The sequence below is a fragment of the Plebeiibacterium sediminum genome (genome assembly GCF_026013605.1).
Classification (GTDB): domain Bacteria; phylum Bacteroidota; class Bacteroidia; order Bacteroidales; family Marinilabiliaceae; genus Saccharicrinis; species Saccharicrinis sediminus.
Genome location: NZ_JAPDPJ010000024.1, coordinates 1 through 57671 on the forward strand (window position 1 = coordinate 1; position 57671 = coordinate 57671).

Consider the following 57671-nt stretch of genomic DNA (forward strand, 5'->3'; position numbering starts at 1 on the left):
GGCAGAAAATCACCTCGTAGCAAAACTCACAAAATCAAAATTAAGCCACATAGAGCCTATGTTTCAGTTCTTTAATCCTTAACTTAATGACATTGGGAACGAGGGGGAGGTGGTCTCCTCATATAGTTCTCTCTCAATTCATAAAAAAAATCTTTCAGACCTTCAATCGGCATTCAACTTATCGACAAGTTACAAGGACTTTACCACCTTACAAAGATATTTTAGGCTCTTCCATGAACAGTAATTGAATCTTTTAATATGCTCCTATTAAAGAATTTAACCGCTGCAGGAAAATTCCTTCCAGTAGCATCCAGAATAATTAGCTCTTCTTCTGTTTCTATTCTCAATTTAAATCTTTCGTAAACCATCATCCTTCTGAATATCCAATATTTTTCTAGAATCTTTCTACTAAACCCTAATAAAATCAGAAGTATTCCTAACCCAGATAAACTAATGGTTTTCACTCCTTCAAATAAATCCACACGAATATCTTGTTTGGAGTTAAATGCTATAACATAAAACTTTTGAACATCATTAATTCTTAGTAACAACCCATGCTCAAATAATTCAAAATTACAACGTGCATTTTCTTTTATTGAAATGTTATTAGTGATGGACTTAATCTGCCCAAGGTTGTACAAACAATTACCGACTTCTTTAAATTTATAAGAACCTAAATCGGATAAACTTTTACCTAAATCCTTTAAAATCTTTCTATCTAAATATAAGGGATTATCTATTTCGTGTATCATAAAAGCAGGTACTTAAGTTAGCTCATACAAATCCCTAACTTTAATAAAATCAGTAGATGTAGTTACTTCGTAAAAATATTTTAACTGCCATTGCTGTGTTTTTTGGGCTTGCTTACTTTTTGTGATATCCCATTGCGGATAAACCCGGAATGCCCTCTTGCCTTCTTTTTTAGTGGTTGATAATATTCCTTTTTGGATGAGTAAAGCCTTTGGAAATACAAACTGCCCAAACTCTGTATTAGTTTTAACATTTACTACATAAAAATTAAAGGGATCATTTTCGCAATAAGGTTCTATGGGACCGTTCTCTTGTCGCTTCCAGAAAGTAACAAACTGACCTGCCTTTTTGGGTGTGATTTTGGCATTTCTGCAAATAATATTTCTGCCGCTCAATTTAAACCTGCAAGCACCATATTCTGCACTCTCAAGTTCTTGTTCCAGATTCTCCATCTGAAAACCACATTGATCATAGATTGCTGTTTTAATATACTTCAGATGATGGTTCATTTTTACCTTATGTTTTTGGTGATTAAAACTCACAGTACACAACACTATGAGTTCTTTATAGTTTAGTGCTCAATAAGAAAATATCTGGCAGCAATTAAACATTAATTGAACTTAAAGCTGTTAAGTATATTTTCACCAACAGACTGATAGGTATCAAACTGGTTTGTTTCGCATGATAATGTTAAAATGTAGGCTTTTTTGTTATCGACCCAGTAATATTGTTCAAACTTAAGTTTATAAATATCCTGATCTCCGGTATATATTACCTTGTGATACTCGCTTTTTCCTGCTTTAACTCTTTCACTTGATATCAAGTTACCATTAGTAATCATAGTTTTAAGTTGCCCTTCTGATATACTAACAAACTCATTTAAATCGATGTTATATCGTGACAGATCCTGAATCATAAGGTTTACATTTTCACGGAATTTATCATGGTCCGATTCAAGAGGACTTAATATGATAAAACTGGTTCCCATTTGTCCATTACTGCTAACTTCCCAATTACCGGGGTAACTTATAGAATAGTTGTCTTTAGCAAAGGATTTATAATCACTACCTGTCTGTCCCATAGAATCAATGCATAAAATAAATGCAATGCATAGAATAATAAATATTGGTTTCATTGTATAGAGTTTTTTTTAATAATTTGTATCATTAATCTTCTATAATTTGGTAATTCCTTAAGTCACCATATGACCTAAATCCAAGTTTTGTATATATTGGTTCACCCATTACCGAAGCATTAAGAACACAGTAGGGACTCTTATTTTGTCTGGCAACACATAATAACCATTCTGTCATACTTTTACCTATTCCCTTTCCTCTACCCTTATCAACAGTGCCTATCATGTGTAAACCTGCATTATTGTTTGCATCAAAATAAACAATACCACAACCTAAGCATTCATCGCCCTCCTTATAAATAAATAGTTTTGAGTTATCTGACTGCGTGGCTATAATTGAAACAACATCAGCATCTACCTTATATCCAAATGCATTTGAAGCCGTGTTGGCAAAATTAATCGCATCTGTTTCTGTTTCCACTCTGGTTATATTGGTATTTATGATTTCATCTTCTGCTAGTAAATTCATATCCAAAGCCATATTTCTTTGTGCAAAGCGAAATTCAAAATCATCTCTATCGATAAAATCATCAGGATTTGAAATGGTAATCATATCAGGAAGTTGATTTGCTTTACTTAAATGAGATACTTCCTCAATAAGTAATGGATTAGTTTCTATATCAAATATTCTGTTAGGCCAATCTGAACCATGCATAGAAACAGCAGTGTATTCTTTTGTTACAATTAACCTGCCTGTCAAAAATCCAATATGCTTCCAAAAGTCAAACAGATTGTTTACAATCGTATTATTCATTATTATTTTCTACTAGTTTTTATTTCAAAATATAACAGAAAACCAACTAAAGCCTGTTCATTTTTGCCTTGCCAGTAAGTGCTGTAATCAGTCCTGCCGCAATAGGACCATATGCAATAAGAAATCTGTTGCCTATATTTATTATTCCTGTATAAGTCCCAATTGTTAGTAATGCTCCTGCAACAGCCAAAAACAAACCTCCATAAAACAAGTTTTTACCCAATGCATAAGAAGCCCGAAGTTCCTCGGCCTTAATTAATTGTTTATCAACCTGACGTACAATAGTATTAATATCATCCTTCCCAAATCCATCACGCTCCAAAGTTTTTCTAACTGAAGAAAACTCCATTTCTTTAGCATCAATCTTACTAAAAAAATAATCTATTGCTGTCGCTTTTGTATATTCCATTTTAGAGTTTAGTTATGTGTAAATTCTTTTTGCCTAATTTTCGCTTTCTATAATTCAGAATCATTTAATACATCTACATTTTGAGACATCCTGTTTAAAAAGCTGAAGACTTTATTTTTATACTTCATCCCTCCTACTTGCCACAGATTAACATGGTTGGCATTTTTCACTTCAACAAATTCCTTATCGGTACTTTTAACATTCTCAAAGTTCAGTTTTCCATAGGCAATATTAATTCGGTCATCTTTATCTCCGTGGGCCATAAAAACAGGTTGTTTGATATGCTGACAAGATTTATAAGGAACAACCTCATCCGGGTTAAAATCGGCCAAAGACTTTGCTCTGAAAATCAAATAATCCGATAAAATAGGAATATCAAAACCAAAATAAAGCTTTGAATAATCATGAACAATATCCTTAAAATTTGAGAAAGTACTTTCAATAATACCAAACTTAATATCTGGGCAAACTGCCATGGATTGCAGTGCAATTGCAGCTCCCAACGAATGTCCCCAAATCCCTATATTCTGATTAATATCTTCTCTGTTTTTCAGGTAATCCACAATTTTCCTGATATCGTATTTTTCTTTGAAACCATAGGTGCAAAACTTACCACCACTTTGGCCATGAGCTCTTAAATCAACCAAAACAGAATTATAACTGCTATCGGCTAATTGTTTTGCCCGGTGATAAAAATGCTCCTTACGCCCTCTGATACCATGAAGTAAAATTATTGTTCCTTTCGGCTGTTTTGAGTTGGCTTTAACCAGAATACATTGTATGGAAAAATCTTTTTCGGCTTGTACTGAAAAAGCTTCGTTAGTCAACCCCATATTGGTTAGTACACTGTCTGAAGTGTTTCTATTGGCATTTTTTAGCGTGTAAACACCACCATTAACATCAACAATTAACCTGGTGCCCACATAATCAAAAGTGATAAAGCCAATTGCCAGAAGAACAGCTAAAGCAATTAATAATATTTTAAGTTTGGTCCTTTTCATTGTAATCTTTGATATATAAATAACATATAATATTAGTAAATTGAGACAAAACCTTCAATATTTTGAAGTTCTTCATTTATAAGTTGACCGCCTTCAGAATATCGACATACATTCCAAATACCTTCAGTTAATTTTTCAAAAGACATCATTAAAGACTTATCATTTCTATACATATTAAAACTTTGTGCAGGTAAACCTTTTTCATAAGTAATCTTTCTACTTACAACACCGTTTTCATGAAAATAGGTCCATGTTCCAATTTTATTATTCTTGCAATACTCACCAGTAGCCTTTATGCAATAACAACACCCGGGAATTTTGCTATTAATGATATGGTAAGTTGCTTTAATAAAATAACGAGATGAATCAACCTCCTCAACTATCATTGTTCTCATTCCATTGTACTCTTTATGCTCCAAAGCCCTGTATTCATCGATAATTGTTTCAGTACCCGACCACAAATCACTATCCCAATCAATTATTGTAATCGATTGATTATCATTCAAGCTATAAAGCAACCATCTCCCTTCTTTTTGTCCGGTATTATTTTTCTGATTAAACTTTTGATTTCCTAGAATCAAATGGTCTTTTTCAAGATATATAGTATCATTTTGTGAGTAAACAAACAGTCCATTAAATAATACTATTATTATAATAATTACTCTCATCTATTTACTACTAATAAATCAGTTCTGAAGTGTTATTTTGTTAATAACTTCAATTTTGTCAATTGGAAAATTACTTCTTTTAAATTCTGCTGAAATTACAGATTGGTTTTTACCATCAAACAGTTCTTTATCTTTTAGAAGAAGTCCATAATAGAAATCATACCACATTATTTTTTCCTCCACTTCTTCATTAATATCAAAACGATAATAATCAGAACGCTTATTCATATATTCATTTAAATTTAAAATTGCTTGAGCAACCAGTCTGTCTGTTTTTTCCTTTCCAATCTGCTCACGTATACGCCACAATGTACTTGTATACAAAAAACCTCCTCTATGATTATCAATCTGGGTATCTAATATTTTTGAATATAGTTCCTGTGATAGTGTACAATATTTGCTAAGGAAAGAACTGGTATCGGCAATCTCTTCAGGGAACGACTCTTTTATTAATTGAAAAGTTCTGCGCAATTTCATTGAGTCTGGCTGAGGATATAAATAAAGAAGCGAGGCGTCTCTTTTTGCTTTCTTTAAAACCAGCTCTCCAACTGTTGGATTATTAAAAAGAGAAACAGTAAAGTACTCCATTAATCCAACATGCAAAGGGCTTAACCCTTTAAATTTTATTCCCAGTTGGTCCTCCAATGACCAAAATGCAATATGACCAATTTCATGATAGAAGATAGATGGTGAAAACAATTGGTTTGCTTCAAGAATGAATTTATTAGGCTGACTTAAAAGCGCATATTCTCCTAGTAAAACTTTTATTGATCTATAATCATCCCACTTATGAAAGTCAATTTTATGATCAAAAACAGAAGTGTAAAAATTAATTGCTTTATCAATATAAAATACTGTTGCTATTGAGTAATATTCTGGAGAATATTCTTTAACCCTTTTCTGAAAATTTAATGCTACCTCTCTTGAATAAAAGCGTGACTGCTCAGGATTATTATTAAAAAAATAAGCTGAATCAATTAATTCGAAGGATACTTTATTTAAATATTTAGTTTGTAGGTTACCATCCTGAGTTACAAACTGATCAATAAATATAGTATCGGTGTATGTCTGGCCTCCCCTTATGTACCGTAATTTTAATAGTTTATCATGGTTGGTGCACCCTAATAAAACAGTGAGTAGGATTAGCGCCTGTAACTTATATATTATTCGCATTAGGGAATTCGTTAGTTAAAATTCAAAGCATGAATATACATCATTAATATTCAAATATTCCAAATTGATATTAAAAGTTATGTGCCTTTAGTAGAAAGAACCATAAAACAAAGAATCACTTATCAAATTAGAATTGAGTTATGGCTTAAACTGGTGAGTATTATTACGGAAGAAATAATGCTTGAATGATTAAAGCGTGAAAACCAAATGTATGAAGTATATTATTCGAAGCCTGAAAACTAAAACTTATAATTAAAATCACACGACAAAAAGCGCTAATACATATTTAACCCTATTGTTAAAAGAAACCATCATCAACAATTCGAATAAAAAACATTCAAACCCTATAAAAAAAGTATGGACTTTTTAAAAATTATGTATTAACTTGAGTTTTAATTTAAAAAAGAAAGATTGTACGCTTAAAATATTTGCAATTCAAGCTAGAGATGGGACACTGGTATCAATTTGCATAACATTCCGTCAGGATCATTTGATTCTGACGGATTTTTTTGATTAATAAGTTATTAAGTTATGACGAAGTTATGAAGTCTTAACCATTACTTGTTTATAATCTTCAACTCCCAATTCTTCAACCTCTTTAATCCAAGCTTGTCTGTCTTCATGTGTAGAACCTTTTATAGGTCTGAAAACTGTATAATCCACAGGCTTAATTCCACAGTAATTCATAACAGCAATTGAAAGCGAATTTTTTGCAGGACTTTTATATACATCTTCATAAAACCACATTGGTGCGTCCATCGATTCAATAATACGCCCCGAACGCCCTTTTAACAGTTTAATCCAATGCACTGAATCAGGAACACTTTGGAAGGCAAAACCAGGCATAAAAACCCTGTCTATAAAACCTTTTAACAGGGCAGGATAAGTTCCCCACCATACCGGATATATAAAAACCAGGTGTGCACAATCCCGAATCGCTTGTTGAGCCATTTCCAGGTCAGGTTCAAAAGGAATTCTTTTTCTGAAACCATAATGTAAAATAGGATCAAATTCCAGTTCATGTAAATGTATCACCTGACAGGCACCTCCTGCCTTTTCCACTCCATCTTTATAGGCGCTTGCCATAGCTCCCGATAAACTTTCCGGATCAGGATTTCCGTTTATAACTAATACTTTACCCATATCTCATAATTATTACTCAAACAAAACATGATTAAGTAGGTATTGTTCGATAGAAGTTTACAAGAAAATCACCTGATTTATCCATTACTTGAATTACGATTCTTTGCAACAGTTTCTGCAGCTTCAACAATATCTATTCCTGATAAATCGGCCTTACATGCCTTTTGTACTGTCAGTTTTAAGCCTGCTTTTTTAGCAGCTATCAATCCTTGAATAACATTGGTTACATTTCCACCGGCAAGAAAATGCGCTTCTAAAATATGCTTATCAATATCTGAAATACCAGCTTCTTTTGCTGTGATTAATGATTTTACGATAAGTGCAGGAGGAACTTTTCTTAAGCGCATAAGTATTAATTCAATCAACCCAAATTCTACACCAGAAGACTTTGTGGCTAACCATAATAAAAATGGTACATAATAAAGAAACAGCAGTATTAATATTAGAATAGAAGTTGTTATTAAAGTAGATGACATGTTATTTATTGATTTTTATAATTCGGTGCGAAACTAAACACAAAATGAAGAAATAATCGCGTATAATCAAGATGAATTTTATGACATTTTATTCCAATTAATAAGGCTTAAAAGCAATAAGCAACTAGAATGCTGTCCATTAACTTAAAACAGATACATTTGGTTCTGTCATTCGTCTTTTTGATAAAACTTGTCTGGCTGGTTATAAATAAAAACCGGAGTAAAGATATTGTAAACAATACCTGTTACTCCGGTAACCTAACTATGTGTGCTTTGTATTAGTTTTATTTTATCATCACCTCATCCATAAACATCCAGGAATCTGTTCCTTTAAAAAGATAACCCTCAGGTATTTTACCAAATGTTTTGATTTTCAATTTTACAAAACGAGCCTGCTTATTGCATTTTATCTCCATTGGAACAAGATATGGCTCCCCTCTTTTTGAAACAGATTGGTTTGTATAGGTTTCTATGTCCATATAATTCTTCCCATCGTCCGAAAATTGAACTTCTATTTCTTTAGGTAAAAATATACCACTATTGGCATCACTTAAAAAATGAGGCGTGATGCTATTAATCTCGGTTCTTACTCCCATGTCAATGGTGAAAGTTACATCTGAAGTTGTAAAACCTAACCAGTTTCCATCTTTAAAAACCGTTGATCCCATTATTCCATCTGTTACAGATGAAGCACCTTGAGATGGATAGGCTGAACTCAATGCTGTTTCAAAAAGTACTTTCTTATTCAGTGCTTTGTTTATTGGGATAAACAAGGAACTCTCAGCAATGGCCTTCTTTTGTTGATAAACCATAGCCTGTACGGTTAATGATTCATCAACTACAAACGGCTTTTTATAGGTTTTTAATCCGGATTTTCCTTCAAATGCATATTTGATGGTAGTTTCCGGAATTGATGTTGCAATACGAACCTTTGCAGTATTATCCTCCGGATTCACCTCATAACTAATATAAGGTTCCTGACTCAGGCTGATTTCATCAAACCAGGCTGTTCCTTTATCGCTTAAATCCAATTCAACAATTGTATTTGTTGATGATGAATCGGATTGAACCAAAAACGAATACTCTTGCCAATCTGATGTTAATGTAAAATTTTGAGACTTTTTAAGGGCCTTAATTCCGATATTAAATGAAGGCATTTCGTCTTGTTCTTTAGCCTTTGCCCAAATGGAGAATCGATAAGTTGCCCCCTTGGTAATTGCAACCGGAGTAAAGAAAACCTTTTTGCCTGCTCCTACTTGTGGTGTAACCATTCTTAAACTAAACAAACCTTCTTTTGAGGTTCTGCTGTCGTTAAAAACAGTTGCTCCGTGATCACCTTTTTTATGGTTTGAAAAAGACATATTATGTCCGGAAGACAATCCTGGAGTTTCCACATTTTCAAAACCTGCATTATATATTAAATTTCCTTTCTTGTTGTCTAAAACTGAAGGATCTTTTCGTATGAGGTATACTCTTGTTGAAAGGGCATCAATCATATCAGCTATTTCTCCTTTGCTTGATATTACCTCACGATATTCGAACCACAAGGCTACTTTTTTTCCTTCTGCTATATCTGTTTTAAAATTGTAGTTCAAAGGCTTATTGGCAGTATTAACAGCAACAATTAATCTGTCGCCCTTATACGTAAACTGCTTAATCAACACATTTTCATCACTTGAACTCAACATCTTCACCTCTGAATAATCCAAAATAAAAGGTGTCATCTGCTGAAACTCAGCGGCCATATTTCTACATTCGGACCAGGCTGCCACACTTTGCGGATTTAAATTTAGTCCCGGATGAATAAAATACTGCACGCCCTGAATTCCTTCAATCAAACCAAGGTAAGTCATGGTTCTGATTTCCTTTGGGGTCGGTTCTCTCGGCCACATTTCCTGACCACCAAAAGCCTGTGGAACCATCCAAATCGATTTATCATGACGTAATGTTTGATTCAGATCACGAACATATCCCTGAACTTCAGTAACTGATTTTGGTATCGGATAAGGATCTGTCATGGCAATATCCATCCCCTTACGATAATTTACAGCCTTTGATGGCATCATAAAAACCATTGAAATAGGATGATATGGATCTAACTCACGTATCATATTGTAAGTCTGTTCCATTAAGGATGCAGGTCGCCCCTGTCCTGCCGGTTCATCATTAATATACCATGATAAAAGTGCAGGATGATCTTTAAACTCAAGCACCTCTTTTTTCAAAATTTCAAATCGCTCTTCCTGAGACATGGCCACTTTTGCACCGTTATGTCCCCCTCCTATTAAACCATTTACACCATATTGCACCTTAACTCCCAATTCAGCACAACGATCCATATAAGCCCTGCGCTCCGGCAATCCTTCAGGCATATTACTCTGGTATGGACCAATCAGGTTAAAACCTCCGGCAACTTCTTGTTCTGGTAAGTTTCCTACTGTACCACAATAAAATCCAAATGGAAAAAATGGTAATCCCTCAACAATTAAACCACCTGTTTCCTGATTAATTTTTACTTCGTTTGCTTTAGATGCTAACTTTGTAATAACAATAGATGTATCTTTTGTTGAATCTTCTGAAAGAAGTTGAATTTGTAGCGTAGTGTTTCCTAAAGGAATTTTCTTTGACGGGAAAGAGACTTTGAATTTATCACCTTGGATACTTTGCTTAACCAATTCTTCAGACAAGTTCAATATCTTAAGGCTTGTATAAATTGGGTTAGATATAAAATCAAAATTTAGGGTGATATTTTCTTCTGTAGTATAATAATTCAGCTGACTATAAACTTCTATTTTTTCGCCTTTTAAAAGGCAATAATTAAAAAGTAAACCAACCAATAAAATAAAAAATACACCTGTCTTCTTCATATAAATCAAACCCTTAATTACAAAGCTTTTGTTAGCTTTTTAATACATGGCTAAAATGAAGAAATTTAAATGGTCTGGAAAATCTAATCGTTCTGCAAAAACGTGAATATATTACGTTTAACAGACCTGACAGGTTTTGGAAACCTGTCAGGTTTATAAATTTCTTAATTATTAATCGTTTACTGATTTATTTCTATTTCCGTGCTTACCTAAAAGAAAGTTAACTCCGAGCATCATAGAAAAAGACTCTGCTTTAGTTGGAGCAGTAAACTCATCACCATCAGATTGAATTTTATCGTAACTGAAAGGAATATGATTCGCCATCAGGTATACCTGAAAAGGACCTCCTCGTAAAGCCAATCCTAAACCTAAGTCAGAAGATCCTTTAATTTCATAATTATATGCAAAGTTGGCACTTATCGCTTTATACAAATTAAAGTTTGAGGTTACTATAAACTCCTGTCTGAAGTTGTATTGTGCAAATGTACTTTTTGAAAGAAAACCCAAATCAATTACATGATTTACATGGTAAGCAGCACCAAGCATTAACTCAGGAGATAAGCCAGTTTTAAAGCTTTTCTCTTCAGTATTTACATCCATTACATCTTTAATCTCATCCACAATATCTTCATAAGCTTCATCCATATCTTCAACTTCTGTAACGCTTACATCCGGACCTTCAAAATCATAGGTTCCATTTGCTGAAACTGAATTCAGGTTCTTTTTCCAGTTAATGTATCCCAAATTATTTAAAGCTGCCGAAAATGTAAAAGAAGAATTAAAATCATACACAGCTCCAAGATCAAAAGCAACACCGAAATTAGAAAAATCAGGTGTTATCTGAGAAGAAATATCAGACCCTTCCAGATCATCCTGCATTTCAACTTCATCAGGATATCCATCCTCATCGGGTGTAACTGTTAAAAATGGTACCGAAGAATAGATTTCTCCATCTACTTTTAGGTTGTATGAGGTTCCTTGATTTTTAATCGACAAGCTGTTATATTTCATCTTAGTTGCTGCAATTCCAAACAAAGGTTTAAAATGTACACCTACTGTAAGCTTTTCATCTATTTGTCGTGCATATCCTATTGAAATCTCATGATAAGCCATCATTTTAGCATCTAAGGATTTTAAATCAAGAACATCTCCATTTTCAAACCCTTTTTCTGCAATCTTAAACATATCCTTAGGAAGTGAAATCTTAGCATTGATCTTTTCCTGCAGTGAAAAAGTAAAATATCCTTTTTTTGTTCTGAATCCGAAGTAAATTGGCGCGTAAGAAAGACCTGCATTGATTGATGCCGACTTACCAAATGTTTTATAAAACTTAGAGTAATCAAAAGCTGCATCTAAAGGTTGAACCCACGTTCCATTATGTTTTTGTAAAAGATCTTTGGCTGCAATATCCGATTTAAAATCAAGAGCAATACTGCTTAATCCCGGCAAGCTAAAAAAAGCATTTGCCCTGGGTAACATAGCAGGATTGGTATAATTTGTCTGTGGAACATTTTCGAAATAATACAACAAGTTTGAGTTCTGAGAAAAGACAGTAGAATATGTTGTCAAAAGCAAAACAACAACATATAGTACTTTTATATTTTTAAATTTATTTATCATGATATCTATTGTTTGAATATTATTCTCCTAGTTTACCTACAGCACTAAACGACATAGTTACATTGATGAAATTATCTTCGCCAAGTTTTACATAATCCTCATCTTCGGTAGCTGCCATAATTCTTACGATAGCATACTTCACATCTCTTTCTCTCCAGGTTTCTAGTTTTTGATTATCTATTTCTGCTTCAAAGGAAGAAACTGTACTTTCCGATAATCGGTCCAGATTATCTAATTTTGCAGATTCAATAAATGGTAATTCATTATCAGAAGAAAAAAGCTGATCAACTATAGTATAATCTTTATCTGCTAAATAAATCTGAAATCTGATATCAAAAGGCAGTCCGTTTTCTACATTAAAATTCGCAGTTAAAGCTTCCAGTTTATCAGATAAAGGCTCGTCCTCATCATCATCAATATCTGAGTTATAATCAAAATCAATAGTATCGGATCTGCTGTAATTACTAGATTTAAACCATAATGGAACATTCATTCTTATGGTCGTTTTTACATTACTGGTATCTGTTAAGAAATAATTCAAATCAGCATCATCAGGGTTGGCTATAATCTGAATGTGAGAACCAACTTTACTTGGTGCAAATTCATTAATATTTAATAAATCCTCCAAATTAGAGTTGTCTGTATTTATCTCAAGCTTTTCTGTTGGTATTACAGATGAACCATCTATATAATTATCCAGATCAATAATATTATTTCCATCTTCAATAATGATATCAACATCTTCATTTGTATCAGTATTAGAAAATACAATATTGCCTGAATTAATTTTCATCGGTATGCCAAATGTATTTTCAGCAATTACTTCTAACCTTAAGTCATTAAGAACAACATTGGTTGAAAGAAAATTATTATCGAAAGCATCAAAATCCAAAGTCTTTTCATCATCCGAAATAATTCTTGACCCAAAATAACCGATTGCTTTTTTTAATCCCATATCTATCATTTCATAAGAAATAGATAAAGTAGCAGTTGAATATGAACTGGCATCTTCTGCAAAAATTACATCTGTAATAAGGTTGATACTATTTGCATCTCCTGGATATTGAGTAAAATCCATATAAGTATCCGTCAAATCGATGGAATAACTATTATTAAGACTAGCTCCTACAATGGTATCAGTAAATACCTCATCATTAATATACAATTGAGGAATAGTAATAATCACAGAATCAACGGCTGGTGAAGAAGTTTCAAAAGTAAAATTAAATGCTCCGGCTTTCCACATAACGGTATCTATCCTTACATTTTCTTCATCTGTTAAAACAATACTTTCTTCATTTGTTAATCTAACAGATGTTCCTGGCAAACCTGCCCCCAAATATGACGACATATCGTAATAGAAAGCATTTGAGATTTCATTCAGAGCAAGCATCTTATTCCATTCCTGAACAAATTCTTCATCATAATAAAACCAAAACAAACCAGATTCATCTACTTCAATAATTGAATCAACATCCAATTCATCAAATATTTCCATGGCTGTACCATGAATTCGCATTCCCGGAACATCTATGGCATAAGGTCTATTTGCCTCATCAGGAACATCATCCAGATTGATGGTATCTGATACGCATCGTTGAAACATGATTACACTTAAAAAGGTAACCAGTATAAAACCAATTCTAAATAACTTCATATTCTATACTTTTTTATTGTTTTCTAATCCATATGTTTGAACCATGTTTATTAAAAACAACAGTTCACAACTTAACACTCTAATATTTAATCATTGATGATTGGTAAATCAATTCCATACCTATCCTATACAACACGATAATTTTCTAAACCGTTTGTAACCTAATTTTATGATCCTGTTAATATTTTGGCTTTTTAAACTTTTATTCATCTCACCAGATCCAACCTGATCACTATTACCAATACATCTTACTTTAATTTCCCCTTTAAATACCTTGTGCACCTTGAAATTTGGCGCCGAAGATATAATATTATTAGTCTTTGCAATTGTAATTTTAAGACGTTTGGACGAATTGCTAATTATTTTACATAAGACGTTTAATTCTAATCTCTAACTAAAAAATTAAAAGAAAGGTTTCAGAAAATTATTTCTTATAATCAAAATTGGAGGATATTCTATTTTTTGACCAATTGTTATTATTGGACACTTGTTATATACTGGCTATAACTCTCACCAACAATCTCTTTAAAGTTACGTTCAAAGGTTCGGATGGAGCCGAAACCCGATTTATATGCAACATCTTCTTTAAGACTGTTGTTTTTATTTTCTCTCATATATTGTTTGGCAAACTCAATACGATAATCATTCACAAACTTGTTAAAATTTTTACCTGAATTTAAATTAATAGCATTTGATAAGTGCGTTCTGTTTGTTCCCAGATCTCCTATCAAATCATCAATTTTTAGTTCAGGATTCAAGTACGGCTTTTCCTTATCAAAATATGAAATCAACCTGTGATAAAGTTCTTTATTTGGAACCAGCTGATTAGTATCATTTGTTTCGAGCACCACTGGTAAATTTGCTGGTAACATTTTCTGTCTTAAACCTACAATTCCAAATAGCCAAATGGTAATTGAAATAATAGCCAGAGGAATAATTAAAACAATATAGTTGCCAAAAACTTTTACCGGGTTAATAGAATAAAATGCAATACTTGCAATGGAACCTATAAACAAAGAAAAGTTAAGGATTTTGATGCTATTTAAACTTATTCCTTCGGTATTGGAAAAGTAATTATGTATTGTGGAATTATATTTTTTAAGAATAAGTGTAATTTTTATTCCATAATAAAAGATCTGAAAAAACAGAACCAAAATATTAAATACCCTACAGAAAAAAATAAATACTATTGCCGGATTATTCCATGCTGGATTAAATCGATAATCCTTCACAAACATCTCTCGATCTTGGCTATTGAGCATAAAAAAATAAGCTACAGTTTGCAGCAATATAAAAACTACAGGTATTAGATGCACAGCCATTTTTTTAACGGCATACTTCTGCTCTATTAATTGCCGGATATAAATATAAATACTTGGATATACAAGTAGCAATGATAGTACATTAAAGGTTAATATTTTTGAGTAAAATTCATATTGTCCGGTTAAAAAAAAGTACAAACCAAAAAATAAAACAGAGATATTAAACAGTACTAACGACAGCGTTTTCTTTGCGTAATTTTTCCTTTCTGAATTAAAAAATATAGCTAATGAAATTACTAACGGAATATAAACCGGACTAAACAGTAAAAATAGCACCCAAGTTTCCATATCTAATTATTTATTGAGCTCGCTAAAATAAAAACTTTTAATTGAAAGCCTGACTCTGGTTTAATGATCAAAACAGATCACCAGTTTCTAAAAAAATATTAAAGTCCACATTTACTATTGTTTAGCTAAATATGATTTAATTAATTTACCATCTGTCGCATACTATTTACGATTTGTCCATTCATGACTGTATAGTTTTTTAATATTTGAAACTGATAATACATTACAAAAAAAGAGTCTGATTTTAACATGCTAATTAATCAGTATATATAATATTATATGAAACTGGAATACCTAGAACATAAACCTGGTGGTGTTTTAAACCAATATGTTGAGTGCTTTTGGGAGTACAAAAATACAGGATGTGAAAAAAAGCATACGATCATACCCGACGGACATTTTGAGGTTATTGCTGAGTACGAATCAGAAACGCATTCAAAGCTATACCTCACGGGAATTTGGACAGAGCCTAAAAATGTAATTGTACCTGAAAATGGAAAAGTATTTGGTATCCGTTTTAAACTATTAGCAGCCGAGTTTCTATTCCCATATCAGATCCGAAAATTATTAAATAAATCACTGCACATACAACAACCACGTTGCAATAGGGAAACTTACACTAAAAATAATTTTGAGTTTTTCATATCCAATGCAACTGCCTGTCTTAAAGAGGATATACATAAAATCCACTCGAATAATATCGACATAAGGAAATTAAGATTGTTTGAACTCATTTACAACAAAAAGAATTATTCTGTTGAAGAGCTTTCGCAAAAAGTAGGTTGGAGCAGCCGACAGATAAATAGATACTTCAACAATCAATTTGGTTTAAGCTTAAAAGAATACTTAAAAATACTTCGCTGCAAAAATTCTTATCAAGAAATATCCAATGGGATATTATCTCCACAAAAAGATTTTTACGATCAGTCGCATTTTATTAAAGAAATAAAAAAATACACCGGAACCACTCCAAAAAGCCTATACCAAAACAAAAACGACCGATTTTTACAATTATCTACCGCAAATTACGCATAGTTTTGCCTCAAAAGCGGATTTTTACCGAATATAATTGAAATACGATTTTTTCTATCGCACCAAAAATGAGTTAAATCACACAGCATTTTAGATAGAAAGTGGGGAAAAGTTGAAATTCATAGTAAATACAAATTATAAACTATAAATAATAAATTATGAAACAAACTTTTACTCTTTTGGGATTTTTATTGTTGTCTATTACCTTTTGTGCTGGACAATCGAATCTGAAGCGAAGTAATAAAAAGAAAAGTTTCCACGAACTGTTGCAATCTGCACAAAGTCAATTTAAAGCATTAAACACAATTGCAATTAGTAAAACCTCTTCAAATTTAAAAACAGCATCATCCTATTCGTATAGCCTGGATGGTTATACATACTCATTTTGGTATAATGATTCATGGGTTGTTGGTGAAACTTATGAATTTACATACAACAGTGATGATTTATTAAGCACAGTAATTCTTTATGAAGAAAATTCTGATGATAAGTATTTATCAACTTACACTTATGATGATAATGGAAATATCTCTGCATTATTAAGGTTTTCATGGAATGAAACAGAGAATGACTGGTATTCTGATGCCTGGTACAGAGAATTATACACCTACGATACTGATGGAAATTTAACTCAATCCATATCATCTGAAAGAGTGAATGGAAATTGGTCCGATCTTTATAAAGTTGAAACTACTTATAACGATTATGGTTATGATACAAGAAAAGAGTATGAATATAACTCAAATACATCTGGCTGGGATAATTTAATAATTGCAGAAAGAACATATGATGCTCAAGGATTTGTTACTTTGTTAACAATTAGCGAACGAGATGATGTTAACTCAGAATGGGGCACTATGTATGGAGTTATTAACTCAACAGACAGTGAAAACCATATTCTTTCATACTCTGCATACGATGGAGATCCAGACGATAGCAATTCAAGCATAGGAGAAAAGGGAATTTTTACATTTGTCAATGGAAATATTTCTAACGTTGAATATCAAATTGAGGATGAATCAGGTAATTGGTATACCTATGATAAAGTTGAATACACTTATGATACAAACTATACTATATCTGATATTTTAATGCCATTTATCTCGAATACTTGCTTTATGCAAGAAGGAGAAATTAATTCAGAATTCAATAATAAAATTCTTACTTATACTCAGTACGATATAGATAATTCAAGTCAGTTATTTGCTAATGAAAAATTAACTTACAACTACACTGACCTATCAAATCCATTAGGTATTGACGATGCAGAAACTATTGAGGTTAAACTATATCCTAACCCTGCATACAATGTAGTTTCATTTAGTTTTAGTGCTGCTAATAATAAAGCAAGTATTCAAATATTTGATATGCTTGGAAAAGTGGTATTAGAAAAGGAAATCAGCAACGAACAACCAATTAATATTGAGAGTTTAAATAGTGGTATTTATTTATACAATATAGTTGTAGATGGCCAGACTCAATCTGGTAAACTATATAAAAAATAAATAGCCTGTTTTACTTAGGCTAAATAGTATTTGTTACAAAATAAGCCTGCCCGTTTTGGAAATATTTATAGTGTTTGAGGATATATAAATAAACGGGCAGACTATTGACAAGCAATACAGAACGCCTTCTGTATAATATTTAATAACCTATTTAACTTCCTGTTTTTCCTAACATCTGGGCTTTTGTTGTTCTGCGCTTCAAAAATCGCTCACACTGTTGCATCCTGTCATAACCCAACATTGTTCCTAATATAAAATCTTCTTCATCAGTAAAATCATTTAATGTTTTATGTCCGAACGATTCAATAATCTTAACACATTTATCATTACCGAAAAACACATTTATTTTACCGGAAGGAAGTTGCTGCATATAAAAAGAAATTCCTTTACGGGTTAACATTTCTTCGGTAATATGCTTTTCTCTTCTGTTCATCGTATGTAATACTAAATTTCTCAAGCCTTTTTTGTATTCATATACATGATGCATTAATATTTGCATCTCAGCGCTTTTATAATCCTCAATTTTAATTCTCATCCTGTCTGAATTATCATTTTGGAACTGTTCTCCTTGTAATGTTAAATGATCCTCTACTCTCATAACATTGAAATTTAGAATTACTACTTATCTGTTTTCATTGTTTTAATGACAATACAAATGAAATGATTATTCTCCACTGCCTCAATCCCTAATAATTATGAATTCAATTGTACCAAAAGCTGTTGTAAAACAATTATATGCTATTATAATAACTACTTTATAGATATTTCAGGCACTATTCATAACAAAAGAGTAACTATTTATAGTGAGCAATATTTTACTTTATGCTGAATTACAAGCAATTACCTTTACCACAACTATTTTATCCCTTCATAATAATAACGCAAATAACTAATTGTAAGGATTGTCCTGGAAATGCAACTCATCTACTTTTGGATTAAAATTAAAACTCATAAAAATGGACAGAACAATTCACCTACAAGAAAATCAACAAGGTATCAGATTATTAATGGTTGGAGCTTTTCCTCTTTTACAAGAAAGCTGGATGAATACGAAAGAAAAGGAAACTGAAGAGTCTTACAAACGAGACACAACGAAACATCAAAAATCTTAACTGCTATACCCATTAACAAGGTTTATCAACTACTTAATGTATGGATTATACAAATAAAAAAGCCCCATGAACTTATACTAAAATTCATAGGGCTTTTTTATTTCAAGGTATTTAATCTACCACTCTATATTTTCATCAATAAACTGAATCAAACTCTTAGCCATTTTTTTATTATCCTCCACTCTTGGATGTCCGCCTTTTTCAATAAAAGGAAAGAAATGAGTATAGATATTTGCATCATCTAATAAAGCCACGGCTTCCTTAACATATCCGGGCCATTCCGATCCTTCCTGAGTGGCATCCATACTACCTAATGCACATATAATGGAAGCTTCAGGATACTGATCTCTGATCCCTTTCACAAAATGAGCATAGGCATTTACAATATAGTCTTTGTCAGGTGTAATATCCCCAAACCTATATTTATATTCGCCATAATCCGGACGTGTAACAATCCACTTATCATTTTGCATCAGGTTCACCACAACAATATCTGGTGTTGCTCTTGAAAAGTCCCATTTACTGGTTGAATCCACAGGATTTAAGCGATCCCAGATCTCTGGCATAATAGGTCGTTCCCAACTTACATTAATACCAATACCTGAACGAACAATGCAATGTACATCGGCATTAAAATGACGAGCAGTTAATGCAGCATAAGTTACGTAGTTATTGGTATAAGTACTATCCGCATTATCTCCTCCGGTAAGGTTCTCAATTGCATATCCGGCAGTAATACTGTTTCCATAAAACTCCATCAGTCTGCCACTCTTCTCTGGTAAGCTTTTTAACTTACCGGCAATTGTAAAGCCTAAAAAACCAGTTTGTCCGGTAATCCATTCATTACGTTTTACCAATGAAATGGTGTGTATTTTTTCAGGAGCCAATCCTTTTGCCAAATTGTACTTCTGAATACCCTGATTCAATTTCAGAGGATAAACTGAATCCTGATCAAGAACTACATTAAAGTAGTTTAACCCATGTTCATCATTTAAGGTAGCAGCAATATCACTCCCCTTAAACTGAACAGTGATAGCAGAACCACTCCAATAAATTACAGGTTCTGAAGCATTATCAAAGTTAATACGACCAACATAATCAATTTGCTCATTATCCGGTTTTACTTCAATAATTTTGGGAGCACATCCTATAAAAGCAAGGCCAAGAACAATTAATGAATATTTAGCAAGTGTCATTTCTTTTTAATTATAAGATTAGATTTCATAATCCACACATGCTCTTTTCTCCAATACCGCTCTCAAAATTGCACCTGCAGCCACATGATCAGGGTGCTTTGCATAAATATCTAATTCCTCCAGATTATTAAAAGTTGTTTCCAGAACAATATCATATTGCTCATCTGGATTTGCATTTAATCCAACAGTTAAACTTTTGATTTCCTTGATTTTTGGAGGTAATGCCTCAAGTGCAGATTTAATTTCATTTAATTTGGCATTTTTTGCTTCAGCCGATTCAAATTCTTGTAGTTGAAATAATACAACGTGTTTAATCATTACTTATTTATTAAAGGTTATACAGTAAATTATATTTTTGAATGTTTAATTATAGATTTTCTTATCTGTATGTTACAAACATCAATTAATCAATTCTTATCTTTACAAATATAAAAATAAAGTGGGCACATGTTAATAATTGGTATTGCGGGAGGAACAGGCTCCGGAAAAACAACTGTTGTTAGAAAAATTATTGAACAACTTCCGGAAGGCGAAGTTACTGTACTTCCTCAGGATTCTTATTATAAGGACAATAGTAATATTTCATTGGAAGAAAGAAAGAAATTAAATTTTGATCATCCTGAAAGTATTGAATGGGATCTTTTAATTGACCATCTCAAAAGGTTAAAAAACAATGAGAGTATTGAAATGCCTTCATACTCATATTTAACATGTACCCGAAGTGAAGAAACCACTACAATCAATCCAAGAGATGTGGTTATTGTTGAAGGTATTTTAATTCTGGGGCATAAAAGGCTGAGAGAATTAATGAACTTAAAGGTTTTTGTTGATGCCGAAGCAGATGACCGTTTATCGCGTGTTATTCTTCGCGATATTATTGAACGTGGCAGGGATGTAAAACAAGTTTTGGATCGTTACACCGAAACTGTAAAACCTAGTCACCTTCAGTTTATTGAACCAACAAAAAGATATGCTGACTTAATTGTTCCCCAGGGTGGTAACAATAAGGTAGCCATAAACTTATTGAAACAACATATTGAACAAAATCTTAATCTAACCAACTAATTATGCTTGACCAGTTAGCTCCCGAAAACATTCTTTTTATTGATATTGAAACGGTTCCTCAACATGAAAACTATGCAGATCAGGATGAGATTATGCAGCAGTTATGGGATAAAAAGGCAGCTTACTTCTTAAAAGATGAAGAAACACCTGCTGATATATATGAACGTGCCGGCATTTATGCTGAGTTTGGAAAAATAGTATGTATTTCTGCAGGAATCATACATCATGTAAAAGGTGAAATGCACTTTAAAGTGAAGAGTTTTGCTGGTGAAGATGAAAAACGTTTGCTAATGGAGTTTTCGGATATGCTGGATCATTTTATGAGCAAAAGTCCCAACCATAACCTGTGCGGACATAATGCCAAGGAATTTGATTTCCCATATATTGCACGCCGAATGCTGATTAATGGATTAAAGCTCCCACAGTGTTTAAATATTGCTGGTAAAAAGCCCTGGGAAATTAAATTTATTGATACGCTGGACTTATGGAAGTTTGGAGATTATAAGCATTATACTTCCCTAAATCTGTTGACTACTATATTCAATATTCCTTCTCCTAAAGATGACATTGACGGCAGTCAGGTTGCAGAAGTGTACTACAAAGAAAAAGACATTGAACGTATTGCTATTTACTGCGAAAAAGATGTTTTGGCTACTGCTCAATTGCTTTTACGCTTTATGGGCAAACCTTTGATTGAACAAGATTATTTTGAAAGAGTGATATAGTCAGGGAACAGGGATAAAGGAACAAGGAAGTACATCTCTAATATACTTGGAACAACGGAGATCACCTAGACGCTATGTTACTCACAAAGAGCTCAAAGAAATATCTAAATGTTACTCTGTGATATACCTCTGTGGTCTCTGTGGTGAGAAAATACGATTGTAAATTATTCAGATGAAAAAATTAGGGAAGCACACCTCTAATATACTTATAACCAACAAGATCACCCAAACACTTCGCTTCACACAAAGAACTCGAAGAAATATCTCTGTGTTACCTCAACGATAAAAGCAGTTTAATTTGCAATAAAATAACGTACCGTTTTTACAAACAACTCTGTTTGTTCTGCATGAAGCCAATGTCCGGCATCAGGTATTGTTGTTAGTTGAGCTGAAGGAAAAAAACGACGCACCTGCTGCATATCTTCCTCCTGAACGTAGGGAGAATTTCCTCCTTTTATTAAGTAAACATCCTTTGCTTCAGGAAAAACAAGCTGCCCTTCTATATCTGAAAATCCATCCATAATTCGATGTAAATTATCTGATATAACTTTAATATTTAATTTCCAATACAACGATTTATCTTCGTTTCTTGCAATATTTTTTAGCAAAAACGAACGAACCATAGTATTGGGAATCTTATCCTTAAGATACTTGTCTATTTCACTTCTGGATTTGTAATCTGTAGGATTTACAGATAAGAGTGCTTTTACAATACTCTCGTGATCATTGGTTATTTTAGCATAATTACTAAAACCTCCGTACGATTTAGGTGCAATATCCAAAATCAAAAGTTTATCAACTTTATCCGGATATTTTAAGGCAAAACGCATGGCTGTTTTACCTCCCATTGAATGCCCCATGATAATAGCAGATTGCAAATTTACATGCTGCATAAATTGATTTAAATCATCAGCCATCACCTCATAATTCATATCAGAAGAATGAGGTGAACGCCCGTGATTTCTTTGGTCAATGATGTAGATATTACAAATATCTTCAAGATACTTTGAAACAGTCAACCAATTATCTGATGAACCATAAAGTCCATGAATAATAATCAGGTTTCTATCACCATTACCTATATGTTTGCTAAACAACTCCATCGTCATTTATAAACAACAGATTATCGCTTGAGTTGTTCTTTATACAGTTTAACTGCTTTTTCAAGGCCAATATAAAGTGCATCACAAATTAAAGCATGACCTATTGAAACTTCAGCAAGGAAAGGAATTTTCTCTGAGAAGAACTTTAGGTTTTCCAGGCTTAAATCATGACCAGCATTAATTTTTAATCCTACTTTTTTAGCCATCTCCGCAGCAGCTACAAAAGGAGCAATTGCCTTTTCTCTGTCTTTTGCATACATGGCTGCATAAGGCTCAGTATAAAGTTCTACCCTATCAGTACCAGTTGCTGCAGCATTTGAAATATTATCTAAATCAGTATCAATAAATATAGAAGTACGAATTCCATATTCACTAAACTCTGAAATAATTTCCTGTAAGAATGATTTATTTTTAATTGTATCCCATCCAGCATTCGAAGTTATAGCTTCTGGTGGATCAGGAACAAGGGTTACCTGGTGAGGCTTTACCTTTTTCACCAAATCAATAAAGTTTCTTGATGGATACCCTTCAATGTTAAACTCTGTTTTAATAATTGGTTTAATATCCATAACATCCTGATACGTAATGTGTCTTTCATCAGGACGAGGATGTACTGTAACTCCATCTGCACCAAATAACTGAACATCAACAGCTGATTTTACAACATTTGGCATATCACCACCTCTTGAGTTTCTTAGGGTGGCCACTTTATTAATATTTACACTCAGTTTTGTCATTAAAACCTTATTTTAGTCAACATTCTTTGCTTTTTAATCCAAAATATAAAAATAAACTTATCAATTACTTGATTGTTTACTTATATGCAACTAAATTTAAGCAAAGTCGTAATAAAAAAATGGGGAGAACTTAATTGTTCATCCCGCAGCAAAGTTAAGAGTATTTCTTGAAACACATTGTATGTTAGCACAAGATTTGATATCAGATATAGTTCCAGCACTGAAAACCTCTGATTCTGGGCTAGATGCCCTAAATTGGATGGAGGTATTTAGAGTGTCTCATTTACCTATTGTAAACAACAAAGAGTTTTTAGGTTTAATAACTGACACTGATATTTTTGATTTAAATAAACCAGAGGAACCTCTTGGTAATCACAAACTTTCGCTTACTGCACCATATGTTTTTTACAACCAACACATTTATTCTGTAATTGAAATAGCATCCAGACTGCAACTTACTGTAATTCCGGTTTTATCAGAAAATAAAGAATATTTGGGTATGATTACTCAAACGGATTTATTAAAAAATTATGCAGAATTAATTGCTGTTCATACTCCGGGAGGTATTATTGAAATTGAAATGCCGGCCTATGAATATTCTATTTCTGAGATAGCTCAAATAATTGAAGATGCAGATACAAAGGTTCTTAGCTTCTACGTGAATCAAAAAGATGCTAATTCGCCTTTAAAAATTACAATTAAATTAAACAGAGAAGATATTCGTCCTGTTTTAAGGGCGTTTGACAGATATGATTATACAGTAACAGCATCCTATTCGGAGCACAATACTGTTGACGAAGTTGTTAAGAAAAATTACGACGCACTAATCAGGTATTTAGATGTTTAGATTGTCTTTGTAAACCGCAAAATAAACGTTTTTCAATATTGTAGTTCTACACTTCAATACGAATCACTTTTTAATGCTTATCAAAGACATTAAGAACAAGTGTGTTTTTTGAAAAAGGTTTGCTTTTGAAGGTGTTTGGTTTACATATCATATTTGGGATGCTTTTTTTATGCTTCAGTTTCTTCTCTGGATTTGACGCATTCTCTATTAATAATCCTTCAGCAGATCTGTTAGAAGTCAATGACACCATTTTTGTAAATACCATTAAGGTTTCAGGTGATAAAAAAACACGATCGAGAATCATCAGAAATGAACTGCTATTTAAAAGAGGCGACCGAATTGCAAAATCAGATTTTTATGATCTGATTGGAAAAAGCCGACAAAATCTGTTAAACACTTCTCTTTTCAATTTTGTATATATCAATTACAGTTTCCCTAATAATAAGGAAGTTGATTTTGAAATTAAGGTAGATGAACGATGGTACACCTGGGTATTGCCATTATTTGAACATGCCGACAGAAATTTTAGTGCATTTTTGGATAATGGCGATTGGAGCAGAATGAATTACGGTATTTATCTGAAGCAAGAGAACTTCAGAGGCATGAATGAATTATTAAAACTCAAACTAAGAGTTGGCTATTTAAACGAAGTAGAAGTCATCTTTTCTTCGGCTAAAAGAAACAATAAACTGGGCTGGGGAACCTCATTTAATTATGCTGCTCAGAACCAGGTTTCGTATGGCATATTGGACAATAAAGCGATTTATTTTAAAACCAGTAATTCATTTATAGAACAACAGGTAGCCTCTGATTTATATTTACACTATCGCCACGGATTTTTTAATCGTCACAGACTGACTTTAAGCTACAATTCTTATAACATTAAAGATACCCTAGCTCTATTAAACCCTAACTACCTGGCCAACGGCAGTAACTTTTTAAATTACCTTTCTCTGGCATATAAGTATAATTTAGATTTAAGAGATTCAAAAACTTATCCTTTAAAAGGAAATATGTTTGAAGGCTGCCTGGCTCGAAACGGATTAGGCATTATAAACAACGACATCAACAATTTTTCTTTAAAATTACTTTTTCAGCAATACGGAAAAATCAGGAAACGACTTTATTATGGAGCCAGCTTTGGTGGAATTGCCAATTCAAATAACAACAACCCTTTTGTAATCAGTAATGGATTGGGATACAAAGAGTTTTTAAATGGATTTGAATACAATGTCATCGAAAGTGACAATTATGGTTATGTAAAAAATAAATTTTTATTTGAGTTAATACCAACCAAAACTGCTTACATTAACTTTATTAATCTCAATCAATTCTCAAAACTACACTATGCAGTTTACGTTAAACCATTTTTTGATGCCGGATATGTTCATAAACAACACCCGAACATTTCTAATTCATTGAGCAACTCCCTGTTATACAGCTATGGACTTGGCGTAGATTTAGTAACTTATTACGACAAGGTTTTATCTGTAAATTATGCCATCAACAGCATCGGTATTAAAGGATTTTACATTCACCTTAACCTTGCCATGTAGTTTTTTAATGTTTTATTTTGACGCACTAAATTACCTGATTACTTTTGAGCACATAAATTACAACAGCACCACATAAAACAATTTAATTACTAATAACTCACATATGCGGATCGCAATTTTTGGCAAACAATTTTCAGATTTATTTAAAGATAGTTGTATCAGCCTTTTTAAAAAGCTCAGAGACCATCAGGCTGACATCATTATTTATAAGCCTTTTTATGATTTTCTTTTTCAGAAATTTGATATTGCAGCCTTTGAATTTAAAGTATTTGCAAACAGCGATGAATTAAAGGGCATTGATTTGTTTTTAAGTATTGGTGGAGATGGTACTATTCTAAATGCCATTACTTTAGTTAAGGATTCTAACATTCCGATTGTTGGTATTAACAGCGGAAGACTTGGTTTTTTAGCTGATATTTCAGAGGAGGATATTAACAATGCGATAAACCACATCTTTTCTGGAAATTATAAGATCAATGAAGTTGAACTCCTGCAATTAAAAACGGAGAACAATCTTTTTGGAGATCTTAATATCGGACTAAATGAATTGGCAGTTCAGAAAAGGGATTCTGCTTCCATGATAAGTATTCATACTTATTTGGATGGTCAGTTTTTAAATTCGTATTGGGCAGATGGATTAATTGTTGCAACTGCTATTGGTTCAACAGCCTATTCATTAAGTGTTGGCGGACCTATTATTCACCCCAAAGCTCAATGCCACGTTATTACACCAATAGCTCCACATAACTTAACCGTACGACCAATGGTTGTTCCCAACAACCTAAATATTACACTTAAAGTTGAAGGTCGATCAGACACTTACCTGGCAACATTGGATTCAAGAAGTGAAATTTTTGAAGAATCGCTGGAGTTAAATATACAAAAAGCACCATTTTCAATTAAACTGGTTGACCTGCCTGGCATTAATTATTATGCCACTTTACGCAACAAATTAATGTGGGGAGCTGATAAAAGAAATTATTAACATGAAAAAACCACGAATCTCAAAATTATATTTTGAAACTCGTGGTTTAACATTAACAACCTAGGATTACAAAATGTAAAACCTTGCAAAAATTAACTTATATAAATCTAAAAATCAGTCAAATATTAGATGAATAAATTTAGGTTTGACTGTTCAGCTTCTTCAAGGTAGTTAGCTACACCACCAATGTTTACACCTTCAATCAACTCTTCCTTCTGAACACCCATAATATCCATACTCATCTGACAGGCAATCATATTAATTCCACTGGCTTTCGCTTGTTGAATCATAGTTTCCAGCGCATCAACATTTTTGTCTTTCATACGTAGCTTCATCATTCTACGTCCCATACCTCCCATATTCATATTCGAAAGCTTCAGCTTTCCGGCATGACCAGGCATCATTTTATCAAACATATTGCCCATCATATCCTTTTTCACTTTTGGTCGGTTTACATCTTTAATCACATTTAATCCCCAGAAAGTAAAGAACATTGTTACCTTTTTACCCATACTGGCAGCGCCATTGGCAATTACAAACGAAGCAAGAGCTCTGTCCATATCATCACTAAAAACAACCATTGTTTTATGGTCGGCATCAGCTTTTAAAAGGGTACTATTATCAGTATCTTTCTTAAACTTTTCAATAATAGCAGTAATCTCGCCTGCATTATTTTCACGCTTTACCAAACGGTTTCCCGTTACTTTACACCACGAGGCCACATCATTATAAAATCCTGGATCGGTAGCTGTAACTTCCAGGCGATCACCATACTCAATTGCATCAATACTCTCTTTCAACTTCAATATTGGCCCCGGACACTGCAATCCGCATGCATCAACAGCCATTGCCTTAACATTTATACTTGGCATTTCCACTTCTTCCTTTTTTTCCTGTTCAACCTCTGAAAAGAAAATAGCATTTGATTGTTCAGCCATCGCCTGCTTGTACACCTTTAAACCTCCTGAAAGATTGTACACATCTTCAAATCCGTTTTGTTTTAAAATACGAGCAGCTACATACCCACGTAAACCAACACCACAATAGATCATAATCTTTTTATCTTTCGGAATACGATCTAAATTTTCTCGTAATTTATCTAACTCAATATTTACTGAATCTTCAATAGCCTCAATAGAAACTTCCTCAGGAGTACGAATATCTATTACAAAGCACTCCTTTTTAATTCTTTTATGAAATTTAAAAGGCGACAAAGGCTTAAATAATCCTTTGATGATATTTTCAGCATTGTATCCAGCCTGATTTACAGGGTCTTTTGCAGAACTAAATGGCGGTGCATAAGCATGCTCAATTTCTTGTAAATCATAGATAGTACCTTCATTTTTAATAACTGTAGCCAAAAGATCCAAACGTTTATCCACACCTTTGTACCCAATCACCTGTCCACCATAAAGTTTACCAGACTTAGGATCGAAGCTAATTTTAAGCATCATTTGCATAGATCCCGGATAATAACCGGCATGTGAACCTGCATGAACAATAGTACAATCGTGTTTAATACCAGCTGCTTTCAATCCACGATGCGTCATTCCGGTAATACCGGCAGTCATATCAAAAACCTTGGCAATAGCAGTTCCTATGGAACCTTTGTATTTACGATTATGTCCGTAAACCATATTATCTGCCAAAATTCTTCCCTGACGATTTGCCGGACCTGCTAAAAACGCGATAGTTGGCTTTTTTGTAATTGGATGTGGAAACTCAATACTGTCACCAACAGCATAAATATCTTTTTCAGAAGTTTGCAGGTAATCATCTACCCATACACCACCTGTTTCTCCAATTTTTAAACCTGCATCTTTAGCTAAAGTAGTATCAGGACGAACTCCAATAGAAAGAATAATAAAATCAGCCTGAATAATTCTGCCGCTTGATAAAGAAACCTCAATTAAATTGCCTACTTGCTTAAATTCTTTAACAGCATCTTCTAAAAATAAACCAACTTCCTTTTCTTTAAAATGATGATGCAATGGAGCTGCTATCTCACTATCCATCATATTCATCACTTGCGGAGCTGCTTCAACAACCGATACTTTTACACCTCTGTGATGCAGATTTTCAGCCATTTCCAGTCCGATAAAACCAGCGCCAACAACAACTGCTGAACGAGGCGTTTTATCATCAACAAATGATTTAATTTTATCAGTATCCTCTACATTTCTTAAAGTAAATATATTAGGTAACTCAATTCCTGGAATTGGAGGTTTTACAGGTGTGGCTCCTGGAGAAAGCACTAATTTATCATACGACTCCGTATAAACATCTCCGGTTTTAATAGATTTTACAGTAATCTCCTTCTTGTTTGGATCAACAGAAGTTACCATTGAAAATACACGGATATCAATATTAAAGCGCGATCCAAAAGATTCTGGAGTTTGAACCAAAAGCTTTTCACGCTCTTTTATGACTCCTCCAATGTAATACGGAAGACCACAATTGGCATATGAAATATGCGGTCCTTTTTCAAACATGATGATTTCAGCCTTCTCATCAATTCTTCTCAACCTGGCTGCAGTAGTAGCTCCTCCTGCAACACCTCCAACAATTAAGTACTTCATTTTGATTTATATATTATAGTTATTTTTTATCTCTATCCTGGTAAAATTTTAAAGCTGCAAATATAGTTATATTTCTATATCTATTTATTTGCATATTTATGTTATTGAACACTTCGATATGATTTAACCTATTGTTAACAAATCAGAATGTTAATCAAGGGGTTCGCTAATGGCGAAGCACTAGATAAAAACATGGATACAAATAGATGATTTTGAAATAGTTTTAATAATTTAGAGAGAATCATCACTCGATTAACTTTTTATGAAATTCCAAACCAACCATTTATTCCACATCTACAACCAAGGGAATAACAGACAACAAATCTTCTTTGAAAGCAAAAATTACTTATTCTTCTTGAATAAAATCAGAATTCATATTTTACCTTATTGCGATATACTTGCCTGGTGCTTAATGCCAAATCATTTTCATTTGATGGTTAGAGTGAATAAGGTAGAATTAACGACAGCCAACACCGAGGGTTTCGCTCAAAGCGAAGCCCTCGGTACAAAAAACAGAACTTTAAACCAATCAATTGGCCTAATGTTAAGATCTTACACAAATGCAATTAATAAGCGATACAACCGAACCGGAAGCTTATTCCGAAAAGAAACAAAAGCGGAATGCATCACTTACGCTGATCACATCACTCCTTCTTTTTTTAACTCAGATTCTGGTTACGTCATCCCATTACAATCTCCAGAAAACCAATATCCACAGATTTGTTTTTATTACATATTAAACAATCCTGTAGCTGCAGGAATAGTATGCAAAGCTTCAGATTGGGATTATTCTTCGGCAAAAGATGTTTTGAACTTAAGAAACGGAAACCTGATAAACAAGGATGCTATCATGGAGTATGGCCTTACTTTTCGGTAGGTGTGATTAACTCGTGGTGCGACTTAAAGTCGTACCACGAGTTAATCGATCTATATTTTTATTTACCTTTTTATTCACTTTCTTTGCATACATGGAGTTAGTAGAAATAAAAGGAGTTGGACCCGTCTTTTTTCAATTGAGTAAGAAAGCTAAACGGCTGTCCATTAAGCTCAAACCTTTTGAACCCATAAAGGTAGTTGTTCCTGCAACAACGCATCCAAGAGAGGCACTTTCTTTTGTTAATGCTAACCGTGGATGGATTTTAGAAAACCTGGCTAAAATAAAAGAAAAGGAGAATGACCTGACCATTTTTGATGAATCCACTGAATTTAAAACACGCTCCTTTGCCTTAAAAATTCAGAAAGCTCCTATTCAAAATGTGAGGATTCATTTGCGACAAGGTATTTTATCTGTAGAATATCCACATCAACACGATGTAAAATCAACAACTATTCAGGAACATATTCGATATGGTATTGAGGAAGCCTTGAGAGTTTCAGCAAAAAATTATCTGCCTCATCGATTACACCAACTTGCTAAAATTCATGGATTTCATTACAACAGGGTGTTTATTAAAAATCTAAAATCGCGCTGGGGAAGCTGTTCTCATGTAAATAACATCAATTTAAATTTACATTTGATGCGCCTTCCCGATCATTTAATAGACAGTGTACTATTGCACGAACTTTGTCATACTGTGGAGAAAAACCATGGCCCAGGTTTTTGGGGATTGATGAACAAAGTTACAGATGGAAAAGCGAAAATGCTTGATAAAGAAATGAAGAACTATCGAACTGTAATATATTAATTATGAACTGGAACCAACTGTTATCTGTTAAAAGAACAGGTCAGGAAGATAGAATTAACGATACCAAACATCATAGAACTCAGTTTCAAAGAGATTATGACCGTTTAATATTCTCTTCACCATTCAGAAGATTGCAAGATAAAACCCAGGTCTTCCCACTACCCGGAAGTATTTTTGTGCACAACAGATTAACGCACAGCCTCGAAGTTGCCAGTGTTGGACGATCTCTTGGGCATAATTTAACGGAGTTCTTAATTTCGGAAAAAGGTCTTGATAACGATTTAATTCATGAGATTGGTTCCATTGTAGCTACAGCATGTTTGGCTCATGACATGGGAAATCCTCCCTTTGGCCATTCTGGTGAATCGGCTTTATCTCACTACTTTAAGGAGGGCGAAGGTAAAAAACTAAAAGATCAGTATCCTTTTACTGAGGAAGAATGGAATGACCTCACTGAATTTGAAGGTAATGCCAATGCATTCAGGTTACTAACACATCAGTTTAATGGCAGAAGAAAAGGAGGTTTTTCGCTTACCTATTCATCTGTAGCTTCTATTCTGAAATATCCTTATGCATCAGGACAAACAACCAAAAAGAAATATGGATATTTTCAATCGGAAAAGGAAATGTTTCATCGTGTGGTTCAGGAACTTGGTTTGATAGAAAAGGAACCCGGTGTTTATTGCCGACATCCATTGGTTTATCTTGTAGAAGCAGCTGATGATATTTGCTACCAGATTATGGATGTTGAAGATGCACACAAACTTAAAATACTGGATACACAACAAACCAAAGATATTTTGATGTCTTTTTTAAATGATGATGAAGACAAAGGTACCAGAGATCGAATTGCATCAGTCAGTGAAGAAGTAACAGATATTAATGAACAGATTGCTTTTATAAGAGCTTCAGTAATTGGAAAACTAGTGGCTCAATGCACTCAGGTTTTCATCAATAATTACGATAAAATTATGAATGGAGCGTTTGAAGGTAGTCTTACCAAGTATTTGGAAGGAAATACTAACAAAGCAATGAAATACTGTGCTGACTTATCTTTTAAGAAAATATACAGACATCCTTCGGTAGTAGAAATTGAAATTTCTGGATTTAAGATTCTCGGTTCGCTATTGCATGAGTATTCAAGAGCTATTCTAAATCCAAATGATAAATATTCAGAAATGCTTTTACCCTTTATTCCGGAACAATACAAAGTATCGCAAGAAGCTACTGCATACGAAAAACTGCAATCTGTTTTAGACTACATCAGCGGTATGACAGACATTTATGCATTAGACTTGTACCGGAAAATTAACGGGATTGGCCTGGCCGATAAAAGATTTTAAGAAAGAGATGGATATAGCATTGAGGGACTATATCCATCTACCTTTCCCCATTATCTAATTCAAAAAAATCAACTCCAATTCTTCTTTAGCCTCATCCTTTTGGCGGATTTTGTACTTACCTGAATTAACAAACTGAAACCCCTTATCTAAAGCAGCATCCATTAATATTAACTCAATTTCTTTAGCAACATTTCCATCTAAATCATTATTAAAATACAATAGAAGTTGCTTTTCATTAGCGTCATTAAATTGCACCAATAACGAATTATTTTCTACAAACACTAAATCTTCATAACTATAAGAAACTGGTAATCCTACTGATTCCAATATTTCCATCACATGTCCAAGTGGTCTAAATCCTAAGCTCATAATGATTCCATTTAAATGTTTATTATCTATTATCTGCAACTATTAATTTTATCAGGTTAACAACGTTTTCCAATTCGTCGTGATCCTTTTCTAACTGGCATTGAAGTACCATCATATTATAGGCATCTTCAAATTCGTTCTCGTCAAAAGCCAAATCCTTTTCAGCAATAAACTGGTTGAATCCCTCAACTCCTTTTACCAGATACATCTCTTTTCTGAAAGCTGCATCCGTTTGTACTTTTTTTATTAAATTTTTTGCATTTTGAACAGACATGGCTCCTCCTTTTTTTAAAATCCTACATTTTTGTATTTTTTCACCCGGTTTATTACCATTTTGTAATATTCCTTTTTCCTCAAAATCCCAGTTTTCATAAGCATTACAGAACTATTGTAATGCTTTCATATAATAGTGCAACATCCATACCTAAACTGAGCCAGATAAATATAAAAGCGATATGAAAATTTTACTTTTATATTTCATTCGTCCGATTTTCCTATATATATAATATGTATCTGAATAAAAAATACGTTACTTTCTATTTATCAATTTGTTATACTTCATTAAAATAAATCAAAAAAAAAATGATGTTTTTTGAAATTTATAGTTGATATCCAACTTTTAATGATACATTTGTAGCATAGTATTTATTTAATTTTATTATGAAAGAAGGAAAAGTAAAATTCTTTAATGATTCAAAAGGTTTTGGATTTATTAAAGACAACGACTCAAACAACGAGTATTTTGTACATGTAACTGGTCTTATTGATGAAATCAAAGAAGACGACGAAGTTACCTTTGAATTAAAAGAAGGTAGAAAAGGATTAAATGCGGTTAATGTAAAGTTGGCATAACGATATTTCAATATAATTAGTACGCAAGAGTCCAAACCCCGCTTAATAAGCGGGGTTTTTTGGTTTATACCATTTTCAAGGGCAAGATTTCCACTTTTTTTTTATATTTGCACCCACATAAAGGGATGGCCTCATAGTTCAAGGGATAGAATAGTTGTTTCCTAAACAATAGATACTGGTTCGAGTCCAGTTGGGGCTACTGATTAAATGCTGATTTCTTATAGAAATTCAGCATTTTTTTATTTTACCCCCTCCATTTCATTAAAAAGCTTAAATAAAATGAATTCTTAGGCATTTTCACAAATAAACCTTTCCTTTGTTTTCTATATGGAAGCATTATTAAATCCTTTAAATACAGATTGGACTACCTGGTGGTTAACCATTCTCTGTGCGCTTGTTGCCGGATTAAGTAAAAGTGGATTAAAAGGATTTGCGATGATCAACATTCCTATTTTAGCCCATTTATATGGTGGAATGGCTTCTGTGGGAATACTTCTACCCTTTTTAATATTTGGCGACACATTTGCTGTAATATATTACAGAAGAAGCGCTGAATGGAAATACATCAAGAAACTTCTTCCGTGGGCCATTATTGGAATTGTATTAGCTGTTTTTGTTGGAAAATATGTAAACGACGATCAGTTTAGAACCACAATTGCAATAGCCATTCTTATTTGCTTGGCCATACTTGTTTACAGAGATGTAATTAATGGTTCTGTAGATCTTACTAAAAAGAAATGGTTCTCGTCTTCATTAGGTTTATCAGGTGGTTTTGCTACAATGATAGGCAATGCTGCTGGTCCTATCTTTAATTTATACCTGATGAGTATGCGCTTACCTAAAGATACCTTTATCGGCACTGGGGCATACTTTTATTTAGTACTTAATCTCATCAAAGTACCAATACATGTTGTTTATTGGAAATCTATTACCATGGAAACCTTTCAATTGAACCTGGTATGTTTGCCAGTATTAATTATTGGAGCTTTTATTGGCAAAAGAGTGGTAAAACTGATTCCTGAAAAAGCTTACAGGATATTTGTAATGGGTGTAATTACAATTTCTGCTATCATGTTATTTTTCAAATAGCATTTAAAAAATAAACCCACACCAGTTTTGTTATAAACAACTACCAGTGTGGGATCAACATCAATAAATTAAATAATCAAAATTGGCTTATAGCTTTTTATCCGGATACATGTTACTCCATTGGCCGGACTGATCTTTTAGTACTTTATCAAACCACGCAATAATGGTATCATTCCATTTAATCCGTTTTTTATAATCTAGTATATGATGGTTTTCACCGTCAATTAAAACCATTTCCACATCCTTTCCTAGTATTTTCAAAGCTGCATAATACTGCAAACTCTCTCCTACCGGAACATTTGTATCACTTGTACCATGCAATAACAATATTGAATTCTGGAATTTATCGGCATTAAAGAGCGGACTATTCTCCACATAAATATCCTTTCTATTCCAAGGATAACTACCAGTGGCTGCTGCCGAACTATATGAATAACCCCAATAACCTTCACCCCAATAACTTGAAATGTCGCTTATACCAGCATGAGCAATAGCTGTTTTAAAAATATCAGTACGAGTTTGCAGCATCATTGTAGTAAATCCACCATAGGAAGCTCCAATGCAACCTACGTTTTTTGCATCTGCTGTTGGATGACTCTTTAAAAACGCTTTGGTACCGTCTATAATATCATCAATAGCATCTTTTCCCCATCCGTTTACATGTAATGCAGAGAAGTTTTGTCCGTAACCAGTTGCTCCACTTGGTTGTAAAACATAAACCATATAACCATTGGCTGCCCAAATATTTTTAGGATATCTACCTCCAAAGCTTCTATCTGTCGGCGATGTTCCTCCATAATAATAAACAATCAAAGGATACTTTTTTGATGGATCATAATTTACCGGATAATATACTCTTCCATCTATTGTTAAACCGCTTTTATTTTCAAATGTCCACTTTTCTGATTTACCAAAAGCAATATATCTATATGTCTGTTCTTTGGGGAAGTCTAGTTCTGTATATTTTTTATTTTTCAGGTTTATGGTGTAGACCTTTTCCGGTGTAGAAATACTCGTACCATTAAAAATAGCGATCTGCTTATCGTAAGCAAAATCAAAGTCATCTAACACTTCTACCGGAAGATCAATTTTTGTGAAACTACTTTTTGAAACATCACACACATATAAATTCACACCATCACGTTCAGTGACCTGAGTATAAATGATATTATTATCAAACCATTTTGCTCCGTTTATTGAAGGTGAAAAATCTTTAGTTAAGACAGTGGCCTTTTTCTGTGCCAGGTTATAGATGTATAACTGATTATCAAAACTATTTGGCAAATGTCCATTGGTTATTTTAAGGCCCAGATCTCCAAAAGCTTTTGCTGATCCCATAGCTAAAAGTTTTTGTCCATCCGGAGAATATTTACAATAACAACCATAAAGTTCATCTTTCCACAGTGTGTCCAACTCAAAAGTTTTCAGACTCAACTCATACATATCCTGACGATAGAAAGGAGTGGTTTGATAATCCATTTCAGTTGTAGAAAACAAAATTTTACTACCATCAGGTTTGATATCATTTAGATTTGCAGAAAGATTACCTGCTGTTAAAGGCTGAATCAAACCATTTTCTGTATGAAGCAAATACAAATTTGTACGATTTCTGAAGTAAGGCAGACGATCATCATTTCCAAATATACGTTTCAAATCACCAGGTTTATCTGCCTTTATAGTTTTTGATAAAATAACAAAATCCTCGTTTGGCGACCACTGAGAAAGATACATGTCATCAATATTTTCGGAGATACACGCTTCTTTTCCTGACATTATATCATATACAAAAAGTGAAGTTCCCTGATCATTTTTTATTAGATAGGACAATCGATCAGACTTTGGTAACCAGCTTAAATTATAGGCAAAATTTCGAACTTTATAAACCACCTTATTTTCGTTTAGATCAATGATATGGGTAATTTGCTGCTTTTTGCCGGTTCCTTTCATTACATCACTCATCTGTACAAGTGCATAATTGCCCGAGTGAGATATTTTTAAATTTTGAACACTTACTCCATCCAATAAGTCATGAATAGTCATGGTTCTTTGTGCATCAACCGACCAGGCAATAGCTTGAGTTAATTCTTCCTCTACAACATACGAAGCCTGCATTGTAAGATTTTCATCAACACTTAAAGCCTTGATGATTATCTGGTGTTTTCCTGTTTGAAGTTTTACAGGAATATTGATTTCTTCATTAGGTTTAGAAACTGTTTTACATTTTTCACCATCAAGATAAACTTCATAAATACTATTGGATTTGATTTTAATTTTTGCCTCAAGCCACTGTGATACGGAAACATATCCTGTTAATTCTACCAATTGATTTTTAGAATCTATTCCAGGAACATCAAACGAATCATCTTGTTTAATAAGTGAAATAGCACTTGTATTGCTTACTTTAGTATTGGAAAGCAATTCCAAACGATCAAAAACCTTTCCATCAACCGAACCTATTTCAGCAAAAACAGGCAAATGCAGTTGTATTGGACTTGATACTTTCCATTCCTTACAATCCTTCTCAATCTGAGCATCAACAAACATGGTGGAAGTTAAAACCATGAATAAAATAAAATATCTTATCATTCTATATCTATTAATTAATTCTATATAATCCTCAGATAAAAGTATAATTTTTACATCTCCCCCATAATTACAAATGTCATGTATTGGAATTTTGTCTATTTTTTATACAAAACCCCATACTCAAGGGACTGTATTATATTTAAAATATTTATCTGTGATAGTTTATAAAACAGGCAATATGATCTATCCTGATTATTTAATTAATGTATAGCTATGAAAAGTATTCGCTTATTTAATTAAAACACTCCTGAAAAAAATCAACGAGAGCATTTGTAATGAGTGTTTCGTTAGGTGCTCCAATAGCCTCATTAATTTTGCTATGCGTATAGATACTTCCATCTACCTGCCATACAGAAGCACCATTTTGTTCTAACTTATCAATAAATGCATTGGCTTTTGCCAATCGCAAAAAAGTTCCTCGTTTGGCAATAAAAAACTTAGGATATGATACGCCACTCTGAATATTATAAATTGGAGAAGCTTGAATGTTCTCGTCTTCATTTGTTCCAAATGCATTGATATATAAATCTGAATTATCCTGAACCTGATCTAAAACATCATATCCTTCCGTATCGATAGCAGCAATACCCTTTATGTTTGCAAGATTCAAACCAACATTAGTTAAAAAAGAAGCATTGGTTCCTGTTAAAGCAACAAGGTGTGCTCCGGCACTATGTCCCATTAAAACCATACGATAAGGATCACCTCCATATTGATCTATATGATCTACAACCCATCTTATCGCATCTGCAACATCGGTGTTATGATCCGGATACCTTACCCGATCAGAATTGTTTAACTCATATGGGAATGGACTCAGACGATAATTGACTGAAACAAAAACATAATCTAATGTCTGAAACAAATTAACCTTATTGTCTATTTGACTAGCCTTATCTCCTATACTCCATCCTCCACCATGAACCCAAATTACAACAGGCTTTTTTATCTGAGTCATGCTATTGAAATAGACATCTAAACTTAAGAGATCTGCATCAATCCCTTCAATTTGCTTGTATTGCACTGTTTCAGAAAAATAATCGGCTGATAATTCATCCTCTTTTTTTGGATTGCATGCAATGAGTGTGATTATAAAAAGAATAAATAAATACTTCATCGGATCAAATTTATTTTAATGGAGGTTGTATCATTATGGTATGTCTCATCTTAATTAAGTAAAGGATTACCTGCTTAAAACTAACAAATTTTAAATAATAAAAACCTTTGATACACAGGCATTGATTATAATTTTAGGGTTTAACTTTAATTAACGAACAATTTCTTTAATTGAAGGTTACTTAGTCTATAGTTAAACACAGACAATAGTTAAGGCATGAGTAACAGTTTCAATTTGCCAAACAACGGTAAAAAAAGAGTTATAATAATAGGTGCGGGATTTGCAGGATTAAAATTGGCACGAAAACTTGCCAATTCACCTTATCAGGTGGTTATGATTGACAAAAGAAACTTCCATCAGTTTCAACCTCTGTTTTACCAGGTTGCCACTTCAGGTTTGGAGCCGAGCAACATTTCTTTTCCGGTTCGGAAAGTGTTTCAGAAAAACACAAACTTACACTTCAGAAATACTGAATTACTGGAAGTTTTTCCTGAAGAAAAGAAAATTCTCACCAAAGCTGGTGAGCTAACATACGACAAACTGGTTATTGCAACCGGAGTTGATACCAATTACTTTGGTAACAGAAACATTGAAAAATATAGTATTTCAATGAAATCAACAGCTCAGGCCATCAACCTTCGAAATCGTATTTTAGAAAGTTTTGAAGCTGCCATCTTAACGGATGACAGAAAAGAACATTCTAAATTATTATCGATGGTTATTGTTGGTGGTGGCCCTACTGGAGTGGAACTTTCAGGAGCTATTGCAGAATTGAAAAACTACGTTTTACCTAAAGATTATCCTGAGCTTGATTTTAGCCGAATGAAAATCAGGCTTTACGAAGCGGCACCCCGCCTTTTAAACGGAATGAGTGATAAAGCAGGGAAAGATGCGCTTAAATTCCTTGAAAAACTTGGCGTTGAAGTACACCTGAATACCATGATTAAAGATTATGATGGTGAAAATATGACCCTTCAGGATGGTACGCAGTATAAAGTACAAAACTTTGTTTGGACTGCAGGTGTTGGAGGAAAACGCATCAATGGAATTGCTGATGATCAGTATGTTCGTGGGAACCGATTAGCTGTTGACAGAACAAATCAACTCAAAGGATCAAAAGACATTTATGCTGTAGGTGATACTGCTTATATGGAAACGGACTTATATCCTCATGGTCATCCACAGGTGGCACAGGTTGCTATTCAACAGGCTGTATTATTAGCCAAAAACCTAAAGGAAAATAAAGCGCTTCAGTTTGAATATAAAAACAAAGGTGCTATGGCTACCATTGGACGTAACATGGCTGTTGTTGATTTACCCGGATTTAGTTTTTCAGGTGTTATTGCCTGGTTTTTATGGCTGATGGTTCACCTAATGGCAATTGTTGGCGTTAAAAACAGGCTGTTTATTTTCATCAACTGGGCACAAAGCTACTTTTCTAGAGATCAATCTTTAAGAGTTTTAATACGACCTTTTAAAAAGAAGTAAAATAATAATTTGGGGATTTAAGCTGTATATCTTAATTCCCCAATAATTAACTTTCCACTAAAATTTCTCATCAATAAGATGCCTATGTATTTTAGTTTTGAATCATTTGACTGATGAGAGATACACTAAAAATGCTCAATAAAAACCATCCCAAAAATCCTTCAATGATGGTAATATACCTTGAAATCCCTTTTACAGGTATTGCTCCAAATCCTAATGTAGAAAAAACATTGATGCTTAGTGTTGTAGCATTAAGTACCCTTACCAAGGTTAGGTAAAGTAAATAAACAAAAATTACAATACTAATTGTTATACCTACAAAAACCTTACGCTTGGGTTTAAGACTGCTCCAACGACCTTGTAATAATTCTGTTCTTCGGTATATAAAAGTTGCTATTTTATGCTTAATGATGGATAGCAGATATAAGGGCCTTCCCAACAAAACAATAAAAAAAGGGATTTCAGCATAACTTACTTTCATCTCATTTTTATAATCTTCAAATGTTTTAAAATCCTCTTTATAATTCACAGTATAAAAATCCTCTAATCGTTGTTCTGAACGAAAATATTCCAGAAGTTTCCTGTGTTGTCTAATCAGGAATGATCTGTTAATCCCATCCCAATCACTATAAAAAAAGAAGTATACTGCAGCAAAAATTAAAATAGTCCAAAGTGAAATAATAAGGGATTGCACCGGACTAGTACCATATTTTGAAAAATATTTCAGAAATTGATTGAACCGCCAATTAAACCAGCTTTGAATACCAGGGTTTTGTGTATATAAATGTTTATACTTTCTGGTTTCCATATCTTTCATCTGTATTAAACAAGCATTAGCCGATTCATTATCACCTTGCGATTTATACATGGTAAAAAACTTACGGTAAGAACTTTGTAATGCATTAAAAATATACACATCCGAAACAAGTGTATCTGATAAATGAGTAAATGGCGACTGCTTATAACCATCATACAAACCAAGGCCTACAGAATCTATCTGCGCCCAGTTAAAAGAAGTGTTGTTATTTGGGAATGAAAAATTATTACTCCCTATTGGTTGTGTAAACTTACATCTTTCAATCAATAAGTTTTCTTTTACTGAACAGTTATTAAAATCTAAAATACCATTAGAAAAATCAATATTGTCAAAGCCTATAACATCATATTTACCACCATGAATAGAAAGCACTGGTTTGACTCCGGATGAAGAAATTTTGCAATGATCCAGATAAAAATTATTCAACTTTCTTTCATTCTGCCTAATCATAAACAGATACTGAAAACCTGAACGTTCTTTTTCATCACCATTAACAAATGGACTATAAATAATTGTTGAATCGGCATAAAATGAGCAATTTGAAAAAAGAAAAACACTGGCTCGCATTTCATATACTACTACCCTATGCAGTATCTTACAATTCCAAAATTCAATATCATTCAGTTCTAAATTGCGAAAGTCAATACCTTTTTTAAAAGTGCAATTAATAAATCTAAACTGTGAAGCACCCTCACAATTATATAAGGTAACATTGTTATTGAACACCAAATTACTAACAGAACAGGTAGAATTATCAGGCAGTTTACAATCTTTGAGTAGTATAATTGGCTTAATTGTTTTTACTTGGTCTAAAGTCGTATCTGATAATAAATATTGGAATTTTATAAAAGAAGAAAGTGAATCCTTAACCTCATCGAAATATATTTCAGTATTTTCAAGTCGGTATAAAACATCCTTACAATTTTCCATTTCATCTACCCATTCACTTATAGAGATTTTTCTTTTGTAATTATTTTGCGAGCATAACGGAGAAGAATAAAAAAGGGCTACAAAAAGGAGTATTGCCAGATATATCTTTGTCATAATAAATAGATGAATATTGGTTAATATCATTGCCATAACAAAACCATATTACAATTGCTCCTCATATTCATAGCAAAAAGTATCAGGTTTATATTACAAGTCTACCCTTAATTAATGGTCAACTAATATACATTATTAGAGATACATAATCAAATTGTTATTCAACTGGTTACAACCTGATATTTTGTGATATACCCCAAACAAAACAAGGGCAAAATAAAGGTTTCACCCTCTAATTTGCCCTTGTTTTATTATAAATAGTTTTGACTATATTCCGTTACATTATGATTTTATAATGGTAATAAAGCGTTTATTGGAACGAAGATTATCAAAATGTTTTTCATTCTCAACTTCATCTTTTAAAGTCTCAGACAATTCAATGGCTTTTTCAATATCCCGGATTGCTTCATTTTGCTTATCTAACTGAGAATAAGCACATGCTCTTTGCCAATAAGCTAACGAATATTCATTATCAAGTTCAATAGCCGTATTGGTTAAATTTAAAGCCCATCGCACCTCTCCAATTTCCAACAAAGCATCCGCTTTATAAGTCATAGCTTCAATATCATTGGGTTTAATGTCTAATATTTCATCATAAATAGAAATTTTATCCTCTTCACTTTTTTCTAATCCGGCACGCATCCATAAGGAGTGAATTGAATTGGTATTGGTGATTTCCTGCTGTGTTTCAATAAGAATTTTTGAACGATCCATCATTTTTTGCTCTATCTGCTGTAAACGACTTTCATAATCACCGGTTAATCCTTGTATGCGCTTGGCTGTATCACTTTTAATACTCTTTTTAATATCATTAAGCGATCGCCATCCTAACAGCACTAATAAGGAGGCAGCTGCCGTAATAATATAAAATATGTTGTTGACGGTGCTTGTTGTATACTGAATGGCCCTGTCGGATGAATCGAGTTTTGCTTCAGCAATCTGTTTGGTTACCAAAGCCCTTAAGCGTTGATTCTCCTCCCGTAAATTTTTAATCTCATCAAGAATATATCGTTCAATAAATGGTTTGTACAACGGTTTTTCAATTGAATCTTGTGCAATTTCGGTATCGTTAGAGAATATTTGTACTGATAAACCCAAGAAAATAAGTAGTAATAAAAATCTTGACATGCTATTATTTGCGCTTTTATAATGACTAATAGCGATGCAATCTTTTAATAAATATTTAGAATGACAAGTTTATCAGCACTTAATTTTTTCAGAAATACATGAATAACTCCATAGATCGCAACAGACCTGCGATATAACAATAAGTTGAAAATCAAAAGCCTCCCCTACAAATGGTATTTTATGACTCAATTCAATTTATTCACCTTCTAATTCAATTATTTTATTACTTTTGCAGCGATTTGGTGGATTTCTTCTTTCAGAAGAAACCTTAAAATGGGAATCCGGTGCTTCATACCAATGAAAATTCCGGAGCTGTACCCGCAGCTGTAAGTCCTTAATATTGTTTTAAGAACACTAATGCCACTGTCCAGAAATTGGATGGGAAGGCCTTAAAACAGGACGAGCCAGAAGACCTGCCAGGTTATTTTAATCAGTAACGATTAAACTTCCGGGATAGAAGTTGATTCATAAAAACTAAACGCGCGTAGTTTCAAGTTTCGCATTTCTACCTTGTTGATTTTTATAGTATTGGACGATTGTCTGATGCATTTTATTAATTATTAAAGAAATAGACATGCAAAAGATAGGCGCTGCCTTGACTTTTGTGATGCTTTGCTTTACGTATATTGCGAGCGCACAAACAACAATTATTAAAGGAAAAATTACGCAAGAAAATACCAAAGGTGTTCTACCCGGAGTAAATGTATATTTTGCAGGAACCACAATTGGCTCTGCAACAAACAATAACGGAGACTACCAGTTTAAAATTAACAAACCCGGCACCTACGATTTAATTGTTTCTTATTCTGGTTTTAAACGCATCAGAGAAACGGTAACCATTAATGCCGGAGATAATGTATTTGATTTTGAAATGACTGAATCCGATAACAAGTTGGGTGAAGTTGTGGTTACCGGAACAGGAACACCACATCATTTAAAATCAGCTCCTGTGCCAACAGAAATTATTTCAAAGAAAACCATTGAAAGCGTTGGTGCACCGGACTTCGAACATTTAATGATGACTTTAAGTCCTTCATTTGATTTTAATCCTGGTTCTATGGGATCTTTGATGAAATTGAATGGTTTAGGTAACGATTTTATTCTGGTACTAATCAATGGGAAACGCATCTATGGCGATGTTGGTGGAAACTCTGACCTAAACCGTATTAACCCGGATGATATTGAACGTATTGAAATTGTAAAAGGTGCTTCGTCGTTACTTTACGGAACCGATGCTATTGCCGGAGTAATCAATATCATTACTAAAAAATCAAATCAAAAAGTACATGTTAGCAATGCTTCAAGAATAAGAAGCTTTAATACCTGGCAACAAAACAATGCTTTGGATTTAAACATTGGTAAACTATCATCCCGCACTTCATTTACAAAAAAACACTCTGATGGATGGCAATTGAGTAAAAATGAATTAGACGATGAAGAATTGATAGAAACTGAGGCTCAGGCACAAATTGAATACGATGATTATACCATTAGTCAGCATTTAGACTATGATATTACTAAAAAACTATCGGTTTACGCCGAAGGAAGTTACTACGAAAAAGACCGATTCCGTCCGCAATCTGTAGGTAAATATGGGTACTATTTTGAAGATATAACTTTGGGTGCCGGAGTAAAATATTTAATCAATCAAAAAGATTTTATCACCCTCGATTACCATAATGATCACAACAAATATTACTACAGATATAATCAGGAATACAAAGATTACGCTAAAGGTGACTTATCAATCAACAATGACCAACAGCTATCTAATGCACAATTAAAATATATCAAGTCGATTTCTAAAAACAATAAGCTTTCGTTAGGAGCAGATTACCTGAACGAAAAAATGGTTTCGGACAGAGTAATTGCAGGAAAAGCTGATGTAAACACTTATGCATTTTTAGCTCAGGATGAATTGAAATTTTTCGAAAACCTGAATATTGTAGCAGGCGCCCGATTGGTAAAACATGAAGAGTTTGGTACAGCATTTATTCCAAAGGTTTCTGTGCTTTATCGTTGGAATAAAATAAACCTGAGAGGTACATATGGCTTGGGTTACAAAGCTCCAACACTTAAAGAACTTTATTACGAATACCATAAAGGTTCTACTGTATACATGGGAAATACAGATCTTGATCCTCAAAAATCCCAGTACAGTTCTTTGGGATTTGAATACAATACTCAAAAAACATCGTTTAGTGTATCTGCATATCGTAATGATGTAGATGATTTGATTGATTATAAATCAGAAGATTTAAAGCCTGGCGATGCTGAGGATGGTATTAAAACAAGAAGAAAACATTATAATATTGACGAGACCAGATCTCAAGGTATTGATGTATTGTTTAATAGGGTACTAGGTGCCGGTTTTTCAATAGGCGGCGGATATAGCTATGTAGATGCTAAAGACCTGAGCAATGATGTGAAACTTGAAGGTGTTGCTGAAAATTACGGTAATATTCATCTGGATTATAACTATACTGCTGATGATTACACATTTGGAGCGTCAATTACAGGGCGTTTTCAGGATGAGAAATTCTATGATGATGGTAATGCAAAAGGATACCAGTTGCTTAACTTTTCAACACGTCAAAAATTCACCGCAATAAAAAATATGAATATAGAATTAACTGCCGGAATCGATAACATACTTGATTTCGTTGATGATAGTCCCTATGGTTCGCACTACGGAACATTGTCACCAGGCAGAACATTTTTTATGGGAGTAACTATAAATTTTTCAAAATAATAACTGTTTGTTTTTTCAATTAAAACCACAGAGTATCAACTCATATGCACATTGTTTTCCTGCTACGGATACTCTGTGGTTTAATTAAAATGAATAATAATACTGGCCTGGCCAGGGTAAATGATCAATCACATGAGAAAAATATTTTTTCAGGTACATAAAATCACAGGAGCCATTATGAGTTTGATGTGCTTGATTTGGTTTTTAACCGGTATCGTTCTCATCTTTACAGGTTACCCTCATGCCTCTCGCGAAAAACGCTTTCTTCATCTAGAAACATTCTCACCCCAGGAAATTCAAAACTTACAAGCTCCGGATTCATCTTTTAAAGGATCTGTTGAATTGGAAAAATATTTAGGACAACCTGTATACCGAGTTTCTTCTGGCAGAAAAACCCAAAAAGTTTACAATGCCCAAACCTTAGAACCCCTCAAAGCATTTACCATTGATCAGGCAGATCAATTGGCATCGTCCTATACCCAATCTACTTCACACAAAATTTCAATCAGTAACCAACTTGATCAGTGGGTGCCCTGGAGCTATTACAAAACCCTCCTACCCTTTTATAAATGCTATATGAATGATGATGCTCACTCGGTGGTTTATGTTTCGCAAAAGACAGGAAGCATCATTCAAAAAACAACCCGAAAAGAAAGATGGATTGCCTATTTCAGCGCCATTCCTCATTGGGTATATTTTGTGAGTCTGCGCAATCAAATGGGCTTATGGAAAACTATCATGATCATCCTATCCGTTTTAGGATTATTAGCCAGTATTTCAGGGATTGCAGTAGGCATCTATCGTAAAAAGAAAAATCGCATTACTCCATTTAAAAAGTTCAACTACAAGTGGCATCACATCTTCGGATACTTTTTTGGCGTTTTTGTTTTCACTTTTATTTTAAGTGGTTTGATATCTATAACCAACATTCCGGATTGGATGGTTGGTATTTCTAGGAAGGAGAAAATTACCTGGGATCAAAAACTGGATCTTACAAAAAGCAAAAGCATTGCACCTTCTGCTATTTATAAAGCAATAAAAAACAAGGAAGGAATACGAAAAATAGAATGGAAAACTATTTTCAATACACCCTATTATTTAGTGTATTATAATGATTATCAGGTTCCGGAAGCTTATTTCCTGAAGAATGGATCTGTTCAACCGGCCAATGAATATGAGCTTTCTGCTATTAAAAAACAGGCTCAGGAAAAGTTTGGGAAATACAATCCTGAAGTAAGCATTCGAAAGGGGTACGATAATTATTATAGTTCGAATGCAATGCTTTATATTCCACAAATAGCCTATAAAGTAGTTTTAAACGATGATGCCAAAACCTGGCTTTATATCAACCCTCAAACAGGAGAAGAAATATTACGATATAATAAAAATAAGCGCGTAAGAAGATGGTTATACCGGGCTTTACATACTTTTAATTTTCAGTTTTTAAAAGAAATGGACTGGCTCAGAAAAACCCTGCTAATTATCGTTTCTATTGCAGGAATTATCATCTGTTACACAGGTTTGATACTTTCTAAAAAGTTTTTTAAACAAATTCTTAATATAAAGTCTTAGTCTAATGACAAAAAGAATCGTTTTTTTATCGATGTTTACATTGCTATTTGCAATGACTCATCAAAATATAAAGGCTCAAAAGATGAAAACAAAAGGCATATTATTAGTTTCTTTCGGTAGTAGTTATCCGGAAGCCCAGGCTGCTTTTCAAAATATTGAGGAAGAAACTTTAAAAAGTTTCCCTGACACAAAAATATATTGGGCATATACTTCCAAATTTATAAGACGTAAACTGGCACGAAATGGAAAATATATTGACTCTCCGGCTCAGGCTTTAGCCAGAATGTCTGAAGATGGCATTACGCATATTGCCGTTCAGTCGCTGCATGTTATTCCGGGAAGTGAATATCACGATTTGCAGACTACAGTTGATGCTTTTGCTGTGATTCCTAAAGGTCCGCAAAAAATTATATTGGGTGATCCATTGCTATACAACAACCAGGATAATAAAGAACTTGCTGAGGCTTTAAAGGATATTTTTTCAGCTCAGCTTCATAAACATGAGGCCTTGTTATTCATGGGCCATGGAACAAGTCATTTCAGTAACATTTATTACCCAGGCTTTGAATATTACCTTCAAAAACAAATGCCACAAGCCTATATGGGTACCGTTGAAGGTTATCCTGAATTAGGGGATGTCATTGAATCATTACATAAAGAAAAAATCAAAAATGTAATTCTTGCTCCATTTATGACCGTTTGTGGCGATCATGTTCAAAATGACATGGTTGGAGAGGAAAAAGAAAGTTGGAAATCAATGTTAGAGGCTGAAGGTTTTACCGTAACGCCAAGTTTAAAAGGCTTGGCTGAGTACGACAACATTGTTTCTATTTACATCAAACACTTAAAAAAGAGCTGGGATGAATTGGATCAATAAGACTGGCTTCTTAATGATGGTTATTTTCTGTAGTTGTAACTCAGGAAATAAAACAATGAAACAAAGTGCAGCTTCCCTTGAAAAGAAAGCTTTAGATTATGCCAAGGAATTTTCAATAGAGCAAAATGATGAAGTAAAGCAACTGACCATTTATACCAGTGCTGACGATCGGGATCATAAAGAAACCTACAACCTCGTTTATGATGCTGCTTTAAAATTAAAATATGCCAACAGCATCAAAGTACCTTGTAAAAAAATTATTTGTCTTTCTTCAACTCAATTATCATATTTTTTTGAGTTGGATGATATTGACAACATTGCAGCCATTAATAGCAGCAGATATCTGAAGCACAAAGGCATGCATCAAAAAGTAAAAGAAGGTGCTGTTAAAAAAATTGGTAAAGAAGGTAGCTTTAATCTTGAAGTGATTGCCGCTATTAATCCGGATGTGATTTTTGTTTCTCCATTTAAAGCAGGAGGTTTTGATGCTTTACGAAACATGGGAATCCCTTTGGTGCCGGTTGCGGCTTACAACGAAAAAACACCTCTTGGAAGAGCTGAATGGATTAAGATGATCTCTTTATTTATTGATAAGGAGCAAAAAGCAGATTCTATCTTTAACAAAATAGAAAGTAATTATGCGCATCTAAAATCATTGACCGATACCGTGAAATACCGACCAACCGTTTTTTCGGGTAAAATGAGATCAGGAAGCTGGTATGTTCCGGGAGGAGAAAGCTTTTACGCACATTATTTTAAGGATGCGGGTGCTGATTACATCATAAAAGATAATCATCAGGGAGCTTACCCTTTGGATTTTGAAACCATGTATAAAAAAGCTTTTGATTGTGACTATTGGCGCATTATTAATCCCGAAAAAGATGGGTTTTCTTTAACTGATCTGGCAGAGCAAGATAGCAGATATAAAGATTTTAAAGCGTTTCAGAATGGCAATGTACTGTTTTGCAATATTCGTCAGAAACCCTATTACGAACAAGCCGCTGTTAAACCGGATGTTTTATTGGCAGATTACATTCATTTCTTTCATCCTGATTTATTACCTGAGTATTCACCTGAATTTTATGAAAAACTGAATGACAAGTAATAAGCAAACATCTCTAATTATAATTCTCTGCATTGTATTGCTTTTGGTATTGATGGTTCTCAACTTAACATTGGGTTCTATTAATATTCCATTGCATGAGTTTAAAGCCATCTTTTTAGGCTCAGATACTGCCAATACGGTGTATTCGAATATTGTATTTAAAACCCGGTTACCTCAAACAATTGTAAGCATAGGTGCCGGAATGGCATTGGGTATATCAGGCTTATTAATGCAAACCTTATTTCGTAATCCGCTGGCCGGTCCATCTATCCTTGGAATTTCGTCAGGTTCGAGCCTGGGAGTGGCATTTGCCATGTTATTTACCGGTAATATACTGGGATTATCTTTTACAAATATGGGCGCTTGGGGCGATTTTGGAGCTATTGTTTCTTCCTTATTGGGTGCAGCTGCAGTCATGTTTCTGATTATGTTCATCAGTAATCATATTGGAGGAACTTTAAGTGTTTTGATTATAGGAGTTATGATAGGATACTTATCCAGCTCATTAGTAAGCTTGTTGAAATATTACAGTCCCGAGGAAGATGTTCACAATTATGTAATCTGGGGCTTGGGAAGTTTTAGCAGAATGGCTCCTGCCCATGCATGGATATTTTTTATGGTGACTGTAGTGCTTTCTTTTTCCTCTATATTTTTAAATAAACCATTAAACCTATTGGCTTTAGGCGACAGATATGCTGCCAACCTGGGATTAAAAATAAAGAGTGCCCGATTAGCCATTATTGCATGGTCGGGTATATTGGTTGCCATTGTAACCTCATTTTGCGGTCCCATCATTTTTATTGGTGTTGCTGTTCCTCATCTGGCCAAATTATTATCAAAAACATCAAACCATCTTTTATTGGTCATCAATACCTGCCTTATTGGCGGAGCCACTACCCTACTCTGCAATTTAATGGCGCGTTTGCCGGGTGTAGAAAACGAATTACCCATAAATTCAGTTACGGCATTTATTGGTGCTCCGGTGGTTATCTGGGTGATTTGGAACAGAAGAAAAACGAATAGATGATGGCACAAGGGAAAGAGAGGAAATTTTAGTTTATAAGGCCAGAGACCTAAATAAAAAAGACATAGCGAGACGCTATGCCTAACACGAGAAATCTATCGGACTGAAGGTCCGTAATATAATAGCCCAGTGTGTAAGCACTGGGAAAAATGTTAAAGGTTTAGGATAAAAATTAATGAAAAACCGTGAAGCAAAGTATTTTACATATTAACGAACTCAGCATTGGCTATAAAAGAAAGAACGGACATTTGCATGTGTGCGATCATTTGAATGCTGAAATTGGTTCTGGCGAGCTGATTTGTTTGCTTGGGGAAAATGGTTCAGGAAAAAGTACGTTGATTCGAACCTTATCAGGTTTTCAGCTTGCTATTTCAGGTGAAGGTACCATTTTAGGTAAAAACCTGTTCTCCATAAAAGAGAAAGAAATGGCTTTGCTCACAGCGGTGGTTTTAACGGATCGTATTGATGTTCCCAACGCCACAGTTGAGGAGTTGGTCAGTTTGGGCCGTAGTCCGTTTACCAATTTGATGGGGCGCCTTTCTAAAAACGATAAAAAAGTAGTTGCTGAGTCCATTGAAAAATGTGGCATTAAACACAAAGCCAACGAGCAACTCAGTAACCTTAGTGATGGTGAGAAACAAAAGGTTTTTATTGCAAAAGCTTTGGCTCAGGATACGCCTTTGATTATTCTGGATGAACCCACTGCCTTTTTAGATCTTCCGGCTCGTGTTGAAATCATTCAGCTTTTACGTGAAATTGCCATGACCTCATCAAAGTCTATTTTAATGTCCACTCATGATTTGGATTTGGCGATTCAAATGGCTGATAAACTTTGGTTGCTGCCTAAAGGAGGCCCTCTGATCACTGGAACTCCTGAAGATTTGTTGCTTCAAAATGCTTTTGAAAAGTTATTTGTGGAACGAGGCGTTGAGTTTGATAATAAAACTGGTCTTTTTAAAGTAAAACATAAGCACGATAGAGAATTAGCAGTAAAAGGACATGGTTTTGAGTATGTTCTCCTTCGCAGAGCTTTTGCCCGAAGAGGAATAAAATTAACTCAGGCTAATGATCAAAAAGATATCTGGTTGGAGATTCCTCAAAAAGGAAATGCCCATTTCAACCTGCACAAAGAAGGTAAAATGGTAGCATCAGAAACTACGGTTGAAAAAATTGTGGAACACACTTTAACCTATCTAAACTAAATATCATGAAGGGATTTATTATAGCAGGTACAAACAGCGGATGCGGAAAAACCACAGCCACCATAGGATTGATGGCTTTACTAAAGTCGTTAAATTACAATATTACACCCTTTAAAACTGGTCCCGATTATATCGATCCTTTATTTCACAGTAAAGTATTAGGTGTCCCATCTTACAACCTCGATAGCTTTATGCTTTCAGAATCTGCCATAAAGCATTTGTATAGAAAACATGCTGCCAATGCTGATTTATCTATTATAGAAGGCGTAATGGGCATGTACGACGGAATGGGACATGAATCCAGGGGAAGCACTTATGAACTAAGCCGTATTTTAGATATTCCGGTTATTCTCGTGGTGAATTGTAAAGGACTATACCAATCTGTTGCTGCTATTATTAAAGGTTTTGCCAATTATAAAGAGGATACAAAAGTACGTGGAGTTATTTTGAACCATGTTTCAAGTAAAGATCATTTTAAATTCCTTCAATCAATTATTGAAAAAGAATGTGGCATAAAGTGTATCGGATACATACCCACCAATAAAGATTTTGCGCTTGAAAGTCGCCATCTGGGATTAATACAGGCGGAAGAGGTAGACGAGTTGGATCACAAAATTGAGTTAATAAAAGAGACTTTTAACCAGACCATCGATTTTAGAAGATTGATGAGTATTGCCGACAATAAAGAGATCAGTGAAGATTCATTTGAATTACCAAAACTTGATCTATCGGATATACATATTGGTGTGGCATACGATAAGGCTTTCCGTTTTTATTATAAAGATAATCTGGAAATACTTAAAGAATTAGGTGCAAACTTACATTACTTCAGCCCAATTGAGGATACTCAGTTACCTGAGGAATGCAATTGCCTTTATTTGGGCGGTGGATATCCTGAAGTATTTGCCAACGAATTGTCGCAAAACAAAAGTTTGCTTAAAGAGATTAAAGAAAAGATTGATAATGGAATGCCTGCCTATGCAGAATGTGGTGGTTTAATGTACCTGACTGAAAAGATTATTACTCAGGATCAGGATGAATATGAAATGACGGGCGTATTTGAAGCTTCGGTGCAAATGACCAAACGACTGCAACGATTTGGTTATGCCATTGCACAATATGAAGATGAATCAACACCTTGCCATGAGTTTCACAGATCTCAGATTATTCCTAATCAAACAGATGTTAATTACGAATTAAAATATCAGCTAAAAAAAACGGAGAAGGAACTGGAATGGCAATGTGGTTTGCAATATAAAAACTGCCTGGGAGCCTATGCCCACGTGCATTTTTACGCTGACTTAAAGTTTTTTGAAAAGATTACAGAATTATGGAAAAGAGCAATTATATAAACCTTAATCCAATGGGAATTGAAAACGACAGTATGAAAATTATTTCAGCAGAACTGTCGCATTTAAATATTCCTGCAGAGTTGGATCGCATTATAAAAAGGGTGATTCATACAACAGCCGACTTTGAGTACGGCCATTTATTTGAAGCACATCCAGATGCCGTTGAAAATGCTAAAAAGGCATTGTCACAATCATGCAATATTTATGCTGATACCACAATGATTACAGCTGGTGTAAGCAAACCCTCTTTATCAAAACTGGGTTGCGAAATCAATTGTTTTGTGCATCATCCTGATGTGATTGAAACAGCAAAAGAAAAGGGTATTACACGTTCAATCTGTGGCATTGATAAGGCTTCAGAAGACGAATCCTATAAAATATTTGTGATTGGAAACGCTCCTACCGCTTTGGTTCGCATCTGCGAATTAGCTAAAGAAGGCAAAATAAAGCCTGATTTGGTAATTGGTGTTCCTGTAGGTTTTGTTGGTGCTGCTGAATCTAAACAAATGCTTAAAGAATCCGGTCTGCCATACATGATTATTCGTGGCCGTAAAGGTGGCAGCACAGTTGGTGTGGCCATTTTAAATGCATTGTTGTACGACATGACTAATCGTAAGATTTAAGGGAAAGAATCATTATATATCAACCCTTCTTCTGCACCCCTCCTAAAATGCAGGAGTTAAATGTGCTACGACACTCTCCTCCTTCCAAAGGAGGAGTACCCGAGGAACGAGGGGGAGGTGGTTTTTTAATTAAGATTGATACTGTAGCTAACGACAAAAGGCAATTTATTATATTAATTGTTTCAGGCCTACAGCCTGAGATTTACTTGGTACCTAATTACAAGGGGCGATGCCCCTTGCTGTGATGTTAAAGGCTTTCAGCCTTTTGATTTAGAGACGTAAAAATAAAAAAAGGATAAAGGGAGTTGTACCCTGGAAACAAGGGAAAATGGTTTTATAATTATGAATGACGATGTAACTAAACAGCAAAAGGCTGAAAGCCTTACATATCGCAACTTGGGGCATCGCCCAATTGTGTCCAAAAAGTGAATGTAAGAGAATTCAATTTATTAAAATGATGCCAGAGGCATCACATATTTATAGAATAGTTATATAATAGATAAATTGACTCCAGAGGAGTCACATGTACATAGAAATTGGGATTGCGGTTCGACTCCGCTGGAGTCGATTTATGCTTATAACGTATTTCTATAAACATGTAATCCCTCTGGGATTAATAGATAAATAAAGTTAATTATATCTTTTCGAACACCAGAGGGCATCGCCCTAAGAGAATTAACATTGCAAAAGAAGTTTATTAAATGATTTCTAAAGAAACAGAACATAAAGAACTCAAAAACGGATTAACAACAGGAACCTGTGCTTCTGCTGTTGCCAAGGCTGCCGTGTACATGTTGGTGAATCAGGAAATGATTAAACATGTTGCCATTACACTCCCATCTGGTTCTGAGGTTATTTTAGAAATCAACGACAGCTCCATCAATAAAAACCAGACCCAATGCGCCACCATCAAAGATGCCGGTGATGATCCGGATATTACACATGGTGCAACTATTTGTGCTTCTGCAAAGTTTATTGATGGAAATGATATTAAAATCATTGGAGGAAAAGGAATTGGCAGAGTTACAAAACCAGGCCTGGCGGTTGAAGTGGGTCAACCAGCCATTAATCCGGTTCCCTTAAAAATGATAAAGCAATCTATTGCAGAAGTACTTCCAAAAGGAAAAGGTGTAGCAGTTGAAATAAGCATTCCTGAAGGAGAAAAGCTGGCTAAAAAAACATTCAATCCACAACTGGGAATTGTTGGTGGTTTATCCGTTTTAGGTACTACCGGAATTGTAAAACCAATGTCGGAAGAGGCGTTAAAAGATTCATTGGTAGTCAAGCTAAATCAAATTGAAGCCTACGGATTTAAGGAAGCCATTTTCTCTCCAGGCAATTACAGTACTTCTTTTTCAAAAGAGAATCTAAATATCAACGAAGAATGGGTAGTGCTCACTTCCAATTACATTGGATTTATGCTCGAACAAGCCATCATCCAAAACTTTAAAAAAGTGGTTATTGTAGGTCACTTGGGTAAACTCATAAAAATTGCAGGAGGCATCTTTCATACCCACAGCAGAATTGCTGATGCACGCAATGAAATTATGGCTTCGCACTATTTTAAATTTAGTAAAGATGCAGAAGGCTTTGATCTGATCATGCAATCCAACACCACTGAAGAAGCCATTTCTTTTGTGAAAGATGCAGCATTCTGGAATTATCTGGCTAATACCATGAAAAAACGAGCTGAATTATACTGTCATGGAGATCTGGAAGTAGAGATTGTATTGCTATCGCAAAAAGCAGGTTTACTTGCCACAACCAGCGAGGCTTTATCCATCATTAACCATATTCATCATGAAAAATAATCATAACCATATATATATCTGCGGTATTGGTCCGGGACATCCGGATTATATTGCACCAATCGTTTATAAAAAGGTGGAAAATGCAGATATCCTGATTGGAGGAAGCCGCCATCTGGAAATTTTTAGTGACTATAAAAAGAATTGTTTTGTATTTACAGGGAGCTTATCTGCATTAAAAGATAAGATGGAATCTTTGCAAAATAAAACTATTGTGGTGCTGGTTTCTGGCGATACAGGATTTTATTCCTTACGTCGATATATTCAAAGTGCATTACCTGATGCTGCCATTGATTTAATCCCGGGATTAAGCTCCTATCAGTATTTATATGCAAAGGTAGGTTTGGGCTACGAAAATGCCTTAAAAGCCTCCTTACACGGCAAAGAATTAGATTTTTTACAAGCGGTTGAAACCTATGAATCCGTTTTTCTGCTTACCGATAAAAAGCAAAACTGGAAATGGATTGCAGAACAATTAGTAAACGCAGGTTATGGTGATTACAACTATCACATAGGCATTCACCTCTCCTACCCTGATGAAAAAATCATTAGCATCACAGCTAAAGAAGCTTTACAACTAGATGAAGATTATGATCTAAGTTGTGTAATTATAGAGAGGAACAAGTAGAAAGGAAAAAGGAAAAAGGAAAAAAGGTTAAAGGGTTAAAGGTTAAATAGATCATTAGGTTATTAGGTTGGTAGATCATAATTAAATATAGGCCTGAAGGGCCTGCATCAAACAGCCCTGGGTGTTAGCCCTGGGAAATAGAATTTGATGTATTGAGGAATTAAAAAAATGAAAGATTCAGCATTTATACGTGGGAATGTTCCCATGACAAAGGAAGAAATAAGAACATTGGTTTTGAGTAAACTGGAGCTTCAGTCTACCGATCATATGATGGATATTGGTGCTGGAACAGGTTCTGTTTCTATTGAAGCAGCTCTGGCTCTTACGCAAGGAAAAGTCATAGGTATTGAACACAAAGACGAAGCTGTAGATTTGATACATCAGAATATAGCAAAGTTTCAGATTAATAACCTGACGGTTGTACATAGCAAGGCTCCTCAAGGAATGGATGAAGTAAGCTCTTGTAATAAATTTTTCATAGGAGGAAGCGGTGGAAACCTGACTGATATTTTGAACCTTATAAAAACAAAGGGACAAAAAAACAGCATTGTGGTGGTAACTGCCATCGTTCTGGATACCATGATTAAAGCCTATGAATATTTTAAAAACAATGAAGTTGATTTTGAGCTGATTCAGGTTGGTGTAAATAAAATTGATACTTCGCGTAAGGTGGCAATGCTGACAGCTCAAAACCCAATTTTTATTTTAACTGCAAAGTTTTAAACAGAATGAACAAACAAAACAAAGGTAAATTATATGGCGTTGGTATTGGTCCGGGCGATCCGGATTTATTAACCCTCAAAGCAGTAAAAGCTATTGGCAAAGCTGATATTATTTGTGTACCCAAATCAAAAGAACAAACCAGTACAGCCTTAGCTATCGTTTCGGAGTTTATTGATGACAATGCATGTATCGAATACATGACCTTCCCCATGTCGAAGGATGTTCATGTACGCATTGAAGCCCGAAAACAAAATGCTCAACTCATTGAAAAGCATCTAAACGAAGGTAAAAATATTGCCTTTTTAACCTTGGGCGATCCAATGCTATACAGTACCTACAGCTATATTCTGGAGTACCTGAATACAGATTTTGAAGTTGAAACCATTCCTGGTATTTATTCCTTTGCTGCCATTAGCAGTTTGTTAAATCTGCCATTATGTAAGGATAATGATCAATTGAGCGTGATTGGCTCTTTTGATAAAAATGCTTCCGGTATGCTCGAATTATCTGATACCACGGTATGCATGAAAATCTCCAGATATAAAGCTCAATTGTACGATTTCCTTACCAGTCATCCTCAATACAAGTTTGTGATGATTACTGAAGCCGGAAAAGAAAAGCAACAGGTTTATAACAACATTGAGGTTTTAAAAGAGGAAGTACCTTATTTTTCAACAGCCATTATTAAAAAAAACAAAAACTAAAAATATGATAACATTTATTGGAGCCGGTCCTGGTGATCCGGAATTAATCACAGTAAAAGGATTAAAAGCAATTCAACA

General features: G+C 34.0%; 53 protein-coding genes, 1 tRNA gene and 1 riboswitch (1 of these 55 running past the window's edge). Of the genes, 28 read left to right on the plus strand and 26 right to left on the minus strand.

The features are described from left to right. Positions 1–221: 221 nt before the first annotated feature. The 14 genes from OM075_RS11420 to OM075_RS11485 form a co-directional block, all read right to left on the minus strand. Complete coding sequence (locus OM075_RS11420; RefSeq protein WP_301190647.1) at positions 222–752, minus strand: hypothetical protein; 531 nt, start codon at positions 750–752, stop codon at positions 222–224. A 12-nt stretch (positions 753–764) separates the two neighbouring features. After that, positions 765–1259: a MepB family protein gene (locus tag OM075_RS11425; RefSeq protein WP_301190648.1), complete on the minus strand. Its 495-nt coding sequence runs from the start codon at positions 1257–1259 to the stop codon at positions 765–767. Positions 1260–1360: 101 nt separating this feature from the next. Next, positions 1361–1885: a PsbP-related protein gene (locus tag OM075_RS11430; protein ID WP_301190649.1), complete on the minus strand. Its 525-nt coding sequence runs from the start codon at positions 1883–1885 to the stop codon at positions 1361–1363. Between the two features lie 31 nt (positions 1886–1916). Beyond that, positions 1917–2639: a GNAT family N-acetyltransferase gene (locus tag OM075_RS11435; RefSeq protein WP_301190650.1), complete on the minus strand. Its 723-nt coding sequence runs from the start codon at positions 2637–2639 to the stop codon at positions 1917–1919. A gap of 46 nt (positions 2640–2685) precedes the next feature. Continuing rightward, positions 2686–3048: a hypothetical protein gene (locus OM075_RS11440; RefSeq protein ID WP_301190651.1), complete on the minus strand. Its 363-nt coding sequence runs from the start codon at positions 3046–3048 to the stop codon at positions 2686–2688. A 47-nt stretch (positions 3049–3095) separates the two neighbouring features. Then, the gene (locus OM075_RS11445; protein ID WP_301190652.1) at positions 3096–4049 is read right to left on the minus strand and encodes an alpha/beta hydrolase; all 954 of its coding nucleotides are present in this window, start codon (positions 4047–4049) and stop codon (positions 3096–3098) included. A 32-nt stretch (positions 4050–4081) separates the two neighbouring features. Then, positions 4082–4717 (minus strand): toxin-antitoxin system YwqK family antitoxin, encoded by a 636-nt coding sequence (locus tag OM075_RS11450; RefSeq protein ID WP_301190653.1) that lies wholly within the window; start codon positions 4715–4717, stop codon positions 4082–4084. 18 nt (positions 4718–4735) lie between these two features. After that, positions 4736–5890 carry a hypothetical protein gene (locus tag OM075_RS11455; RefSeq protein WP_301190654.1) on the minus strand — a complete coding sequence of 385 codons (1155 nt, stop codon included), beginning with the start codon at positions 5888–5890 and terminating at the stop codon, positions 4736–4738. Positions 5891–6430: 540 nt separating this feature from the next. Further along, positions 6431–7033 (minus strand): NAD(P)H-dependent oxidoreductase, encoded by a 603-nt coding sequence (locus tag OM075_RS11460; protein WP_301190655.1) that lies wholly within the window; start codon positions 7031–7033, stop codon positions 6431–6433. Positions 7034–7110: 77 nt separating this feature from the next. Further along, positions 7111–7509, minus strand: coding sequence for a flotillin-like FloA family protein (locus OM075_RS11465; RefSeq protein WP_301190656.1), 399 nt, complete (start codon positions 7507–7509; stop codon positions 7111–7113). Between the two features lie 284 nt (positions 7510–7793). Further along, complete coding sequence (locus tag OM075_RS11470; protein WP_301190657.1) at positions 7794–10376, minus strand: discoidin domain-containing protein; 2583 nt, start codon at positions 10374–10376, stop codon at positions 7794–7796. Between the two features lie 171 nt (positions 10377–10547). Continuing rightward, a complete protein-coding gene (locus tag OM075_RS11475; RefSeq protein ID WP_301190658.1) occupies positions 10548–11996 on the minus strand; it encodes a DUF5723 family protein in 1449 nt (482 codons plus the stop codon). Between the two features lie 19 nt (positions 11997–12015). Continuing rightward, positions 12016–13653 carry a hypothetical protein gene (locus tag OM075_RS11480; protein WP_301190659.1) on the minus strand — a complete coding sequence of 546 codons (1638 nt, stop codon included), beginning with the start codon at positions 13651–13653 and terminating at the stop codon, positions 12016–12018. 476 nt (positions 13654–14129) lie between these two features. After that, the gene (locus tag OM075_RS11485) at positions 14130–15263 is read right to left on the minus strand and encodes an AraC family transcriptional regulator (RefSeq protein WP_301190660.1); all 1134 of its coding nucleotides are present in this window, start codon (positions 15261–15263) and stop codon (positions 14130–14132) included. Between the two features lie 279 nt (positions 15264–15542). Between OM075_RS11485 and OM075_RS11490 the strand changes: the two genes are divergently transcribed. Both OM075_RS11490 and OM075_RS11495 read left to right on the plus strand, forming a co-directional pair. Next, positions 15543–16298, plus strand: coding sequence for a helix-turn-helix domain-containing protein (locus tag OM075_RS11490; RefSeq protein WP_301190661.1), 756 nt, complete (start codon positions 15543–15545; stop codon positions 16296–16298). Between the two features lie 155 nt (positions 16299–16453). Then, positions 16454–17800, plus strand: a complete 1347-nt coding sequence (locus OM075_RS11495; protein ID WP_301190662.1) for a T9SS type A sorting domain-containing protein — start codon at positions 16454–16456, stop codon at positions 17798–17800. A gap of 151 nt (positions 17801–17951) precedes the next feature. Here the strand turns inward: OM075_RS11495 and OM075_RS11500 are convergent, their stop codons facing one another. Next, on the minus strand, positions 17952–18398 hold the full coding sequence (locus OM075_RS11500) for a DUF2023 family protein (protein ID WP_301190663.1): 447 nt from the start codon (positions 18396–18398) through the stop codon (positions 17952–17954). 358 nt (positions 18399–18756) lie between these two features. Between OM075_RS11500 and OM075_RS11505 the strand changes: the two genes are divergently transcribed. Beyond that, a complete protein-coding gene (locus OM075_RS11505) occupies positions 18757–18912 on the plus strand; it encodes a hypothetical protein (protein ID WP_301190664.1) in 156 nt (51 codons plus the stop codon). A gap of 116 nt (positions 18913–19028) precedes the next feature. On the opposite strand, the gene OM075_RS11510 is transcribed toward OM075_RS11505, so the two are convergent. Both OM075_RS11510 and OM075_RS11515 read right to left on the minus strand, forming a co-directional pair. Then, positions 19029–20108 carry an SGNH/GDSL hydrolase family protein gene (locus OM075_RS11510; protein ID WP_301190665.1) on the minus strand — a complete coding sequence of 360 codons (1080 nt, stop codon included), beginning with the start codon at positions 20106–20108 and terminating at the stop codon, positions 19029–19031. A gap of 18 nt (positions 20109–20126) precedes the next feature. Beyond that, positions 20127–20426, minus strand: a complete 300-nt coding sequence (locus OM075_RS11515; protein ID WP_301190666.1) for a Dabb family protein — start codon at positions 20424–20426, stop codon at positions 20127–20129. A gap of 129 nt (positions 20427–20555) precedes the next feature. Between OM075_RS11515 and udk the strand changes: the two genes are divergently transcribed. After that, positions 20556–21173 (plus strand): uridine kinase, encoded by a 618-nt coding sequence (udk, locus tag OM075_RS11520; RefSeq protein ID WP_301190667.1) that lies wholly within the window; start codon positions 20556–20558, stop codon positions 21171–21173. A 2-nt stretch (positions 21174–21175) separates the two neighbouring features. Continuing rightward, positions 21176–21898 carry a 3'-5' exonuclease gene (locus tag OM075_RS11525; protein WP_301190668.1) on the plus strand — a complete coding sequence of 241 codons (723 nt, stop codon included), beginning with the start codon at positions 21176–21178 and terminating at the stop codon, positions 21896–21898. A 293-nt stretch (positions 21899–22191) separates the two neighbouring features. Here OM075_RS11525 and OM075_RS11530 read toward each other — a convergent pair whose 3' ends face one another. Together OM075_RS11530 and OM075_RS11535 are read right to left on the minus strand one after the other, a co-directional pair. Further along, positions 22192–23001 (minus strand): alpha/beta fold hydrolase, encoded by an 810-nt coding sequence (locus OM075_RS11530; protein WP_301190669.1) that lies wholly within the window; start codon positions 22999–23001, stop codon positions 22192–22194. A 20-nt stretch (positions 23002–23021) separates the two neighbouring features. After that, positions 23022–23738, minus strand: coding sequence for a pyridoxine 5'-phosphate synthase (locus tag OM075_RS11535; protein WP_301190670.1), 717 nt, complete (start codon positions 23736–23738; stop codon positions 23022–23024). Between the two features lie 181 nt (positions 23739–23919). Here OM075_RS11535 and OM075_RS11540 point away from each other — a divergent pair, with 181 nt between their 5' ends. The 3 genes from OM075_RS11540 to OM075_RS11550 all read left to right on the plus strand — a co-directional run bounded on the left by OM075_RS11540 (position 23920) and on the right by OM075_RS11550 (position 27126). Next, a complete protein-coding gene (locus OM075_RS11540) occupies positions 23920–24585 on the plus strand; it encodes a CBS domain-containing protein (RefSeq protein WP_301190671.1) in 666 nt (221 codons plus the stop codon). A gap of 158 nt (positions 24586–24743) precedes the next feature. Then, a complete protein-coding gene (locus OM075_RS11545; protein ID WP_301190672.1) occupies positions 24744–26141 on the plus strand; it encodes a POTRA domain-containing protein in 1398 nt (465 codons plus the stop codon). A gap of 103 nt (positions 26142–26244) precedes the next feature. Continuing rightward, a complete protein-coding gene (locus OM075_RS11550; protein WP_301190673.1) occupies positions 26245–27126 on the plus strand; it encodes an NAD kinase in 882 nt (293 codons plus the stop codon). Positions 27127–27251: 125 nt separating this feature from the next. On the opposite strand, the gene OM075_RS11555 is transcribed toward OM075_RS11550, so the two are convergent. Beyond that, entirely contained in the window at positions 27252–29705 is a 2454-nt protein-coding gene (locus OM075_RS11555; protein ID WP_301190674.1) for an FAD-dependent oxidoreductase, read from the minus strand. A gap of 262 nt (positions 29706–29967) precedes the next feature. On the opposite strand from OM075_RS11555, the gene OM075_RS11560 reads away from it, so the two are divergent. From OM075_RS11560 to OM075_RS11570, 3 genes are all read left to right on the plus strand, one after another. Continuing rightward, on the plus strand, positions 29968–30582 hold the full coding sequence (locus OM075_RS11560; RefSeq protein ID WP_301190675.1) for a hypothetical protein: 615 nt from the start codon (positions 29968–29970) through the stop codon (positions 30580–30582). 91 nt (positions 30583–30673) lie between these two features. After that, positions 30674–31390 carry a M48 family metallopeptidase gene (locus OM075_RS11565; protein WP_301190676.1) on the plus strand — a complete coding sequence of 239 codons (717 nt, stop codon included), beginning with the start codon at positions 30674–30676 and terminating at the stop codon, positions 31388–31390. A 2-nt stretch (positions 31391–31392) separates the two neighbouring features. Further along, on the plus strand, positions 31393–32733 hold the full coding sequence (locus OM075_RS11570) for a deoxyguanosinetriphosphate triphosphohydrolase (RefSeq protein WP_301190677.1): 1341 nt from the start codon (positions 31393–31395) through the stop codon (positions 32731–32733). Between the two features lie 54 nt (positions 32734–32787). On the opposite strand, the gene OM075_RS11575 is transcribed toward OM075_RS11570, so the two are convergent. Beyond that, on the minus strand, positions 32788–33102 hold the full coding sequence (locus OM075_RS11575; RefSeq protein ID WP_301190678.1) for a hypothetical protein: 315 nt from the start codon (positions 33100–33102) through the stop codon (positions 32788–32790). Positions 33103–33124: 22 nt separating this feature from the next. After that, complete coding sequence (locus OM075_RS11580) at positions 33125–33376, minus strand: Nif11-like leader peptide family natural product precursor (protein WP_301190679.1); 252 nt, start codon at positions 33374–33376, stop codon at positions 33125–33127. A gap of 386 nt (positions 33377–33762) precedes the next feature. Between OM075_RS11580 and OM075_RS11585 the strand changes: the two genes are divergently transcribed. From OM075_RS11585 to OM075_RS11595, 3 genes are all read left to right on the plus strand, one after another. Continuing rightward, complete coding sequence (locus OM075_RS11585) at positions 33763–33954, plus strand: cold-shock protein (protein WP_301190680.1); 192 nt, start codon at positions 33763–33765, stop codon at positions 33952–33954. A 127-nt stretch (positions 33955–34081) separates the two neighbouring features. Beyond that, a tRNA-Arg gene (locus tag OM075_RS11590) sits at positions 34082–34153 on the plus strand. A gap of 128 nt (positions 34154–34281) precedes the next feature. Next, positions 34282–35043 (plus strand): sulfite exporter TauE/SafE family protein, encoded by a 762-nt coding sequence (locus OM075_RS11595; protein ID WP_301190681.1) that lies wholly within the window; start codon positions 34282–34284, stop codon positions 35041–35043. A gap of 87 nt (positions 35044–35130) precedes the next feature. Here OM075_RS11595 and OM075_RS11600 read toward each other — a convergent pair whose 3' ends face one another. Both OM075_RS11600 and OM075_RS11605 read right to left on the minus strand, forming a co-directional pair. Then, positions 35131–37629: an alpha/beta hydrolase family protein gene (locus OM075_RS11600; RefSeq protein ID WP_301190682.1), complete on the minus strand. Its 2499-nt coding sequence runs from the start codon at positions 37627–37629 to the stop codon at positions 35131–35133. 232 nt (positions 37630–37861) lie between these two features. After that, positions 37862–38746, minus strand: coding sequence for an alpha/beta hydrolase (locus OM075_RS11605; protein WP_301190683.1), 885 nt, complete (start codon positions 38744–38746; stop codon positions 37862–37864). 216 nt (positions 38747–38962) lie between these two features. Between OM075_RS11605 and OM075_RS11610 the strand changes: the two genes are divergently transcribed. Further along, the gene (locus OM075_RS11610; RefSeq protein WP_301190684.1) at positions 38963–40234 is read left to right on the plus strand and encodes an NAD(P)/FAD-dependent oxidoreductase; all 1272 of its coding nucleotides are present in this window, start codon (positions 38963–38965) and stop codon (positions 40232–40234) included. 91 nt (positions 40235–40325) lie between these two features. On the opposite strand, the gene OM075_RS11615 is transcribed toward OM075_RS11610, so the two are convergent. Continuing rightward, positions 40326–42095 carry a hypothetical protein gene (locus OM075_RS11615; RefSeq protein ID WP_301190685.1) on the minus strand — a complete coding sequence of 590 codons (1770 nt, stop codon included), beginning with the start codon at positions 42093–42095 and terminating at the stop codon, positions 40326–40328. Between the two features lie 282 nt (positions 42096–42377). Beyond that, positions 42378–43223, minus strand: coding sequence for a tetratricopeptide repeat protein (locus tag OM075_RS11620; RefSeq protein ID WP_301190686.1), 846 nt, complete (start codon positions 43221–43223; stop codon positions 42378–42380). Between the two features lie 223 nt (positions 43224–43446). Next, positions 43447–43658: riboswitch (cobalamin riboswitch) on the plus strand. Between the two features lie 139 nt (positions 43659–43797). Here OM075_RS11620 and OM075_RS11625 point away from each other — a divergent pair. The 13 genes from OM075_RS11625 to cobM form a co-directional block, all read left to right on the plus strand. After that, a complete protein-coding gene (locus OM075_RS11625) occupies positions 43798–45975 on the plus strand; it encodes a TonB-dependent receptor (protein ID WP_301190687.1) in 2178 nt (725 codons plus the stop codon). 132 nt (positions 45976–46107) lie between these two features. Continuing rightward, the gene (locus OM075_RS11630) at positions 46108–47547 is read left to right on the plus strand and encodes a PepSY domain-containing protein (protein WP_301190688.1); all 1440 of its coding nucleotides are present in this window, start codon (positions 46108–46110) and stop codon (positions 47545–47547) included. 4 nt (positions 47548–47551) lie between these two features. Continuing rightward, a complete protein-coding gene (locus OM075_RS11635; RefSeq protein WP_301190689.1) occupies positions 47552–48424 on the plus strand; it encodes a sirohydrochlorin cobaltochelatase in 873 nt (290 codons plus the stop codon). Continuing rightward, positions 48408–49529: an ABC transporter substrate-binding protein gene (locus OM075_RS11640; protein ID WP_301190690.1), complete on the plus strand. Its 1122-nt coding sequence runs from the start codon at positions 48408–48410 to the stop codon at positions 49527–49529. The genes OM075_RS11635 and OM075_RS11640 overlap by 17 nt, the downstream gene beginning before the upstream one ends. After that, positions 49519–50556: a FecCD family ABC transporter permease gene (locus OM075_RS11645; protein ID WP_301190691.1), complete on the plus strand. Its 1038-nt coding sequence runs from the start codon at positions 49519–49521 to the stop codon at positions 50554–50556. Before OM075_RS11640 ends, OM075_RS11645 begins: the two co-directional genes overlap by 11 nt. Before the next feature lie 182 nt (positions 50557–50738). Continuing rightward, positions 50739–51755 carry an ABC transporter ATP-binding protein gene (locus OM075_RS11650; protein WP_301190692.1) on the plus strand — a complete coding sequence of 339 codons (1017 nt, stop codon included), beginning with the start codon at positions 50739–50741 and terminating at the stop codon, positions 51753–51755. A gap of 5 nt (positions 51756–51760) precedes the next feature. After that, positions 51761–53107: a cobyrinic acid a,c-diamide synthase CobB gene (locus OM075_RS11655; RefSeq protein WP_301190693.1), complete on the plus strand. Its 1347-nt coding sequence runs from the start codon at positions 51761–51763 to the stop codon at positions 53105–53107. After that, on the plus strand, positions 53086–53730 hold the full coding sequence (locus tag OM075_RS11660) for a precorrin-8X methylmutase (protein ID WP_301190694.1): 645 nt from the start codon (positions 53086–53088) through the stop codon (positions 53728–53730). The genes OM075_RS11655 and OM075_RS11660 overlap by 22 nt, the downstream gene beginning before the upstream one ends. A 701-nt stretch (positions 53731–54431) precedes the next feature. After that, complete coding sequence (gene cbiD, locus OM075_RS11665) at positions 54432–55541, plus strand: cobalt-precorrin-5B (C(1))-methyltransferase CbiD (protein ID WP_301190695.1); 1110 nt, start codon at positions 54432–54434, stop codon at positions 55539–55541. Next, positions 55531–56166 carry a precorrin-6y C5,15-methyltransferase (decarboxylating) subunit CbiE gene (gene cbiE / locus OM075_RS11670; RefSeq protein ID WP_301190696.1) on the plus strand — a complete coding sequence of 212 codons (636 nt, stop codon included), beginning with the start codon at positions 55531–55533 and terminating at the stop codon, positions 56164–56166. Before cbiD ends, cbiE begins: the two co-directional genes overlap by 11 nt. A 168-nt stretch (positions 56167–56334) precedes the next feature. After that, positions 56335–56889, plus strand: coding sequence for a precorrin-6Y C5,15-methyltransferase (decarboxylating) subunit CbiT (cbiT, locus tag OM075_RS11675; RefSeq protein WP_301190697.1), 555 nt, complete (start codon positions 56335–56337; stop codon positions 56887–56889). Positions 56890–56894: 5 nt separating this feature from the next. Further along, on the plus strand, positions 56895–57593 hold the full coding sequence (cobI, locus tag OM075_RS11680) for a precorrin-2 C(20)-methyltransferase (RefSeq protein ID WP_301190698.1): 699 nt from the start codon (positions 56895–56897) through the stop codon (positions 57591–57593). 4 nt (positions 57594–57597) lie between these two features. Next, positions 57598–57671 carry the 5' end (the start) of a precorrin-4 C(11)-methyltransferase gene (cobM, locus tag OM075_RS11685; protein ID WP_301190699.1) on the plus strand. Its footprint extends 685 nt past the window's final position, so only the first 74 of its 759 coding nucleotides appear in the window; it begins with the start codon at positions 57598–57600; its stop codon lies off the right edge, out of view.

Coding starts and splice junctions, on each gene's coding strand:
- OM075_RS11420 (WP_301190647.1), bottom strand. CDS start 752: ATGATACACGAAATAGATAATCCCTTATATTTAGATAGAAAGATTTTA.
- OM075_RS11425 (WP_301190648.1), bottom strand. CDS start 1,259: ATGAACCATCATCTGAAGTATATTAAAACAGCAATCTATGATCAATGT.
- OM075_RS11430 (WP_301190649.1), bottom strand. CDS start 1,885: ATGAAACCAATATTTATTATTCTATGCATTGCATTTATTTTATGCATT.
- OM075_RS11435 (WP_301190650.1), bottom strand. CDS start 2,639: ATGAATAATACGATTGTAAACAATCTGTTTGACTTTTGGAAGCATATT.
- OM075_RS11440 (WP_301190651.1), bottom strand. CDS start 3,048: ATGGAATATACAAAAGCGACAGCAATAGATTATTTTTTTAGTAAGATT.
- OM075_RS11445 (WP_301190652.1), bottom strand. CDS start 4,049: ATGAAAAGGACCAAACTTAAAATATTATTAATTGCTTTAGCTGTTCTT.
- OM075_RS11450 (WP_301190653.1), bottom strand. CDS start 4,717: ATGAGAGTAATTATTATAATAATAGTATTATTTAATGGACTGTTTGTT.
- OM075_RS11455 (WP_301190654.1), bottom strand. CDS start 5,890: ATGCGAATAATATATAAGTTACAGGCGCTAATCCTACTCACTGTTTTA.
- OM075_RS11460 (WP_301190655.1), bottom strand. CDS start 7,033: ATGGGTAAAGTATTAGTTATAAACGGAAATCCTGATCCGGAAAGTTTA.
- OM075_RS11465 (WP_301190656.1), bottom strand. CDS start 7,509: ATGTCATCTACTTTAATAACAACTTCTATTCTAATATTAATACTGCTG.
- OM075_RS11470 (WP_301190657.1), bottom strand. CDS start 10,376: ATGAAGAAGACAGGTGTATTTTTTATTTTATTGGTTGGTTTACTTTTT.
- OM075_RS11475 (WP_301190658.1), bottom strand. CDS start 11,996: ATGATAAATAAATTTAAAAATATAAAAGTACTATATGTTGTTGTTTTG.
- OM075_RS11480 (WP_301190659.1), bottom strand. CDS start 13,653: ATGAAGTTATTTAGAATTGGTTTTATACTGGTTACCTTTTTAAGTGTA.
- OM075_RS11485 (WP_301190660.1), bottom strand. CDS start 15,263: ATGGAAACTTGGGTGCTATTTTTACTGTTTAGTCCGGTTTATATTCCG.
- OM075_RS11490 (WP_301190661.1), top strand. CDS start 15,543: ATGAAACTGGAATACCTAGAACATAAACCTGGTGGTGTTTTAAACCAA.
- OM075_RS11495 (WP_301190662.1), top strand. CDS start 16,454: ATGAAACAAACTTTTACTCTTTTGGGATTTTTATTGTTGTCTATTACC.
- OM075_RS11500 (WP_301190663.1), bottom strand. CDS start 18,398: ATGAGAGTAGAGGATCATTTAACATTACAAGGAGAACAGTTCCAAAAT.
- OM075_RS11505 (WP_301190664.1), top strand. CDS start 18,757: ATGGACAGAACAATTCACCTACAAGAAAATCAACAAGGTATCAGATTA.
- OM075_RS11510 (WP_301190665.1), bottom strand. CDS start 20,108: ATGACACTTGCTAAATATTCATTAATTGTTCTTGGCCTTGCTTTTATA.
- OM075_RS11515 (WP_301190666.1), bottom strand. CDS start 20,426: ATGATTAAACACGTTGTATTATTTCAACTACAAGAATTTGAATCGGCT.
- udk (WP_301190667.1), top strand. CDS start 20,556: ATGTTAATAATTGGTATTGCGGGAGGAACAGGCTCCGGAAAAACAACT.
- OM075_RS11525 (WP_301190668.1), top strand. CDS start 21,176: ATGCTTGACCAGTTAGCTCCCGAAAACATTCTTTTTATTGATATTGAA.
- OM075_RS11530 (WP_301190669.1), bottom strand. CDS start 23,001: ATGGAGTTGTTTAGCAAACATATAGGTAATGGTGATAGAAACCTGATT.
- OM075_RS11535 (WP_301190670.1), bottom strand. CDS start 23,738: ATGACAAAACTGAGTGTAAATATTAATAAAGTGGCCACCCTAAGAAAC.
- OM075_RS11540 (WP_301190671.1), top strand. CDS start 23,920: ATGTTAGCACAAGATTTGATATCAGATATAGTTCCAGCACTGAAAACC.
- OM075_RS11545 (WP_301190672.1), top strand. CDS start 24,744: ATGCTTTTTTTATGCTTCAGTTTCTTCTCTGGATTTGACGCATTCTCT.
- OM075_RS11550 (WP_301190673.1), top strand. CDS start 26,245: ATGCGGATCGCAATTTTTGGCAAACAATTTTCAGATTTATTTAAAGAT.
- OM075_RS11555 (WP_301190674.1), bottom strand. CDS start 29,705: ATGAAGTACTTAATTGTTGGAGGTGTTGCAGGAGGAGCTACTACTGCA.
- OM075_RS11560 (WP_301190675.1), top strand. CDS start 29,968: ATGAAATTCCAAACCAACCATTTATTCCACATCTACAACCAAGGGAAT.
- OM075_RS11565 (WP_301190676.1), top strand. CDS start 30,674: ATGGAGTTAGTAGAAATAAAAGGAGTTGGACCCGTCTTTTTTCAATTG.
- OM075_RS11570 (WP_301190677.1), top strand. CDS start 31,393: ATGAACTGGAACCAACTGTTATCTGTTAAAAGAACAGGTCAGGAAGAT.
- OM075_RS11575 (WP_301190678.1), bottom strand. CDS start 33,102: ATGAGCTTAGGATTTAGACCACTTGGACATGTGATGGAAATATTGGAA.
- OM075_RS11580 (WP_301190679.1), bottom strand. CDS start 33,376: ATGTCTGTTCAAAATGCAAAAAATTTAATAAAAAAAGTACAAACGGAT.
- OM075_RS11585 (WP_301190680.1), top strand. CDS start 33,763: ATGAAAGAAGGAAAAGTAAAATTCTTTAATGATTCAAAAGGTTTTGGA.
- OM075_RS11595 (WP_301190681.1), top strand. CDS start 34,282: ATGGAAGCATTATTAAATCCTTTAAATACAGATTGGACTACCTGGTGG.
- OM075_RS11600 (WP_301190682.1), bottom strand. CDS start 37,629: ATGATAAGATATTTTATTTTATTCATGGTTTTAACTTCCACCATGTTT.
- OM075_RS11605 (WP_301190683.1), bottom strand. CDS start 38,746: ATGAAGTATTTATTTATTCTTTTTATAATCACACTCATTGCATGCAAT.
- OM075_RS11610 (WP_301190684.1), top strand. CDS start 38,963: ATGAGTAACAGTTTCAATTTGCCAAACAACGGTAAAAAAAGAGTTATA.
- OM075_RS11615 (WP_301190685.1), bottom strand. CDS start 42,095: ATGACAAAGATATATCTGGCAATACTCCTTTTTGTAGCCCTTTTTTAT.
- OM075_RS11620 (WP_301190686.1), bottom strand. CDS start 43,223: ATGTCAAGATTTTTATTACTACTTATTTTCTTGGGTTTATCAGTACAA.
- OM075_RS11625 (WP_301190687.1), top strand. CDS start 43,798: ATGCAAAAGATAGGCGCTGCCTTGACTTTTGTGATGCTTTGCTTTACG.
- OM075_RS11630 (WP_301190688.1), top strand. CDS start 46,108: ATGAGAAAAATATTTTTTCAGGTACATAAAATCACAGGAGCCATTATG.
- OM075_RS11635 (WP_301190689.1), top strand. CDS start 47,552: ATGACAAAAAGAATCGTTTTTTTATCGATGTTTACATTGCTATTTGCA.
- OM075_RS11640 (WP_301190690.1), top strand. CDS start 48,408: ATGAATTGGATCAATAAGACTGGCTTCTTAATGATGGTTATTTTCTGT.
- OM075_RS11645 (WP_301190691.1), top strand. CDS start 49,519: ATGACAAGTAATAAGCAAACATCTCTAATTATAATTCTCTGCATTGTA.
- OM075_RS11655 (WP_301190693.1), top strand. CDS start 51,761: ATGAAGGGATTTATTATAGCAGGTACAAACAGCGGATGCGGAAAAACC.
- OM075_RS11660 (WP_301190694.1), top strand. CDS start 53,086: ATGGAAAAGAGCAATTATATAAACCTTAATCCAATGGGAATTGAAAAC.
- cbiD (WP_301190695.1), top strand. CDS start 54,432: ATGATTTCTAAAGAAACAGAACATAAAGAACTCAAAAACGGATTAACA.
- cbiE (WP_301190696.1), top strand. CDS start 55,531: ATGAAAAATAATCATAACCATATATATATCTGCGGTATTGGTCCGGGA.
- cbiT (WP_301190697.1), top strand. CDS start 56,335: ATGAAAGATTCAGCATTTATACGTGGGAATGTTCCCATGACAAAGGAA.
- cobI (WP_301190698.1), top strand. CDS start 56,895: ATGAACAAACAAAACAAAGGTAAATTATATGGCGTTGGTATTGGTCCG.